Origin of the sequence: Bacteroides sp. RTP31139st1_H2_RTP31139_211217 (assembly GCF_040227615.1) — a bacterium.
Lineage (GTDB): Bacteria > Bacteroidota > Bacteroidia > Bacteroidales > Bacteroidaceae > Bacteroides > Bacteroides uniformis.
The window spans coordinates 1-47,583 of the sequence record NZ_JBCNZM010000022.1; the positions used below are offsets into that span (position 1 = coordinate 1).

The 47,583-nt window shown below is 47.7% G+C and carries 25 protein-coding genes and 1 tRNA gene; 8 read left to right on the top strand and 18 right to left on the bottom strand.

Annotation, left to right across the window (positions count from 1 at the left end):
- The 7 genes from ABUA47_RS05540 to ABUA47_RS05570 form a co-directional block, all read right to left on the bottom strand.
- The coding region (locus tag ABUA47_RS05540) for a serine hydrolase (RefSeq protein WP_349831453.1) at positions 1-902 on the bottom strand (902 nt) is incomplete at its 3' end.
- A 96-nt stretch (positions 903-998) separates the two neighbouring features.
- A complete protein-coding gene (locus tag ABUA47_RS05545; protein WP_035447720.1) occupies positions 999-3,461 on the bottom strand; it encodes a glycosyl hydrolase family 95 catalytic domain-containing protein in 2,463 nt (820 codons plus the stop codon).
- 174 nt (positions 3,462-3,635) lie between these two features.
- Complete coding sequence (locus ABUA47_RS05550; protein WP_035447719.1) at positions 3,636-5,849, bottom strand: glycoside hydrolase family 3 C-terminal domain-containing protein; 2,214 nt, start codon at positions 5,847-5,849, stop codon at positions 3,636-3,638.
- 47 nt (positions 5,850-5,896) lie between these two features.
- Positions 5,897-8,479, bottom strand: coding sequence for a glycoside hydrolase family 2 TIM barrel-domain containing protein (locus tag ABUA47_RS05555; RefSeq protein ID WP_035447718.1), 2,583 nt, complete (start codon positions 8,477-8,479; stop codon positions 5,897-5,899).
- Positions 8,480-8,620: 141 nt separating this feature from the next.
- Positions 8,621-11,503 (bottom strand): TIM-barrel domain-containing protein, encoded by a 2,883-nt coding sequence (locus ABUA47_RS05560; RefSeq protein WP_035447717.1) that lies wholly within the window; start codon positions 11,501-11,503, stop codon positions 8,621-8,623.
- Positions 11,504-11,641: 138 nt separating this feature from the next.
- On the bottom strand, positions 11,642-15,721 hold the full coding sequence (locus ABUA47_RS05565) for a hybrid sensor histidine kinase/response regulator transcription factor (RefSeq protein ID WP_172679949.1): 4,080 nt from the start codon (positions 15,719-15,721) through the stop codon (positions 11,642-11,644).
- Positions 15,722-15,940: 219 nt separating this feature from the next.
- Complete coding sequence (locus ABUA47_RS05570; RefSeq protein ID WP_005833637.1) at positions 15,941-17,722, bottom strand: cellulase family glycosylhydrolase; 1,782 nt, start codon at positions 17,720-17,722, stop codon at positions 15,941-15,943.
- A gap of 252 nt (positions 17,723-17,974) precedes the next feature.
- On the opposite strand from ABUA47_RS05570, the gene ABUA47_RS05575 reads away from it, so the two are divergent.
- The gene (locus ABUA47_RS05575) at positions 17,975-19,543 is read left to right on the top strand and encodes a glycoside hydrolase family 43 protein (RefSeq protein ID WP_035447716.1); all 1,569 of its coding nucleotides are present in this window, start codon (positions 17,975-17,977) and stop codon (positions 19,541-19,543) included.
- Positions 19,544-19,937: 394 nt separating this feature from the next.
- Here ABUA47_RS05575 and ABUA47_RS05580 read toward each other — a convergent pair whose 3' ends face one another.
- The 4 genes from ABUA47_RS05580 to ABUA47_RS05595 are packed head-to-tail and all read right to left on the bottom strand — an operon-like array spanning position 19,938 to position 29,467.
- Entirely contained in the window at positions 19,938-22,559 is a 2,622-nt protein-coding gene (locus ABUA47_RS05580) for a hypothetical protein (RefSeq protein WP_035447715.1), read from the bottom strand.
- A gap of 8 nt (positions 22,560-22,567) precedes the next feature.
- A complete protein-coding gene (locus ABUA47_RS05585; protein WP_005824411.1) occupies positions 22,568-24,538 on the bottom strand; it encodes a hypothetical protein in 1,971 nt (656 codons plus the stop codon).
- 41 nt (positions 24,539-24,579) lie between these two features.
- Positions 24,580-26,259: a RagB/SusD family nutrient uptake outer membrane protein gene (locus ABUA47_RS05590; RefSeq protein ID WP_005833645.1), complete on the bottom strand. Its 1,680-nt coding sequence runs from the start codon at positions 26,257-26,259 to the stop codon at positions 24,580-24,582.
- Positions 26,260-26,272: 13 nt separating this feature from the next.
- On the bottom strand, positions 26,273-29,467 hold the full coding sequence (locus tag ABUA47_RS05595; RefSeq protein ID WP_005824407.1) for a SusC/RagA family TonB-linked outer membrane protein: 3,195 nt from the start codon (positions 29,465-29,467) through the stop codon (positions 26,273-26,275).
- 347 nt (positions 29,468-29,814) lie between these two features.
- On the opposite strand from ABUA47_RS05595, the gene ABUA47_RS05600 reads away from it, so the two are divergent.
- Positions 29,815-30,774 carry a FimB/Mfa2 family fimbrial subunit gene (locus ABUA47_RS05600; RefSeq protein WP_005833650.1) on the top strand — a complete coding sequence of 320 codons (960 nt, stop codon included), beginning with the start codon at positions 29,815-29,817 and terminating at the stop codon, positions 30,772-30,774.
- Between the two features lie 10 nt (positions 30,775-30,784).
- On the opposite strand, the gene ABUA47_RS05605 is transcribed toward ABUA47_RS05600, so the two are convergent.
- The 3 genes from ABUA47_RS05605 to ABUA47_RS05615 all read right to left on the bottom strand — a co-directional run bounded on the left by ABUA47_RS05605 (position 30,785) and on the right by ABUA47_RS05615 (position 33,370).
- The gene (locus ABUA47_RS05605) at positions 30,785-32,173 is read right to left on the bottom strand and encodes a PAS domain-containing protein (protein ID WP_035447713.1); all 1,389 of its coding nucleotides are present in this window, start codon (positions 32,171-32,173) and stop codon (positions 30,785-30,787) included.
- Between the two features lie 229 nt (positions 32,174-32,402).
- Entirely contained in the window at positions 32,403-33,212 is an 810-nt protein-coding gene (locus tag ABUA47_RS05610; RefSeq protein ID WP_034525383.1) for a Fic family protein, read from the bottom strand.
- Positions 33,213-33,286: 74 nt separating this feature from the next.
- Positions 33,287-33,370 (bottom strand) — tRNA-Leu (locus tag ABUA47_RS05615).
- Between the two features lie 157 nt (positions 33,371-33,527).
- Here ABUA47_RS05615 and ABUA47_RS05620 point away from each other — a divergent pair.
- On the top strand, positions 33,528-34,613 hold the full coding sequence (locus ABUA47_RS05620) for a mannose-1-phosphate guanylyltransferase (protein ID WP_005824399.1): 1,086 nt from the start codon (positions 33,528-33,530) through the stop codon (positions 34,611-34,613).
- 100 nt (positions 34,614-34,713) lie between these two features.
- On the opposite strand, the gene ABUA47_RS05625 is transcribed toward ABUA47_RS05620, so the two are convergent.
- The 3 genes from ABUA47_RS05625 to ABUA47_RS05635 form a co-directional block, all read right to left on the bottom strand.
- Positions 34,714-35,106 carry an HIT family protein gene (locus tag ABUA47_RS05625; RefSeq protein ID WP_005824396.1) on the bottom strand — a complete coding sequence of 131 codons (393 nt, stop codon included), beginning with the start codon at positions 35,104-35,106 and terminating at the stop codon, positions 34,714-34,716.
- 49 nt (positions 35,107-35,155) lie between these two features.
- The gene (greA, locus tag ABUA47_RS05630; protein WP_005824394.1) at positions 35,156-35,620 is read right to left on the bottom strand and encodes a transcription elongation factor GreA; all 465 of its coding nucleotides are present in this window, start codon (positions 35,618-35,620) and stop codon (positions 35,156-35,158) included.
- 190 nt (positions 35,621-35,810) lie between these two features.
- Positions 35,811-36,962 carry a thioredoxin-like domain-containing protein gene (locus ABUA47_RS05635; protein WP_005824390.1) on the bottom strand — a complete coding sequence of 384 codons (1,152 nt, stop codon included), beginning with the start codon at positions 36,960-36,962 and terminating at the stop codon, positions 35,811-35,813.
- A gap of 207 nt (positions 36,963-37,169) precedes the next feature.
- On the opposite strand from ABUA47_RS05635, the gene pnp reads away from it, so the two are divergent.
- The 5 genes from pnp to ABUA47_RS05660 all read left to right on the top strand — a co-directional run bounded on the left by pnp (position 37,170) and on the right by ABUA47_RS05660 (position 46,218).
- A complete protein-coding gene (pnp, locus tag ABUA47_RS05640) occupies positions 37,170-39,314 on the top strand; it encodes a polyribonucleotide nucleotidyltransferase (protein ID WP_005824386.1) in 2,145 nt (714 codons plus the stop codon).
- Between the two features lie 172 nt (positions 39,315-39,486).
- Positions 39,487-40,059, top strand: a complete 573-nt coding sequence (locus tag ABUA47_RS05645) for an RNA polymerase sigma-70 factor (protein WP_005833682.1) — start codon at positions 39,487-39,489, stop codon at positions 40,057-40,059.
- Positions 40,060-40,155: 96 nt separating this feature from the next.
- On the top strand, positions 40,156-41,091 hold the full coding sequence (locus tag ABUA47_RS05650; protein ID WP_008661980.1) for a FecR family protein: 936 nt from the start codon (positions 40,156-40,158) through the stop codon (positions 41,089-41,091).
- Positions 41,092-41,256: 165 nt separating this feature from the next.
- Complete coding sequence (locus ABUA47_RS05655; protein WP_035447711.1) at positions 41,257-44,604, top strand: SusC/RagA family TonB-linked outer membrane protein; 3,348 nt, start codon at positions 41,257-41,259, stop codon at positions 44,602-44,604.
- 12 nt (positions 44,605-44,616) lie between these two features.
- Positions 44,617-46,218: a SusD/RagB family nutrient-binding outer membrane lipoprotein gene (locus ABUA47_RS05660; RefSeq protein ID WP_009037366.1), complete on the top strand. Its 1,602-nt coding sequence runs from the start codon at positions 44,617-44,619 to the stop codon at positions 46,216-46,218.
- Here the strand turns inward: ABUA47_RS05660 and ABUA47_RS05665 are convergent.
- The coding region (locus ABUA47_RS05665; protein WP_349831455.1) for a sodium-translocating pyrophosphatase at positions 46,215-47,583 on the bottom strand (1,369 nt) is incomplete at its 5' end. The two genes, ABUA47_RS05660 and ABUA47_RS05665, sit on opposite strands and share 4 nt — an antisense overlap.

Genomic DNA, 47,583 nt, shown 5'->3' on the forward strand with positions numbered 1-47,583 from the left:
ACCATATCCTTATCCGGAACAATCAGAATGTATTGTCCCAAAGCCCCGTCAGCACGTACAGCACCCGGATATTCGCAAAGCCACATCTGATAGCCATAATCTCCTATCTGTCTGGTCATCATCTGCTCCACCCAGGAAGCCGGAAGCAACTGCTTGCCTTCCCAAACACCCCGGTTCAGCAGCAACAATCCGAATTTTGCCAACGACTCGCTCTGGATATGCAGTCCCCAGCCACCGGTATTGATGCCTTCGGGGCTTATCTCCCACGCAACGTCCGTGATATGCATCGGGATGAAAAGCTTCTGCTTCAGATAATCCAGCAAGGTCATGCCCGTCACCTTCTGCACAATGGCAGAAAGCATATAGGTACTAATCGAATCATATTCAAACTTCTTGCCCGGAGTTTTCACCGGTTTGGCAAGGAAGGTACGTATCCAGTCGGAAGTGAGGTTGCGCATATTCCAGTCGGGAGTGATACCCGACGTCATGGTAAGCAGGTCACGGACAGTCATGTCTGCCAGATTAGCGGAAACCGAATCCGGAAGAAGTTCCGGGAAGAAAGCGGCGACGCGGTCTGTCAAACGCAAGCGGTTGTCTGCAATGGCAAGTCCTACGGCAGCCCCGACAAAGGTTTTGGAGCAGGAATACATGGTATGGCGATATTCCGGCGCGAACGGAGCCGGATAGATTTCTCCGATGACCTTGCCGTGACGCAGCACCACCACGCTGTGGATATCTGTTTTCGGCAATGCCATCAGTGAATCAAACAAGGCAGTGACAGCCTTGGAAGGGACTCCTTCTGCCTCGGGTGTGGAACGTGGCAACTCATTGATTTGTGCATGAGCTGCCAACGCTCCCAGCAAGCCGAGAAACAAGAAGAAAAAACGTACTCTATTTTTCATAATTATCTAAGATATTTGTTCTACATGCGCTGCAAATGTACAGCATTCGGGCGCGAAAGACAAATAACTTGATAATTTTGTCGGAAGGGAACGTTCTTATAAGAAATGTATGGTCGCCGCCTCTCCCTTGTTCAAGTCCAACGAGAATGCCGGTTTCTTGTAAGTATGCGTATGTCCTCCTACCTTCACCTCGGCACGGACAGTACTTGCGGGCATCTTTACTGTAAATTTCCCCGGAACAAGAGCGGTAACAACAGCCCTCGTTGCCCGTCCATCCTTCCAATCCAGGTCTATGGAAGCACCGCCACGTACGCGCATTCCACGGAAGTTGCCGGCAGTCCAGCTATCCGGCAGGGCAGGAAGCAGATGGATAAAGCCTTCATGACTTTGCAACAGCATTTCGCCAACTCCCGCCGCGCCACCATAGTTGCCATCAATCTGAAAAGGCGGATGCGAACAGAACAAGTTGGGGAAAGTGCCGCTACCATGACCTCCCGTCGCAGCATCGACAGCAGGATGCAGCAAACTCTTGAAGAGTTTCCAAGCACGGTTTCCGTCACCCAAACGAGCCCAGAAGTTTATCTTCCAAGCACGGCTCCAACCAGTACCCTCATCTCCACGACGGTTCAAGGTCATCCGGCAGGCTTCGGCAAGCTCGGGGGTGGACTCCGGCGAAATCAGGTTTCCCGGATGCAGGCCGTAGAGATGGGAAACGTGGCGGTGGTGCACATCCACTTCCTTATAATCTTCCAGCCATTCCTGCAAGTATCCTTCCTTACTGATTTGCATGGGTGGGAATCTCTTCAGGTCCACCTCAAGCTTCGCCACATAATCCGCATCACAATCCAGCAGGCGAGCGGCGGCGATGACATTAGTATAAAGCTCAGTGAGCAGTTGCACATCCATAGTGGGACCCATACAAATGCTGACGGGAGTCACGCTGTCACCCGGCACATAGAAACTGTTTTCCGGAGAAGAAGTGGGGGCAGTTACCAGCCAGCCATGCGAAGGCTCCTGCACGGTGGTGGAACTAAAGAACCGGGCGGCACCTTTCAAGACTGGATAGATACGGCGCAGATAATCCTTGTCCTGCGTATACAGATAGTGTTCCCACAAATGGGCACACAACCAAGCGCCACCGGTATTGGTAGCTCCCCAGGAGGGGTGTTCGCCGGGAGCGGTATAATTCCATACGTTGGTCATCATGTGGAGCACCCAGCCATCTGCCTCATCGCCATAGAAGGTACGCGCACTTGCCTCTCCCGAAGGGATAAGGCGCTCCATCAGCGTCGTCAGCGGCTGATAGAGTTCGGAGAGGCCGGCTTGCTCCAAGGGCCAGTGGTTCATCTGGATATTGATGTTCGTATGATAGTCCCCGTTCCAGGGAGTCGATACTCCATTTGCCCAGAGTCCTTGCAGATTGGGCGGCAAGCTGCCGGGACGGGTACTGCTGATGAGCAGATAGCGTCCGTAGTTATAGTACAGAGCAGCCAATGCCGGCGACTCCTGCTGTGTGAAGCGGAGGATGCGCTCGTTCGTCGGGAGCGTATCATCCGGCGTGGCAGGAAGCGTCAAGGAAACACGGTCGTAGAGGAAACGGTGGGCAGTGACATGGCTGGAGAATGAAGAATGGAGAATGGAACATGGAGAATTAGCGGGGGCGGTGAAAGGACGGAGCAAGCTGTCGCAGACTTCCGCATAGCGTTCGCCCGGGAAGTCGGTACCGGCAGCGGCATAGGAGGTAGCGGCAGAAAGTATCAGCCAGGCTTCCTGCCCGTTCTTCAAGCGGATACCGTTTTCCGGGCTGACAGACGATTCACCACCGTTCTGCACGAGTTGCATGGCCACACGGTATTTCATACCGTCCAAACCGGGCTTACCGCTTTCCAACATGCCGTCCATCAAAAGGGTGTTCCCTTGGACAGTCACCGAGCTATGTTCCGCACGGCTCAAACGGGCAGAGAAATTCAGAGCTCCTTCACGTCCGGCAACCAGATGAATCAGCATGACATCACGGTCACGGGAAACAAAATACTCACGGCGATAATCGACATCTTCCAGCCTGAAAGCCGTATATGCCACCGCATCGCGCAAGTTGAGCCAACGGCGATAGTTGTTTAATGGAGAGTTGAGAATGGATAATGAAGAATTGTAGGTAAAATCTATATCCAAATCGCCCAATACCTGATAGGTTCCATATCTCCCGTCAGTCTCCTGCTTCTTCGGAACAAAACTGCTGTACATCAGCTCCTGTGCCTCTCGGTTCTTTCCCTCAAACAACAGTTGCCGGATGGCAGGCAGACTCTTCGAAGCATCCGGATTGCTATAATCCGCCTCCATTCCGCTCCATAATGATATTTCATTCAGCACAATGTGCTCACGGAGAATGCCTCCGTCGGGCATCATGCCCAAGCGTCCGTTGCCCAAAGGAAGAGTCTCCTCCCAGATAGCGGCAGGTGACGTATAATACAACTGATGATTACAACTGTCGGCAGGCGCATCGGCTGCACGAAGCAGCAACGAGGCTGCAAGCAGAAATAGAGTGGCAAGTGTCTTCATATTGTTTTTTGATTCTGATTTCAGGCTGCAAACTTACTGCATACACTTTGCAGCATTGCTGCATACCTTTTGCAGTGACGCTGCAAAGCAATTGCAGTAGCGCTGCAAAAGGTATGCAGTACCACTGCAAAACAGTTGTACTGATTTTGCAGTGGTTACGCACTGATTATAAGATTATTGCATTTCGAACGAAACTACACCACGGACGTCGGCAGACGAAGCGCAAACGTATGCCTTGAACTTACCCGGTTCGTACTTCCAAGCTGCGGAAGCCTCATCGTAGAACTTCAAATCATCCGGAGTAAGGGTGAAAGTCACGCTCTTCTCCTCGCCCGGCGCCAAACCGACTTTTGCAAAATGTTTCAGTTCCTTTACAGGACGAAGCACACTGCATTTATCATCGCCTACATAAAGCTGTACAATCTCTTTTCCGGCAATGCTACCCGTATTCTTCACGGCAACTGTCACCGTCAGCGTACCGTCGGCAGCCATGGCCTTGGCAGAAGCCACCGGTTTGCCATATGTAAAGGTAGTATAGCTCAAGCCATGACCGAAGGGGAAGAGTGCCGGAACCTTCTTGGTGTCGTGCCAACGATAGCCCACCAGAATATCTTCCTTATACTCCTGCTTAATGCTGTCGCCCGGATAACTGAGTTCATCAAAAGCATGTGCACCGCAATCCGTCAACTTGGCAGGGAAAGAAAAGGGCAACTTTCCGCTTGGATTCACCGCACCACTCAGGATGTCAGCCAGAGACTTGCCACCCATGGAGCCTAAATACCAGCCTTGCACAATGGCAGGAACCCGGGATACCCACGGCATTTCCACCGCATTACCACTGAGAAGCACCAGAACCAGGTTCTTGTTTACCCCCAGCAAAGCTTCAATCAGTTCATCCTGCCCGAAAGGCAAGCCGTATTCCAGACGGTCGCCGCCTTCACAATCCTGGAAGTGGTTCTTGTTCAATCCGCCTACCAGTACCACCAAGTCTGCCTTTTTCGCCATTTCCACGGCTTCTGCACGGAGTGAGTCTACCACATTCTGCGGAATTTCATCTGCACGGCCGTACATCGGACGACCGGCGGCATAGCCTTTCGCATAGGCTACCTTATCACCATAAACGGCACGCAAGCCATCCAGCGGAGATACCATATCCTTCACTTTCAGTTCGGAAGAGCCTCCTCCCTGATTCAGCAAGCGTACGGCATTATCGCCCACCACCAGGATATTCTGATACTTGGCTGCATCAATCGGCAGCAACGGGGCACCTTTCTTTATCACCGGAGCATTCTTCAACAGCACAATGCCCTCATTGCCTATCTCGCGGGCAGCGGCATAATGCTCTTCCGTAGCTACCGAACCATAGGGTTTCTGACGGTTCATCGCCGTACGGAATATCAAGCGAAGAATGCGGGAAGCCTTGTCATCTATTGTAGACATCGGCACTTTGCCATCTTTCAACATCTGGAGGTAAGGGTTGGCAAGGTAATAATCGTTATAGGTAAATACACTCTCGGACGTCAGACCGTTGGTGTAAGAACCCATTTCAATATCCAGACCGTTGACGGCAGCTTCATAGGTGTCGTGGGCACCGCCCCAGTCGGTAATGACACAGCCGTCGAACTTCCAGTCATCTTTCAGAATCTTGTTCAGTGTGAAATCGTTATGGCAGGCGTGCTGGCCGCGAATCTTATTGTAAGCGCCCATAATGCTCCAGGCACCTCCTTCTTCTACCGCAGCCTTGAATGCAGGCAGATAGATTTCATGCAAAGCACGGTCGCTAAGATTCACATCAATATGTCCGCGCCACAGTTCCTGGTTGTTCAGCGCATAGTGCTTGACACAAGCTGCCACTCCGTTCTTCTGCAACTCCTGGATGTAAGGTACGCACATCACACTGGCCAGATAAGGGTCCTCGCCCATATATTCAAAATTACGCCCGTTCATCGGAGTGCGGTAGATGTTGACGCCGGGGCCCAGCAACACATCCTTTTCACGATAGCGCGCTTCCTCACCGATGGCCTTGCCATACTTGGCAGACATGTCCGGATTCCAGGTAGCGGCCAGACAAGTCAAGGCCGGGAAAGCGGTAATGCTGTCATTGGTCCAGTTGGCATATCCCCAGTCATTCCAGTTGATTTCGGCACGGACACCGTGAGGGCCGTCGCTCATCCAAAGCTCGGGAATGCCGAGCCGCGGAACACCCGCACTGCTGAATTTACTCTGCGCATGGCAAAGGGCTACCTTCTCTTCCAGCGTCATCCGGCTGAGGGCATCCTTTACACGTGCTTCAATAGGTTGCGCATCGTCCATATAGACCGGTGTCTGTGCAGACACGGTACTGATGGAGCATGCAAGAAATAAGGTTGCTAAAAATTTATTCTTCATGTCTTAATTGGTTAATATGCTAATGTGCCAATTAGCACATCAAATTATCATTTAACTTTAATCGCCGTCGTCGCCTTCTCCAGTCCATCAGCCGTAGCCGTCACCTTGACACCACCCGGTTCACCGTTGTTCTGCAGTACCACCAGGCACTTTCCGTAGAAAGTCTTGCGGTGGTTGTCCTTGAACTTCTCCATAGAGATGGGGCTTCCGTTATCCACTCCAGCAATGAAGCCGGCACCTTCTACGGCAAAGGTCACATCGTTTTCGGCATTCGGACACAAATTTCCATCTTTGTCCAGAATCTCAACCGTAATGAAACTCAAGTCTTTGCCATCTGCCTGAATGGTACTGCGGTCGGGGCTGAGACGAATCTGCGCAGGTTCGCCCGCTGTCCGGATTTCCTGCTCGGCCACAGTCTTTCCTTCCTTGCGGGAAACAGCCTTTACCGTACCCGGCTCATACTTCACGCGCCACATGACGTGGAAATCGTCTTTTCCCTTGCTGCGCACACCCTGCGACTTTCCATTCACGAAAAGCTCCACTTCGTCGGCATTGTTATAATATGCCCACAAATCGATGTCTTGTCCCTCCGTCCAATTCCAATGCGGGAAAAGATGCAACACCGCCTTATCCGGACGCCACTCGGACTGATACATGTAGTAGACATCCTTCGGGAAGCCGGCCAAGTCGATAATGCCAAAGTAAGAGCTGCGTGCCGGCCAACCGTAAGGAGTAGGCTCACCGATATAATCGAAGCCCGTCCAGACGTATTGTCCACTGATAAAGTCGTTGTTCTTCACATGACGCATAGTACCTTCGTGACGGTTGCCCCAAGGAACATGACAGTTGTCGTAGGAGGAGCAAGAGAACGAGGCATCATAGAAAGGCTTGTCCCAACGTTCGGGCCAGATGAACATCGAATCACTCGGCATCCGGTAGTAACCGCGTGTCATCAGGCCGGAAACACTTTCCGTTACGATGAACGGCTTACCGGGGAAGTTCACGGGAACACCTGCAAACCAGTCGTCATGGTAATTGAAGCCGATAATATCAAGCGCACCGGAACGGAACAAATGATTGTTCGGATTCGGCTCGTTGCAGCCTGCCGTCACGGGGCGCGTGGCATCGAGCTTTCTCACCATGTCCGCCAGTTTCTTTGTCAGCAGTGAGTTGACGGACATTTCTCCGTCCTTTGCCAGCATATCCGCACTATGGCCGAAGTTCAAGACCAGGTTGGCCTCTGCCAGACTCAAGGTGTCGGCTTTGGCATCCGTCCACTGCTCCAGCACTTCGTTGCCGATGCTCCACATGAAGATGGAAGGATGATTGCGGTCACGCACGATAAGGTCAGTCAAATCGCGTTCATGCCATTCGTTGAAATAGCGTGAATAGTCGTGGCGGGTCTTTTTCTTGCGCCACATGTCGAAAGTCTCGTCCATCACGATGAAGCCCATACGGTCGCAAAGGTCGAGCAGCTCCGGTGCAGGAGGGTTATGGGAACAACGGATTCCGTTGCAACCCATTTCTTTCAGAATCTCCAACTGGCGCTCGATGGCGCGCGTATTCACCGCAGCTCCCAGGCAACCCAGGTCATGATGCATGCAGACACCGTTTATCTTCACTTGTTCACCATTCAGGATAAATCCTTTTTGTGCATCGAAGCGGAAAGTACGGATGCCGGTAGGAGTATAATAACGGTCGAGTACCTCGCCGGTCTCTTTATTCTTGAGGATGCTTTCTACCTTATACATATAAGGTGCATCAATACTCCAGAGATTAGGATTCTTCAATTCTATTTCCTGCTCCATTTCTGCCGGAGCGACAGGCATCAGCTGAGCTTCCGACACAGCCTCACCCACCACATGACCGTCGGCATCCACTAACCGGGATTGCAGGACGACATCAATCAGAGGAATAATTTCCGAATCGAACACAACATATGTACCGTCGGCCTGCTGCACGGAATCTTCCGTCTGCATCTCTACATCGTACTGTAAACTGGTACGTATCTTCAACCGGGCACTGTTCTTCGACACTTCTTCTGCCGTCACGTAGGTACCCCACTGTGCCACATGCACCGGATTCAGTTTCGTCAACCACACATTACGGTAGATACCGCAACCGGAATACCAACGTGAATTGGGTTGTTCGGCATTGTCCACTCTTACAGCAATCACATTCTTCTCCCCCCATTTGATATAAGGAGTCAAATCATAACTAAACGAGATGTATCCATAGGGGCGTGTTCCCAGTTCATGCCCATTAATATAAACGGTGGAGTTCATATAGACACCATCGAAATCTATGCGATAGCGCTTGCCCTCATCGACCTTATCGGCAATAAAAGTCTTACGATACCAACCTATACCACCAGGCAGAGCACCTCCCCCTGTTCCTGACGGATTGTCCCGACTGAACTCTCCTTCAACAGCCCAATCGTGGGGCAAGTTCAGTTTCCGCCAGTCTGCGTCATTATAATCCAGACGGGCTGCCGCCGTATCATCTCCCAAGCGAAAGGCCCAGTCGGCCGTAAAATCCAAGCTACGGTCATCGCCAGCTACCTCTTTAGGAGCATTGCAACCGGCCAATAGGGACAGCCCGATGGCCAAAGACAATATGATTTTATTCATGGTAATAAATATCTAAAAGATTATCGAGTGCCTACTCCTCTCTCACAGCTATTCAGAAGTGGGGAAGTGCCCGGCACCGAGGAACGACGAGATCGGTACCGGGAAGACTTCTCTCCCTGGCACCGTCGTCTATCATTCTGATTATAATTTTACGGTTTGTGCTTTTCCGTCATACTTCACCGTTGTGCCTTTCGCCTTCAAATCGAACGGTTGCGGCTGGTCTTTGCTTACCTTCACCACATTGAAAGTACGTTCCTTCAGCATACCGGGGAAGTCACCCGTACGGTCGCCGATAACCAGTGTACCCTCAGCATCGTTATAGGCAAACGGTATAGTGGCATATTGTCCCTTCTCGTAGTTATAGTTCACACCTTCATCCTCATAGAGCGTAAACGCGCCGTCCTTACCCGTATAAACATAGAGAGTGATTTCCGAAGCCGGTTTTTCATCACTGTATTGCATATCCGGACCATAAGGTACAATGGCACCTTCGCAAACGTAGAGCGGGATACGTTCATAAGGAGCATCCACTGTCAGCTTCTGGCCACCGTCCACATACTTGCCGGAGTAGAAGTCATACCAACCGCAGCTTGCCGGGAAATAAACCTCGCGGTTGCGTGCACCGTATTCGTAAACCGGAGCCACCATCAGGGCAGAACCGAACATGAACTGGTCACCTATATTGTTGACGTTTGCATCAGCTGTGAAGTCCATTACGAGCGGACGCATGATGGTATAATCATTGAAATAAGTCATACCTGCCAAAGAATAGATATACGGCATCATGTTGTAACGCAGCTTCGTATAATAAACGATGGAGTTGTAGCACGGATGTCCTGCCGGAGCGATATTCCAAACCTCACGGTACGGATACTGGCCGTGTGCACGGAACAACGGGCAGAAAGCGCCGAACTGATACCAACGGGTATTCAACTCTCTCCATTCCTTGTAATCAGCATTTTCACGTCCAGTCTTGTTGAATTCCATCTGACCAGCCACATAACGGTTCTCTACACAGAATCCGCCGATGTCCATGGTCCAATAAGGGATACCGCTGACAGCAAAGTTCAAGCCGGCAGAGATTTGCGCTTTCATATCTTCCCAACGGGTAGCGATGTCACCACTCCAGGTGGCAGTAGAATAGCGTTGCAACCCTGCAAAGCCGGAACGTGTCAACAAGAAGACGCGCTTGTCCGGTTCCACGCCGCGCTGTCCGTCATAGATAGCTTCTGCATTCATCAGTGCGTATGCATTGAAGAACTTGGCAGAGGGGCCGAGTGCTGTCGGACCGCAAAGGTCCTTGCGGTATTGCAAATCCGTACAGTCGCGTATGTTCGGTTCGCTGGCATCCATCCACCAAGCGTCAACACCCAGAGGATAGTAGTGGTCTTGCATCTGCTTCCAGAAGAGCTTGCGTGCATCGGCATCGTATGCGTCATAGAAAGAGCCCAGATAGCCAGGACCGACCCAGTCTTTGATGCTGTCTTTGATAGCCTGCTGATACATCCAACCTTTTTCGTCAAATTCCTTGAAGTGTTCGGTCGTAGCATAGAACTTGGGCCATACGGAAATCATCAGACGTCCGTTCATGGCGTGGATGGAGTCGACCATTCCTTTCGGGTCGGGGAAACGTTCGGGATCGAACTCATGGCTTCCCCAGGAATCCTGCTTCCAGTGCAGCCAGTCGATTACGATATTGTCGATAGGAATCTGACGTTCGCGGAATTCCTTCAGCGTGGAGAGAACCTCCTCACGCGTATTGTACTTCTCACGGCTCTGCCAGTAACCCATCGCCCATTTCGGCATAATCTGGGATTTACCTGTCAATGTACGGTAGCCGCTAATCACATCGTCCATATCATCACCATAAACGAAATAGTAGTCTATTTCATTCTGCATTTCACCCCACCAGGAGAGTTTGTTCTGTTCTTCATCAGCCACCGGACTCAATACTCGCAGACCGCAGTAAGAAACACCGGCATCAGGCTTCCACTCTATCTTCAACGGAACGCGCTTGCCCGCTTCCAGATTGACAGCAAACTTATAAGTGTTAGGATTCCAAGCCGTACGCCAACGTTCGGGAACCACCAACTCATTATCAATATATACTTTCATGTAGCCTGCATAGTAAAGGATGAAGCGGAACAAGCCGCTTTCTGCCGGTTCTATTTCTCCCTCATAAACTACGTCGGACCCTCCGAACGGGAACTCCGCAGGCAAATTAATCACCTTACTCAAATGTGCGGCACGGTCCAGATGTTCAAAATAAAGAGAATCCTCACGACGTACAAGGGTTTCCACGTCTTTCTTGCCCGGAATATATGTACCGGTCAAAGCACCTTCCTTGCCCTCTTTATCATAAAGTTTGAAGACATCACCCAGCTGTGAGTAATCGCGCGGGTCACCGAAACGGCAGAGCGAATAGCTGTCCCAAAGCACACCGTAGTTCTTATTAGACACGATAAAGGGTACAGACACCTTTGTATTGTACTGGAACAGTTCCTCATTCTTACCTTTATAGTTGAACTCATCCGCCTGGTGCTGGCCCAAGCCATAGAAAGCCTCATCATTGCCTGCCGACTGGAATACTTGACGTACTGTATATCCTTTCGTACCTTCCACTTCCACCGGAGTAAAGGTCCGCCCGTCAGAGTCTTCAGCCAGAATCTGCTTGCCGTCGGCATCCGTGAAGCGTACCTCACCCGTTGTCTTGGACACAATGGCACATAATTCCGATGTCTTGACAGTCACTTCATCGCCCTGCTCTTCGACCTTAAAGTCGGTCTTATTCTGTTGAGGGATCACAATGAGACTCTGCTCCTTTGAAAATTCCTTCTCAGGAGTAGCCGATACATGAATGAGCTTCTCACCCATTACTTCCAATCTTACTTTACGCACATCCGTCGGTTGCTGCTGCTTGACTTCCACAACAACACCATTCTCGGTCTTTTGGAATCCGCCTCCGGAACATGCGGCGAGCATCCATCCGGCAAGCAAATAAACTGAAGTGTTTTTCAATTTCATATTACTGTTTTTAAAGTGAATTTTCTCCGATGTAAAAATAGAAAGTTTCCTTCAAAAACGGGTCTCCCCGATGTTGAAACAAAAGGGCGCTTTTGATTACCCTAAAAGACAATATGTTTCCGTAAGGGGTATCTTTTGTTATCTACCCTCTCTTTCCTGATAAACAGAGGGCAAAACACCGAATTCATCCTTGAAATATTTGCTGAAATACTTGGGGTTGTTAAAGCCCAACTGATACGCTATCTCCGATACATTTTGCTGACTCTCGCGCAGCATCTGCGCCGCTCTTTTCAGACGGATGACACGGATAAATTCAATAGGTGTCTTACCGGTTATCTGCAAGAGTTTCTTGTAAAGATGTACCCGGCTCATACCCAACCCCCGACTCAACTCTTCTACGGACAAGTCACACCGACCGATGTTCGCCTCCACATATTTGATGGCATTTTCCACCAGCTTTTCATCCAACGAAGTAATGGCTATTTCACTTGGTTCGGGGTCAATGAGCGACTTTGCCTTGCGCTTCTTGCTCAGGTCAATCAACTTGCGCATACGCAGAATAAGGATTTCCACATTGAAAGGTTTCGTCACATAATCATCCGCACCGATGGTCAACCCCTCCACTTTATCTTCCACAGCCTGCCGTGCAGTGAGTAATATCATCGGAATGTCACTCGTGCGTTTATCGGTCTTCACCCAGCGGCACAATTCATTCCCATCCATCTCGGGCATCATTACGTCGCTGACAATAATATCCGGCATCAGTTCCGATATTTTCTGCCAAGCTTCCCGACCATTGGAAGCTGACTGTATACGGAAATACAAGCTCAGACTATCTTTCATGAAGGCAACCAAATCTTCATTATCATCCACAATCAGGGCCAACGGCTTTTCTTTTTCATCTTCATTATCCTCCATATCGTCCAGCAAATCAACCGAAAGCGCTTCCTCTTCCATACCCGGCAAAAGTTCCTCATGCTCTTCCACCTCTTCTGTAAGCGGTGCAGGCTTGGGAGGACTTACACGTACATGTTTAACCGGGAGCTCAACCAGAAACACACTACCGGAACCCACATTGTCGACAACGCGCACCGTACCCTCATGCAGCGTCACAAAGTCGCGTACCAGGCTCAAGCCAATACCGCTACCCGTTGACTGGTGCTCCGGTTCTTCCTGCTCCACCTGATAGAAACGTTCAAAAATCCGCTCCTTGTCTTCATCCCTGATACCGACACCGGTATCCGATACCTTTATCAGCAATCTTCCGGACATCTCTTTCGACATTTCCAATGCCACATCCACACGTCCCCCGTCCGGAGTAAATTTGAAAGCATTGGACAGAAGATTCATCACAACTTTACCAATTTTATCCTCGTCGAATGACATATTCAGCGATTCCATGGCCGAAAAGAATGTCAGATGCACATGTTTCTTTTCAGAAAGCATCAGGAAAGAAGCACAGATGCTACGCACATACGCCACAATATCCCCCTCGGACAAAGTGAGATGCAATCCTGCCATCTCATTCTTACGGAAATCGAGCAACTGGTTGACCAGATTCAACAAACGCTGCGCATTGCGGTACATCAGTTGTAGCTTGCCATGCAGTTTTTCGTCCGTAATCTCCTTCATCATACTTTCCATCGGCGATATAATCAGCGTAAGCGGCGTACGCAACTCATGGCTGACATTCGTAAAAAAGCGGAATTTCATCTGGCTCAACTCCTCCCTCTTCTTCGCATCTTCCTCTATCTGGCGGATTCTGAACTTATTACGTTCCCTCCGTTGTACGGCATAAAGTGAAAAGGAAACAACTCCTACTATCAGAAGAGCATAAACGATATATGCCCACGGAGTCATCCAGAAAGGCGGAAGAATGACAATCTTGAGCGAAGCCTCTTCAGTACCCGCATATCCGTCACTGTTTGTAGCCTTCACTTTTAAAATGTAAGTCCCCGGAGCCAGATTGGTATAGGTAACGCGATGCATATCGGACATACTCGTCAGCCAGTTCTCATTAAACCCTTCCAATTTATAGAAATACTGTGTCTTTTCGGGCAGCACGAAATTGTCCGACGCGAACAGCACCGTGAACACATTCTGCTTATAAGCCAAGACAACTTCTTCTGTTTCATTCAAAGCTTCCTTCAAGATGACACGTCCTGCATACTCCTTGCCCACCTTCACGTCTTCATTGAACAACTGGAAACCGGTAAACATAACCTTGGGCAACGTACGGTTATACTTTATGTTGCCCGGCTGGAAGCGATTCAGCCCATACAGTCCTCCCACTACAATCTCGCCCGTATGCAGTCGTTTGAGGGAACGCTGGTTGAAGTCACAACTCTGCAACCCGTCCTTGTCATTATAGGTATAGCAACGGAACACGGGCTGCTCCGTCTTGCTGTCAACGGACAACACCACGTTTATCAGTTCTCCTCCGGTGCTGATCCATATACTTTTGTTTTCATCTTCCGTAATACCTAATATCAATAGTTTGGAGAAACCGGGTTTGATAGGCACTTCGTACAATTCATCCCGTTTGCTGTCATATACATTCAAGCCTTCACGCGTGGCTATCCATAACAAACCGCGACTATCTTCGTAAACTTGATTGATATTTTGGTTGGAAAGTCTGGTCTTACCCGATTTTGTACCTGCAAAATTTGTAATCTCGCCGGTCCTCAGGTCCATGAAAGCCATCCCTGCCGAAGTACCGATAATCAGATTATTGTCACAGCTGATGCAGAGGGATGAGATATAGTCCGACACAAGGTTTGAATTACCTGTAGAATAGGTGGTAAATATCCCCGTCTGAGGATTCAGGCATTGCAATCCTCCCCCCAACGTACCGATCCAGATATTTTTGTCCGCATCTTCTGCCAATGCCCATACATTGTCATAGACCAGCGAGTTACTGTCTCCCTTACGGGACCGGTAATGGATAAAGCGGTTTCCATCATAGCAATTCAGTCCGCCCCAGAAAGTACCAGCCCACACTCTGCCGCTACTGTCCCGAAGAAGGCAGACTATGACATCACTCGAGATAGAGCGGGGATCTGCCGTATGCGAAAAAAACATACGTTCATCCGTCACGCTATTCCAGCGAATCAACCCGCGGTCGTTGGTCCCCACCCATACGATATCACCGCCTCCGTCCTCCACACAATTGATGTCGCCTACATCGGCAATGCCGAATTTGAAGACACTTTCATTATAGAAAGAGACGCCCTTCTTGTAGGTTCCCACCCACATCGTACCGGCCTCATCTTCATAAAGAGCCGTTATTGTATTGTTGGACAGAGTACGCCCGTTATTAGGATCGTTCGCCAGACGGATTTTCCGTCCCGCCGGTTCTATCAATTCAACGCCATCCTGATCCCTGCCTACCCATATACATCCGTATTTATCCTGTGCCACTGCACGTACGGTATTGTAGGTGTCCGTTCGGGGAGAACGCTGTTCCCAAACCTTCCGAGAAAGGCTATAAATCCACATCCCCTCCACACTGAATATCCACGCCCGCCCACTATGGTCGACAAACAAATCAAAGGTAGCATTCTTTACTTCCCTGCAATCTTCGGCAATGTCCGGATTGGTCCACTTGATATTTTGCTTTTCCTCATCTATACAAACCAAGATACCGTTACTCAAAACCAACAGGATTCCTTCGCCGCATTCTTTCATGTCGGACACTTCGGCTTTCGCAAGCAGTTCATCCGCCTCCTTTACTGCCACGGCATTTTTCTGTCCTTCTCTATAGCTGTAAACACCTTTACCATTAATATAGATCCAGAAAGTCTTTTCCTTATCAATATAGATAAGCGAAGGATTTCCGGTCAGACCGACGTTCCACATCCAAGCTTCCACATTACGGTCAAAAACATCGGAAGCCGAGTTGTAAATGGCATACCCACTTCCCGTACGTATCCACAAATTACCGGACGCATCTTCTTGTATATCCTCGACATAACTATCGGGAAGAGATTTCTCGTCATCTTTCTGGCTGCGATAAATCTTTATATTGTAACCATCATAGCGGTTCAGCCCCGAAGCTGTACCAAACCACATGAATCCGTTTGAATCTTTATAAATAGCATTAACCTGATTATTGGAAAGTCCGTCTTTCACTTCCAAATGTTTAAACATGTAGTCATGTGAAGCAGCAGAGAAACATACCATCCAAACCCACAAGAGCAGTAGTTGCAGTCTTTTCATACTATCAGAGCTAAGGGAAGTTATTTTTGTTGCAAATGAAGTGAAAAACGAACAGAAAAGCAAGGAAAGACAAGGATTTTTAAAGAAGGAGAAGCATATCCCTCGCGGACATACTTCTCCGTAACCAATCAAAAAAACTATATCAACAATCCTTGTAACCTATAAAACCTATTTGTATGATACTTTTAAAAACTGTCTTTTATTCTATCCACCACTCAATCAATAAGGGTATTGACCGGCTGCGGCTCCCTTCATGATGCCCTCAATGGCATAAGCCTCCTTCGCCGTACCCGTACCACGGTTCATGTCACCGCCGGTTTCCCAATAAAAGGGGACACAACCGTGGTTTTTCGCCTCTCGGGTGACTACCTCATTCCAATAGGAGCGGCTCTTGTTATGCATCTCCTGGTCAATATCAGGATAGGCAAGTTCAGAAGTCCCCTCTATCTTGTCTTCTTTTGCCCGCTTCATGGCACTATACTCGCCTACAATCACAGGAATTCCCTTATCTGCATAGGCCGTTTTCATCTTCTGGAATTGCTGCTTCACATAATCTTCTTCGTAACCGGTGGCATTATGAATGGAACCGGATACATGATTATCCTTACCCCAATAAAGGAATACATTGCTCCAGGTTTCGTCATGGTTCATCATGGTGAACTGATAGGGATCATAGAAGTGAACTTCCACCATCAGACGGTCGGGTACCTCATCCTTGGGCATCGTGTAGTCATTCACCGTCTTGTCAATATTGGTATAAGGACCTTGCACAATCAGACAACGGCTCGCATTATTTCCTCCGGTGGCACGCACGGCATCAATGAAGGTCTGTTCGTATTTCAAGATGACATCTATGGCCGATGTGCCAACGTTCCCCTGGTCTTGCTGTCCGGGTTCGTTACATCCGGCAAAGAGCAGGTGTTCGTCATAAGCATTCAGTTTATTGGCAATCTGTGTCCAGATAGCTTTCTGCTTGGCATCTACTTCGCTGCTGTAACCATGGGTGATACTCTCTTCAAGCCAACCGCCATCCCAATGGATATTGACAATGGCATACATATCATTGGCTACACAGTAGCCCACCACTTCGCTCACCCGGTCGAGCCATGCAGCATCTATCTCATAGGTCGATGGATTCACAATGTAGTAATCCCACGCGCAAGGGATGCGCACCGCATTAAATCCCAATGCCTTCAGCCCTTTGATATATGCCTCACTCACTTTAGGATTTCCCCATAACGTTTCGCTCGCTATCTTGTTCTTGTTATCACAAGCTTCCAGCGTGTTGCCGATATTGATACCTGCATACATCTTGGCGGCAAGTGTCCTGGCATCGCTTTCCATATTGCCGGTTTCGCCCGCACCCTGCTTTACGGCCACAGTCTCCGTCAGGCTACCCAAAGTAAAAGAGATATGGCCTTCGCGCGCTCCCAAAGGATTGGGAGAGACGGTAAACTTGAAAATCTTGTCTTCCATGGCACGGGTATTGACCGCCTTTATCCAAGAAACATCGGAAACGGCTTGTACGTCACCATTGGTTTCCACCACCACAGAAACATCTCCTCCCGCAGCTGGCAGGTCGAAAGAGGTAGAGTTGGATATGATTAATCCGTCCGCAGCCGTTTGTTTCACTGTGAAGCTCCCTACTTCGCTGCCTCCGGCTTTCACCGTTACCTTGGCTTCACGGTCACTCGTGTCCGTATTGGCTTCTGCCATAACGGTATACTTCAAAATACTACTCGAAGCAGAACTTTCGGCAGTAACCTTACACCACTCCGGTGCACTGCTGGTAACTTCCAATGCAACGTTCGACTTGATGTTCAGCGTACTTGTTCCTCCGGTCTTGGAGAAAGTCATTCCATCCGTCAGAATGTTCGCGGGAATCGTTATTTCTGGAGTCACAGTATCATCATTGCCGGAACATGCGGCAACGAAAGAAGAGAAAAGCAGTGCCGACAGCACCAGGCAAATTTGGAATTTTTCAATGATATTCTTCATCATGTCTTTACGTATTAAAAATAATGGTTAAATCAGTGAGAGCAAAAGTAGCGGAAAAGGCGGAAAACACACCGATGCCATGTTATCTGCAACGGTATCATTTGTTTCCGAATAGGGCTCAAAAGTTATCATTGAATGACATCAGACACATCCGGCTTGCTTGAACCGAAAGAATACTTTATTTTTGTGTATAAACACTTCCTTCAACTACCCTGATTCATATATCTGATAAACTATTTAAAATACAATGCATTTATGAGAAAGATGATGTTACTTTTAGGACTGGCGCTCAGCCTGTCCTGCTTTTCACAAAACCGGCAAGGTTATCAAAATCCCGTTATTCCCGGTTTCCATCCCGACCCGAGTATCTGCCGCGCAGGAGATGACTTTTATCTGGTCAACAGTAGTTTCCAATATTTCCCGGGCGTACCGTTGTTCCACAGCAAAGACCTCATCAACTGGGAACAAATCGGACACTGCCTGACGCGCCCCTCACAACTGCCGCTTCACGACGCCGGCCCATGGGGAGGAATCTATGCACCTACCATCCGCTACAACAGCGGTACATTCTACATGATTACCACCAACGTGTCCGACAAAGGCAACTTCCTTGTACACACTACCGACCCGCGTGGCGAATGGTCAGAACCCGTATGGCTCAAGCAAGGCGGTATAGACCCGTCCCTCTATTTTGAAGACGACAAGTGTTACCTTGTCAGCAATCCGGGCGTAGGTATCTATCTGTGCGAAATCAACCCCAAAACCGGCGAACAACTCAACGAGTCCAAACGCATCTGGAACGGCACGGGCGGACGGCACCCTGAAGGGCCGCATATTTACAAGAAAGACGGCTGGTATTATCTGCTGATTTCCGAAGGCGGCACGGAATACGGCCACAAAGTGACAATAGCCCGTAGCCGCGATATAGACGGCCCGTACGAAGAGAATCCCGCCAATCCCATCCTGACCCACATCAACAAGAATGCACAAAACAGCCCGATACAAGGAACCGGCCATGCCGACCTGATACAAGCCCCTGACGGTTCGTGGTGGATGGTGTGTCTCGCTTTCCGTCCGCAAAGCGGCAACCATCACCTGCTGGGACGCGAAACGTTCCTTGCTCCCGTGCGCTGGGACAAGAATGCCTGGCCGGTAGTAAACGGAGATGGCACAATAGCCCTGCAAATGGATGTGCCAACCCTACCGCAATATCCTCTTGCCCCCAAGCCTGCACGCACCGATTTCAAAAACGGCAAATTAGGTCCCGAATGGGTTCATATCAGAAACTATCATCCGGAAAACTATACCTTTGCTTCCGGTAACCTCCGTCTGAAAGCAACCCCCGTAAACCTGAACAACGGGAAAGGCAGTCCTACTTTTGCCGGCCGCCGGCAAGAACATATCGACTTCACAGCCACCACTTCCATGCAACTGAAAAAAGCCGCCAGTGGCGACGAAGCCGGCCTGACGGTCTACATGTTCGAATCATCCCATTACGATTTATTAGTCAAGCAATTGGCAGACGGGAAACAAGCTGTAGTATTGCGCTACCAATTGAATGAATTGACCCATACGGAAAAGGAAGTTATTCTGCCCCAGGGGAAAGTACAACTCCGTGTAAAAGGCAGCAACGAAATCTATTCGTTCGAGTATGCCACAAACGGAAAGGACTTCAAAGAACTGGGCCGAATGAATACGCGCTATATCAGTACAGAAACTGCCGGTGGCTTTACGGGAATCATGCTGGGATTGTATGCCGTCTCCGGTTCTCAAACCTCAAAAGCATATGCAGACTTTGAATACTTTGATTACGAAGGAAAATAGCAGCCAATCTTAGAGAAAGCCCCTGCTTTTCTCCGCTTCCGCCCTTTTGTCTGTCCGGTTCAGTACAAAGATTCATGAACGGCCCACTTAGGTGAACAAGTTTGTTCACCTAAGTGGGCTGATTTGTTCACTACTATGAACAAGGCGGACCACTTTAGTGGAGATACCATAAAATCACTATGTTTATCGCAATAAGTACCCATCCCGTCCGAACAAAGTACAAGGCAAAGAGCTATCAAAGCGCCGCCTTACGGACCACCTCCTTTATTTTATTCTCTCTATGGTTCTTCAATCTATATCAGAACGATGCACACCGGTGAGGGCAAAACAAAAAATCCGGGATGGCCTGCATCCCGGATTTCCTATCTAACCAGTATATTTCCGTCTATCCCTCTTACCATTCAGGAACAGAGAAAAGAGTGTGGAACGTGAACTTCACTTCCATAGAACTGCTGAAACCAAGTTCCTTGATAACATCACCATCAGGAGTACCGAAAGCGCACCCTTTATCCTTTGTTGTCCCATAGCAATTCCAAAGTTCCAGACGATACTTCGGGGATTCATTGGCATCGAGCACTTTGGATGCATCAAATGTCACTTCCTTGCCATCCAGATAGAGGTTGTCAAGTGTGGCATGTAAACCGGGGAAATACTTGTAAATGTCAGCCACTTCAACGAAGGTCATGATGGAACCTGCCGCATAGTCGGCAGATTCGTACTTAATGTCGAACTGAGAAGCCACAAGGCTGTACTGGAAGTTCTCGTATTTCACCTCGAACGTAGCTCCTGCGTTATATCCCCATGCACTTCCCCAATCCGGATTGACAGTAACCAGATTGGGCGTATAAATACCTGCACCGGTACCGTCGGTAATGACGGTGCAGACAATCTCAAGCTTCTCCTTGAAATGGATGGCAGGCTCGGTACCTTGATTTTCTACATTGCTGAACGGACTGAGAGGAACAGCATTGCCTACAGAACCCGCCCCATAAGCATTGAACAACTGAACACGGTACTTGCCGTTTCCTTCAATGTCGCCATAATAGAAGCGGTTGGCATCAAACCGGATGGAAGTACCGTCCAGCTTGATGTCGTCAATGCGTACAAACGAATTGGGATAGCGCTTCGCCATACCGGCAAAGTCAAGCGTAAACACCATAGCATCGGTACAAGTTCCCTCGAAAACAAACGTGTGCTGTCCAGCCAAGTCTTCGGGTGAAATGGCTACAAGCAGTGCATCCCAACTTCCTGCCCATGATGAATCGGCGATATTGAGCAATACAGGAACCTGCGCATCGGCATCGGCCTTGGCCTGGCTGTAATAGTTCAACGAATAGCCATAGTCGCCATCGGGCAGGGCAATCTGCAAGCCGTCGGCAGTCAACGACAGAATGTTCAGCTTACCACTCTTCGTGCCAATCCAAGTATTGGCACAAAGCACATCTATGTCGATGTCAATCACTTTATTCGCCTCGTCAATCGTAAACTTACCGGTTTCATCGGTCACGGTACCGTCTTCGGCAATACGATGAATATTCACCGTACCGTCCTCCTTGAGCTCCATATAACCATAGTCCTTTCCGTAAGTATAACCTATCCAGCCATTATCCGTACCCATCTCCCAATGAATCTGCTGTTCAATGTTGGGTTGTCCGTTGGAAACTGTGCTCCAGTTGTCCGTAACACCCCACTGCGTGAAAGGTCCTTCAAACACGTGCTGCTTACCGTCCTGGCCATTGTCAAGATACCACTTCTGATAGAGCAGAGCCTTGTTGAACGGTACGTTCTTGGCTGTGGAAACAGCGCGTACAGCCATACCTTGATAAACTGCGGCAGTGATACGGTGATTGACAGAAGCTGCAAACTGGTAACCTACCGCAAATTCTGTATTGGAAGAGTTGACAGTACCGGTGAGGTAATATCCTTCAGTACCCAGCGCCGTCACATCGTTTGCCACACGCGTACCGGCTGCAGGCAGGAAGATGGAATTACCATTAGGACCGGTGAACTTGAAACCTGTCACTCCATTCTGCTCAGTCCACTCTTTCTGGCACAACGTGAAGAGTTCCTCGAAATCATCGGCAGTAGGCAGTGTGGCACGCCCTTGAAATGCACGGAAAGCCAAGTCGGAAGCCGTTTTATAAGTATCGGCCGAAGCATAGTCGGCAGGGTCGATGCTATTGTTGCATCCGGTCAGGTCACCGAATCCGAAAAGGCCACCCAGTCCAGTCTCGCTCTTGGCACCCACATTGAAGCGAGCCCACTTCACGGAGAGTCCCAGGTCGACAAGGTCATTGTCGAGATCGAAGTCATAGGCAGGAGTAGTGAAGCTCTTCACCTCACCATACACAATGCCGCTACCCAGATTGAGGTAAGCCGCATAATAGTATTGCGTTTCGGGCACCAACCCTTCATGGACGAATGAATAGCTGTCCTTAAGTTCCTCACTCTTCACTATAAGGCCTGCACGAACCGCTTCTACATCGGATGAAGTAGAGATAACAACACCACAAGTAGCATCGGCCGTAGCATCGGTCAATGTCCCACCCAATACAGCCGAGGCGAAGTCGACAGATGCGGCATCGGCAGTAGCCACCTTGGCATCGGTGGTGAGCAAGCTTTTCACCTCACCTTTGTAATACACCTTACCCTGCAAGCATACATAAGCCTGATAATAGAGCGTAGAGTTATTGTTCAACCCGTTCAACTGAGCACTGAAGGCGCTACCGTCATAAGCAGCCTGCACGTCCTCGGGCAGGTTGTCTTGCGCAAAACCATAGAAGAAGCCGGTCTTATAGCTTCCGGCATCCATGCCATCCAACCCGGAGAGCGTGGCATGGAGTGTAGCGGTAGTGGCGGTCACATCGGACGACCCCGTCACCACCGACGATTCGTTCAGAATCGGGGTGGTGTGGATAGTATAGTCGTCATCTTCATTGCACGAAGCCAGCGAAAGGCCCAGTGCAAGTGAAAGTATTCCTAAATATATCTTTGTCTTCATATATACTAAATTCATTTAAGTGGTTATTCAATGGTCATCGAAATTATCTCAACCTTCACATCCGGCTGTCCGTCTTCGGTGGCAGCCACAGTAGCAAGTCCCTTATTCTGGATACCGATACAGATACAACTGCTTCCTTCGTAAGTCACAGTAGCACCGGTGGTATTGGTCACGGACACAGTCTGTACAGCTCCTTCGGCAGTATCAAAGGCCACGGCATGAGCCAAGTTGTAGCAGTCATCTTCCCAAGCATTTCCGATGTTATTGTCCATAATCACGGTCTTAGGAGTCGCGCCCTCGTTCCAAGTGATTCCACTCAGCACTTTGTACTGTATCTTCAGCGTCTGGTTCTTTTTCAACTTCACCTTCGTGATGTCGATCGGCCATCCCGCGTCACCACCGCCCCAAGGATTGTAGAACTGCAAGCGCAAACGATCGGGATTTCCGTCACCGAAAAGAATTTGTACCTTGCTGTTGTCTACCTTGATTTCAGTAGGCCCGGTAGGTCCGGTAGCGATAGGTTTGTAGTTGAGGTTGGCACAAAGATAAGAATCCACGGCTCCCTTGTCATTGGTCGTTGCAGGCACACCCATCTGGAAAGAGCTGGTGACATCGCAAGCCATTACGGTAAACTCGCTTCCCTTCACTTCCACCGTGCGCTTATCACCGGTAGCGGTGAGGACGGTTATCTCAACCGGATTGCCGTCGGCATCCATAAATTTCAATTTGCCGTCTTCAATGGCAAGCTTACCGGCATTGGTACCGTCATCCCATTTGTAGCCATCGGCCGTGCTGCTCAATACCAGCTCATAGTCGGCAATGGAAGCATCGGCCACAGGTGCCCATGAAGAACCGTACTGTCCCTTCACTACGCTTTCCCAAGCAGCAGAACCACCATTCCACCATGTCCAGTCATAAGGTTCTTCATCATTGATGAGGAAGCGTGCCTCATTGCCCACATAGGTGACACCGTTGATTTCAGTAGTGAACAGTTTGGTTGCCAAATCTTCAATGGCAGGCTGTTGTACTTCGGCAGGCTGAAGCAAACCCGGATCTTCAGTCGGTATGATACTGGGGTCATTATAAGCCTCTTCGGAAATGAAGTTCCACACCAGCCACCACGGACCTTCGCTATTGGTACGCATCGTAGCTACCTGCAGCAGATAAGGAGTACATTCTATAATCTTGATGTCGTTGGTATAGTTGGAACAGACATCATCAAAACCCTCGTTATGCAATGAATAGGTACCGCCATAGAAAGATATGACAGGGCGTTTCGGGTCAGACACATTCAAGTTGAAAGTTCCGGTGGCATCCGTCGTGCCCGAAGCAGCCACCCGATGAAGTTCCACCGTACAGCCTTTCACAGCATCCAGGCCGAAAGTGATGTACGACTGGAAATAGGGGTCGTCTGCCGGAATGAGCCACGATTGGATACCCGGATCCCAGTTGGGAGCCCAATTGGCGCTACCAATCATAAGGTCGGTAATATTGCTTCCATCATTTTTCACATCAGTGTGGCTCATGTACATCACCGGTCCCGAACAACGGCCAATACCAAAGTTCTTGTCAATGGGAACCCACTTACGGCTCTTGCCCACTCCACCTGCAAGGTTAGCCCAGATAGGGTCTTCGAGCATGGCAAAGTTATTGGTCTCTACCTTGAAGGTATATGGTTCGCCATATACCGGACCTGCCGGTGTGGAAGCGCCGAAAGTCACGCTATATTCTCCGGCAAAAGGAAGTGCCAAGTCAAGAGTGGTCTTTTGAGAAGGACCGCTTGGAGTGACCCACAAGGGAGTGGCTCCCTTGATGAGCGAAGTCAGATGAATCGTATTAGGATCATTGGCATCAGGGGTCACCGTATAGGCGATACCTTCCACCAAATCATCGGAAACATAGGTTTTTGCCCCCATCTCGTACTCTTCGGGCGAGCAAGCGGAAAATATCAAAGCCGCTCCTGCCAATATGGAAAAGAATGATTTAAGTCTCATATCTTATTGTTTTTATTTTTTATTTACTCTATTAATGGTACTCACCATCCGGGATTCTGCACAAGTACACTCTGTGAAAGGTTAATTTGATTATAAGGAATCTGGCTCAAGCCTTTGGTGGCTTTCACACGGTCGACCCGTATGGTTATTGCATCATCAGCGCCTCCACTCTTCACCTTGACACCATTCAAGGCGAGCTTCTCGGCTGCCACGTCTATACCTTGACGCAGGAGATCCCAATAATTAATGCTTTCAAAAGCAAATTCAAGACGACGTTCTTCCATAATAGCTTGTTGAGACACACTCTTAGCTTGATAGTTGGCCGATACTGTTCCGTTGTCATCAACCTGATAAGCACGCTTACGCACTTGGTCGAAATAAGTTTGCGCATTGGGGCTACCCAGTTCTGCGGCCATCAACAATACGTCGGCATAACGGATAATAACGTAGTCTTGGCGGTTCTGTGTCTGGAAGTCACCGCTACCATCCTGCTTACCGGCATGGCTTCCATCGGCATAGCAAAGGGGAGCATACTTCTTCACAGCATAGCCGGTATATTCACGCCAGTCATTAAAACTGGTGGTAAAGTCGGCCGAACCGGTGATTCCTTCCCCTACCAAATCAATGATAGAAGCCGAACGGCGGAGGTCACCAGTGGGAAACGCTTCCACAAAATCAGGATTTACCGTCAATGCGCCCCATCCCTTGCAATAGGGAGCAGCATTAAGCTGGCGCATACCCAACATCACCTGCCAACGGTTGGAGTCATTATTCCCGTTATAATCCTGAGTAGCGGTAAATTTCAACGCAAGAATGGTTTCCTTGTTTCCATCACCGGCATATGTACCCTTCAAAGTTTCATAGTCTCCTTTTTCGGCCACTTTTGCAGAAGAAGCCGGCCATAAATTCTTGAATTGCGGTACCAAACCATATTCTCCTGAAGCGATTACGTCTTCTACAGCAGCCAAAGCTTCGGCACGAGTCACCTCTACAGGTTCTTCACCGTAATATCCGGTATAGAAAAGATAGGCACGTGCCAGCAAAGCCTCGGCGGCATATTTTGTAATATGTCCGTCGTTCTTGGTATAGTCGGCCTTGGGATAAGCGTCACCGGGAATATTCTCGATAGCATATTTTAAGTCAGTAAATATGGCACTGAACACCTCTTTGGCAGGTGAAGGAGCGCGATTTTCGTTTACCGGTTCCAGAAAGAGTGGGATATTCCCCCATAAACGAACCATATCCAGATAAAGCAATGCACGCAACGTACGACATTCGCCCATATAGATACCACGTTTGCTATCCGATTCATTCCATACAATCTGCTCTTCATGAGCTATCAGCTCGTTGCAACGATAGACGCCCGCATAATAATTTTTCCAGTCACCTTCGTATAGGTTGAGGTCAGCCGGCGATTGGGAGATGTCAAAACGGTCAATGGCCTGATAGCCACGTCCATCGGCATTTCCGGTAGCGCCAAAACACTCGGCACTCATCACCTCGGAAGCCATATAAAACCCTACCATCATGGCTGATGAAGTCTGGCGCCAACCATCATAACAACCTATCAGAGCACGATAAGCATCTTTTTCAGTCTTATAGAATGTACCGGTTGAAGATTCAGTCTTCGACGTAACATCGAGAAAACTGTCGGTACACGAAGCCAGTCCCAAACTCAGGAGCAGGACACTTGCCATAAATATATTTTTGTTTTTCTTCATATCAGTCTATATTTTAAAATTTCAAGTTAACACCAAACAATACGGTACGGGGACGGGGGTAATAACCTAAATCAACGCCCGATACCCAACCTTGTCCGTTATCTCCTTCGGGACCATAACCTATTTCCGGATCCATGCCGTCATATTTGGTAAATGTGAACGCATTCTGTACCTGAGCATAGATACGGCACTGGCTGATGACCTTACATCTCAGTAGCTTGGCAAAGTCGTAGCCCAAAGTAATGTTACTGATTCGCAGGTAATCACCATCCTGCACATAGAGGTCTGAGAACTGCCAGTTGAGATTCTGGTCTGTGACACGAGGTATGCGATTGCTGGTTCCCTCTCCTGTCCAACGTCCTAAAATTGCAGTAGTATAATTGGCTTGCTTGGAGGTATGGTTACGATAGCTCTGGACAATCTGCTGTCCGAAAGCACCGTTGGCCACTACAGAGAAATCAAGTCCTTTCCAGTTGAAACCGAGATTGAAGCCCATAGTGAAATCAGGAATACCGTTACCAAGATCGGTCTTGTCAAGCTCGTTCACCCGTCCGTCATGGTTGATGTCCACAAACTTCACGTCACCTGGTTGTACGTCAGCTTGCAGCACACCGTTACCAGCCTTAATCCAATCCTCTATTTCTTGATTGTTTTGGAATATGCCTGCTGTCTTGAAACCATAGAAATAACCGATAGGCTTACCATTCTCGGCACGATAGAATTCAGGAGTATTGTCATACAACTGGTTGGTAGAGCCATGAATGATACCATCGTCGTTAGGAATCTCTCCGACCTTATTCTTATTGTAGGCACCGTTGATACCGATATTGTAACTAAAGTCTTTGCCTATTTGGTCATTCCAAGTAAGATTGAGTTCCACACCGGTGTTTTTCACTCCACCGCCATTAATATAAGGAGCACCTGCTCCGGCAGTAGCAAGAATAGGAGCCACCACGAGCCAGTCTTTAGTATCTTTAATGTAGAAATCGAAATTAACACCCAGGCGACTGTTGAGGAATCGGGCATCAAGACCGATATTGGTCTGCTGTGAAGTCTCCCACTTGATGTCAGCATTAGCCAGACGACTAGGGTAAGCTCCCCAGTTGGTTCCGAGCTGTGCCGCAGCATCCGAGTCGCCGTAACCGCTGCCGAAAAGATAGTGTGTATTGGTACTCTTGATAGGAGCCAGATATTGGAATGCGTCAATGTTGGCATTACCCACTTGTCCCCAGCTGGCACGTATTTTCAGGAAGTCGAGCCAGTTTTGCGTACTTTCCATGAATTTTTCGTTAGTAATGGTCCATCCTGCCGATACCGAAGGGAAGTAACCAAAACGGTTGCCTTTGGCAAAGTTGCTCGAACCGTCTGCACGCAAAGTAGCATTGACCATATAAGTTTCTTTCCAGTTCCAACCCAATCGGCCGAAATAGGACACCTTGCGGCTCTCGGTATGCGGATTGCCACTGGCACCCAAGCCGTTGGTCGAATCGGAGGCCGTTCCGTTGCCCACAAAAGCATGCTCCCAATCATCAAAACCTTCTTTCAACATACCATTTTTAGCTTCGATATAAGTGCCCTCGTAACGATAGGCTTCCATACCCAGCAAGGCGTTGAACGAATGTTCTCCCATAGTCCAGTCATAAGAAGCCGTATTGGTCCATGTCATACCCAAAGAGTGATTGGCATTTTGAGATACGGTAGTACGTTCTTCATTATATATATATTGGCTGAACTTGTAGAGAGGCTTGAAACTACGGTATTCGCTGGAACCATAAACCACACCGAATACAGACTTTATCTTCAAATTCTTGACAGGCTGCAATTCAGCATAAACATTACCGGAAAAAGTAGCCGTTTTGTTCTCATTGTTGCTGTCGGTCATCATTAAACCATAAGGGTTTCCATCACCTTTATTCCAGTCACTGGTACTGGTGTCATTGTAAGGCGAATCATAAAGATTATTATCGCTATAGACAGGAGCGATAGGCGATGTTCCGAATGCACCGCGTAAGGTATTATTATATTGGTTGCCTACACTGATACCGTTATTCATCTTATATACAAAACTCACCTGCTCGCCCACTTTCAAAATATCCTTGAAAAGTTTGTGCTCGCTGTTCACACGGAAATTGTAACGCGAATAGTTAGACACATCCGAACCGCCGACAATACCTTCCTGACTCATATATCCTAACGAAAGGGCATAAGTGGAAGTTGCGCTTCCACCAGTGACACCCAGCGTATAGCTCTCCGTTGTGGCATTATCTTTGAACATAGTATCTACCCAATCCGTATCATACACATTGCCATTGGCATCGTAAATAGACTGGTATTGGCTCCAATCGTAAGCCGAAAGTCCGCTATTCAAAGCCTGCTCATCCATAATGGCCATATACTCTTTTGCATTCAGCATATTAGCCTTACGAGCTACATTCTGTATTCCATAATAAGCATCGAAACTAATCTGCGCTTTACCTTCGCGCCCTTGCTTGGTAGTAATAAGCACTACACCATTAGCACCGGCCGAACCGTAGATAGCCGCACTAGCCGCATCTTTCAGTACATCTATACTTTCAATATCGGCAGGATTCAAAGTAGAAATATCACCACCCACACCATCAATCAGATAAAGAGGAGCACTATTTCCCACGGTACCAAGACCACGGATACTCACTTTCATGTCAGCACCCGGTTGACCGGAAGTCGAAGCAATACTTACACCCGGTGTCTGTCCCTGCATAGCCTGCAAGGGATTGGTTGTATTCATCTTGGCTATTTCGTCACCCTTCACCTGAACAGTGGCACCCGTCACCAATTTCTTCTTCTGGACACCATAGCCCACTACAACCACTTCATCCAACATTTCCGTGTCCTCCTTCAGCACCACATTGATGACGGAAGAAGTACCTACCTTGATTTCCTGTGATTGATAACCGATGTAAGAAAACACCAGTGTCTGCCCTTGTTGGGCACTTACTGAATACCGGCCATCAATGTCGGTAATTCCACCCGTAGCGGTTTCTCTCACCTGCACGCTGACACCTATCAACGGCTCACTATCCGTAGCCGATGTCACAACACCCGAAATGGTCTTGTTTTGAGAAGGATTAGCCTGCAGGCTACTGATTGCAGGTACAAGAAACAAAAGTACCAATGCAACACGGCATAAACGCAGATTTATGCACTTTTCCAAGAATGTTTTTCTCATTGTACATTATTTAATGGTTAATATCAAAGATTCATTGTGTTCTTCAATTAATACCAAAGAACTCGGATGCAAATGTATGGAGGAACAAGAAAAGAATGTCGAGAAATTGTTACGAAGAGTATATGATTTCGTTAATCAAGGCTTCTAAAATGTTACTAAAAAAGGTATAATTTGTTTTCCGTCCCTTCTCTAAGCCTTTTGAAGAGGGGCTATTCTTCCCATTCCCCTCAATACCGGAATTGGTTTCACCTCACTTTTCCATCCCCAATATACTTTCTCCGGAGTACAAAGAACCATTTCTTTCTAAAAACGTTCTCAAGGAAGAACAACCTAAAGCTTAACAGATAATGAAAAAATTAGTAGTATTTGCAGTACTTGCCGCAATCGTGGCAAGCTGCGCCGATGACAATCCGCCCCAGATAGAAAAAAGCAGTGAGTTGGTATCACCACGACTTTTGATGGACGTGTCCACAGAAAGCGGACAAAGCCCGCTGACCGGCATACTGACCATCATGCCCTGCAAGGCGGGCACCTCTATTTATTATGGAAACTACATAAACCGGAAGCTGACACCTTTTTACGGTTACTACCAAGTTAAAGACGGAGCTTTCTATAACGATGGCGTCAATCGAGAGTTATCCTTACCCGCAGGTCTCTATAACATGATTTATTGGGGAACCCCTAAATACGAGGAGCCGATTTATGCACATCCTCTCATGAGGGACCCGGTCTACATCTTAGGCGAAGACATGTCCCGGCAACACTTCTCCCTATTCAAAATGGAAGCGGACACAACCTATTATCCGGTATTCGACCTGGTACACGCCGTCCAGCCTGCCAACATTGGAAGTGAGGACCTGAAAGCATCCCTCAAACGGGTAGTGACCGGACTGAAAGTAATCATCAAGGACAAGAACAACGGCATCCTCAGTTCGAGCATCGACAGCATGGTGGTGCGCATCACCAATATTGCTGGAGAACTGAATTTCTACACCGCCGCTCCTCAAGGAAGCCCACGCACAGTAGCCTTCCCTCTGGTCCGTTCCGTCGACGGTACACAAATGAGCAACGCCACCGTCATGCTCTTCCCTTCTTTCGGGAAACCGGAATTCCAGATGAGCATCATACTGAAAAATGGAAACGTGAAAAGTTTCAAGCAAACATTGAACGGACCTTTGGAAGCAAACTCCAAACTGACCCTGACCCTCACTCTGGGAGACATCTTTTCCGAAGAATCATCCGGAGAATTCACCCTTGACAACTGGAACGAGGAAAGCCAGACAATCGATGTCCCTTCATTGGATTGAGCTTGCAGCATCAAGGAAAGATAGAACGGTGCGCGTCCATCTTATAAAAAGGCAACGTGAACCAGAAAGTGGAGCCCTTGCCCAACTGTGACTCCACCCCTATCTCTCCTTTCAGTTCCTTCACAATGTTTTGCGAAATGGCCAGTCCCAGTCCGGTACCTTGCTTAAAGGAATCCAGCTTCACAAAGCGGTTAAAAATCCCCTGCGCATTCTCAGATGATATCCCCGTCCCGGTATCGGTGACATAAAAACGGATATAGCTATTTTCGGGCATTCCGTAACCAATGGTAATGCTACCGGCAGCAGTAAACTTCAGCGCATTACTGATGAAGTTATTGAATACCTGAGTAATTCTGCGCTGATCGGTATACAGCAGCAAACCGGGCAATGGCGTAACCGTGACCAGACGCACGTCTTTATTGGTCAGCCTGATACTTGTAGCCTGCTCTATCTCGGACACCATTTTATTGATATCCACGTTAGCATAGACATACTCCAATGTACCGGCTTCTATCTTCGACAAATCCAGAATGTCATTGATGAGCTGCAACAGCAGTTCATTATTCCGCTCTATAATATCGAGATACTCCACCCGTTCTTCCTCAGACACTTCCGTGGCCAAAATACTCGAAAAACCAACTATTGCATTGAGCGGAGTACGTATCTCATGACTCATATTGGCTAGGAAAGCCGATTTTATCCGGTTGGACTCCTCAGCCTCCTCTTTGGCCAGACGTAGCTTGCGCTCCATGATTTTCAAATCAGTAATGTCCCAAGCAGTATAAACAATCCACTTGCGACCATCAGAAAGCTTTATAAAATTATTGTTCTGGAAGGTAAACCGCTCCTCGTTCTTCTTGGTAAAAAAACGTCGTATACCTTCTTGTGGAATCCCCGTCTTGACCAACTCTTCATCCTCCTTCCTAATTAAAGCCGCAGCCTCTGGCATTGTTTCAAAATCCGTCTTGCCTATAGCCTCTCTGGCCGAACATTCAAAGAGTTCCTCTGCCTTTTTATTCCAAAAAGTATAGCGCATCCCATCATTCACATCCTTCACTTTTGCCGCAATGGGAAGATTATCAAGAATGCCTTCCAACAGTTGCAGATACCTCTCCCGGTCCCTTTCCCTCAATTTCTTCATCTGCCTCTGCATGAAGAAAAAGAAGAGGCACAGCACCAATGTACCTAAAAGAATGGAAATATAGACCATCTCTCTTTGAACAAACCCGTCGGGAATATCAAGCCTTTCCTGCAAGGTGAAAGCAGTATCGAAAAGTTCGGGGCTTTCAGCCATTTTGTCAGCCAATGCCGGATGAACAAAGATTATACAAAAAGAGAAGAATATCGTCAGTAACCGAATACTTCCGAGAGGTAAAAAAAGAGGAACATGTTTTGTCATAATTGGCAAACATTTAATAATTAAATAGTTAGATAAGATTCCAGCTACTGCAAATTTAGAAAAAAATAAATGCGAAAACAGTATCTACGAAATAAATTTGCATTTTACACCCATTATTTTGTATTTAATGCCGAGAAGAGAATATTTTGAGAATAACCCAATACAAAAGGATGATACAGCACAATCAGCTAATGCCTATATGAGCTTATCAGGAAGGAATCGTCGCTTTTCAAAACATGAGATTAAAACCTTTTTTACGTCCAGTATTGTATTTCTCAATCTCTGACGCAAATGATTTTTTCAGCTGCGCTGCCATAAAGTCCAAGAAAGGCTGACTGTTCTCATCTTCTTGCGACTGCCGCAAAGAAAGAATATAATCGCCCCTATCTTCTTTAAAGATTTTCGTCGGAAAAAGATGATGGCAGAACTGGATATAGTTCATCAACAAACGAGCCGTTCTCCCATTGCCATCTACCCACGGATGAACGGTTACCAAATTGAGATGAGCATTGAAACTCAATTCATATCGTTCCCGAAATGTTTCCATATTCTTTTGCTTTTCTCTCAATATAGAACAAAGTTCTTCTACTTTAGCGGGAACTTTAGGATAGCTCATATAAGAACACCCGCCCACCCCAGCAGTAACGCCGCACAAACGAAATTCACCTTTAGAAGAATCAAAAGAACCGCCCATTACATTATATACACTCCCAGTAGTACGCATTAGAGCAGCATTCAATTTTTGTAAGAAAACAGGCGTAATTTCCGCATTTTGTGCACTTTCTTCTTTGGCGAGTTCGTATGCCTTCTTCAAATCCTCATTCATCAGATGATAGACCAACGGCTTTCCTTTGGCTGTTACCCCCTCATCAAAAAGCAACTGGGTATCCAATTCGGTAAGTGTAGAGCCCTCAATAGCAGTAGAATGGGTAATAAGCGAATAGAGGTAGTACTTTTCATAGTCTACCGACTGACTGATACCAAGCCTCACAAATTCTTGATTCAGTACTTCTATCTCTTGCCAGATATCTGTTCCCATGAGCAAAGGGCATAAAGATAAGTATAAAAAGAAAGCGGGAAAAGCATTAAAACTTTCCCCGCTTCTTTATTTCGTACCCAGACCCGGGGTCGAACCGGGATGGAAGTGAATCCACTGGTGTTTGAGACCAGCGCGTCTACCGATTCCGCCATCTGGGCATGTTTGACTTCTCAAATGCGGTGCAAAGATACAGCTTTTTTCTAAACCTGCAATACTTTTCCTAAAAAAAGGCGAAAAAAACGATAAAACCTGCTTGAATCATTCCTTGTTTGTAAAATATGCAGTACATTAGCAGAAACTTTTAAAATCAATAGCATGGTAACCAATAAGGATAATTTCTGTGTAATCATGGGCGGAGGAATCGGTAGCCGTTTCTGGCCATTCAGCCGCAAGACACTTCCAAAACAGTTTCTGGATTTCTTCGGTACGGGACGTTCCTTGCTGCAGCAAACCTTCGACCGCTTCAAGCAGGTAATCCCCATGGAAAATATACTTATCGTAACAAATGACTTGTATGCCGACCTTGTAAAAGAACAGCTTCCCGAACTTAAACCCGAACAGATTCTACTGGAGCCGACACGCAGGAATACAGCCCCCTGCATTGCGTGGGCTTCCTATCATATCCGCGCCTTGAATCCGAACGCCAATATAGTGGTAGCTCCTTCGGACCACTTAATCCTGAAGGAAGGCGAATTTCTGGCAGCTATCGAAAAAGGGCTGGACTTCGTTTCCCAATCGGACAATCTGCTGACACTCGGCATCAAGCCCAACCGTCCGGAAACCGGATATGGCTATATACAAATAGCCGAAGCCGCCGGTGATAATTTCTACAAGGTAAAAACCTTCACTGAAAAGCCCGAACTGGAACTGGCAAAAGTATTCGTGGAAAGTGGAGAATTCTATTGGAACTCTGGTCTGTTCATGTGGAACGTAAATACCATCATCAAGGCAAACGAAGCCCTGCTGCCCGAGCTGACTTCCAAACTGGCCCCCGGCAAAGATGTGTATGGAACAGTCCAAGAGAAACAATTCATTGATGAGAACTTCCCTGCTTGCCCCAATGTCTCCATAGACTTCGGCATCATGGAAAAGGCAGACAATGTATATGTGTCATTAGGCGATTTCGGCTGGTCTGATTTAGGAACCTGGGGGTCTTTGTATGATTTGTCTCCCAAAGATGAAGCAGGCAATGTAGCCTTAAAATGTAAATCCCTCATTTATAATAGCAAAGACAATATCGTGGTGCTGCCCGACAACAAACTTGCAGTTATCGACGGTTTGGAAGGTTATCTCATAGCCGAGTCGGACAATGTATTACTGATTTGCAAGAAAGATGAAGAACATACCATCCGCAAATATGTGAATGATGCCCAGATAAAACTGGGAGAGGAATACATTTAAATTAAAAATTAAAGGATAGGTGCCGAAGGCAAAAAAATAGCGGGAGCTGGATGAAGTCCAACTCCCGCTTCCGTTTATTTAGGGGAGGAAAATAAACCGATTAAAGCACTGCACGGATAGCTTCTGCCACAGCCTTGAATTCTTCGTCCGTCAGTTTCAGTTTGGGATTGGAGAAAAGCATATCTTTTTCGTTCTGCATAGGAATCAAATGTATGTGCGCATGAGGCACTTCCAGCCCCAATACCGCTTCTCCTACCTTTCTACACGGAAAGGCCTTGCCGATGGCAAGCGCCACTCTCTTGGCGAAAACATGCATCGCCGCCAAATCCTCATCGTTCAAATCGAAGATATAATCCACTTCCTGCTTGGGAATGACCAATGTATGACCTTTTACCAACGGATTGATGTCAAGGAACGCAAAGAATCTGTCATCCTCCGCCACCTTGTAGCAAGGTATTTCACCTGCGATAATTCTACTGAATATTGTTGCCATAGCTATAAATTATAAAATAAGGCAAGCCCGTATGCGGACCTGCCTTCCTTTAAAAGGATATGTTCACTACTTCCAGGTTAATCATGCCCTGCGGAACTTTAATTTCTGCGATGTCACCTACTTTCTTGCCAAGCAGACCTTGTGCAATCGGAGTATTGACGGAAATCTTTCCTTCCTTCAGATTGGCTTCACTTTCGGAAACGATGGTATAAACCATCTTCATGCCATTCTTCACGTTCTTAAGCTCTACCTTATTGAGAATCTGTACAGAATCGGTTTTCAACTTCGACTCATCAATAATCTTAGCGTCGGCAATGGTCAGCTTCAAGTTGTTAATTTTCATCTCAAGCATACCTTGAGCTTCCTTGGCAGCGTCATACTCTGCATTTTCCGACAAATCACCTTTGTCACGCGCTTCGGCAATGGCAGCCGATATTTTGGGACGTTCCACCGTCTCCAGGTGTTTCAATTCGGCCATCAATTTCTTGTAGCCGTCTTCTGACATATAAGCCATACTTTTTCCTCCTTAAATGTTATGTTAGTTTTTAATGGTACTATAAACAAAAAAGAATTCCAACATGGTCAGCATGCTGGAACCCTCTTTCCGATTTTCCTTTGCAAAGATAGCCTTTTATACAATGCGTGTCAAGCATAAAAGGCTGCTTTGTAACATATTTAAACGAAAACTTCTTATTTATAACATGTTACAGCAATGCTTTCACTGCCGCCTCCAGGTCTTTAATGCTCTCTCCACGGGCACTCAACTCATTGTTCTTGTTGACCAGGAACACAGAAGGCACATTCTTCACATTATAAGAAGCCGCTATAGACGAATAAATTCCATTGCCGTCGCGCACACAAATCCAAGGTAGATTGTCGGCAGTTGTTTTCCAATAGTGCTCGTCTGCATCCAGAGAAACCTGATAGATTTCCAATCCCTGGGCGGCATACTTGTCGTACAAGTCGCGCAACATATAATTATGTGTAGCAGAAACGGCACTCTGATAAACAGTGAAGTCCACAATAACAGCCTTGCCCTTCAGTTCGCTCAACTTACGTGTATTGCCCTTCATGTCACGCAGGTTAATGTCGATGATGCCGGTTTCGGAAATTGCCTCTTCGGGGATTTCCACCACCTTCTGCTGCGGAGTACGGGTATTCTTCATTCCCTTTATCACAATATTGTAGAGGTTCTTGGAGCGGTCGGCATCCGGATAATAATTGTTCAGGCTGGTTGCCACGGCTGCAAAACACTTAATGTCTTCCTTATTGTTCAGAGGGTCGAAAATCAAATAATTATTCAACTTCTGGAACAAGGCGAAATAGGCAGCAGCCGTATTGGGAGCGGCAAAAATATAGCTGATTTTCACTTCATCCTTATAGTTCTTCAATAAAGAGGCAAGACTGTCCTCAAAAACATCGGCACCTATCTTATGTGCCTGCACCGACTGCAGCAATGCATTCACATTATCCTGAAGCTTCATCTGCTTCAGCGTCAAGTCCTTTATCTTCGAGCTATTCGGAGAACCTTCCACTGTATAGGCAGTGGCGAAATCGGTATAAGGTGCCTTTACCAAAACCGTTTCCGTCGAATCTACCGAGAAATTAATAACCTTGTCGTCTACCCGCAGACGGTAAAATTCCGGAGACACCGGACGTACCTGCTTGAAGTGGAAAGAGCCATCCCCTTCCAGTTTTACAGAATCCAAAGGAACAATACCTTCCAATGCCGAGGCTTCCAAATAAAGCATCTTGCCGTCGGCACCAGACACTTCACCCTCTACTTTGAATTTCGGTTCGGAATTACATGCACCCAATGCTATTGCAGCAAGTGCCATAAAAAAGATTTTCTTCATATCGTATCTTCAGTTTTGTTTTGCAAACGTGCCTGCAAATATACTTCTTTTCAAGTTCAGTCAAAGCATTTTCCCTCGTTCTTCCATATAGAAAACTGCAAAAAACAACTAAATACAAACTTTTTATCTCATTCCCACCATTTTACATGAATAAATTATGTATCTTTGCACGAATTTTGAAAGAAAATTAGATATAAAACATTTTTTATGATTAACCCAATTGTTAAGACGATCGAGCTTCCTGATGGCAGAACCATCACGCTCGAAACGGGAAAGCTGGCAAAACAGGCAGACGGTTCTGTAATGCTTCGTATGGGCAACACCATGCTTTTAGCTACTGTTTGTGCCGCCAAGGACGCAGTTCCCGGAACAGATTTCATGCCATTACAGGTAGAGTACAAAGAAAAATTCTCCGCATTCGGACGTTTCCCCGGCGGTTTCACAAAGCGCGAAGGACGCGCTTCTGACTACGAAATCCTCACTTGCCGCCTCGTTGACCGTGCTCTCCGCCCCTTATTCCCTGATAATTTCCATGCAGAGGTATACGTAAACATCATTCTTTTCTCAGCAGACGGCGTAGATATGCCCGACGCTCTGGCCGGACTCGCAGCTTCTGCCGCACTTGCAGTTTCAGATATCCCCTTCAACGGACCTATTTCCGAAGTACGCGTAGCACGCATCAACGGACAATTCGTCATCAACCCTACCTTCGAACAACTAGAACAAGCCGATATGGACTTGATGGTGGGCGCCACTTACGAAAACATCATGATGGTGGAAGGCGAAATGGACGAGGTTTCCGAGCAGGACTTGCTGGAAGCGATGAAGGCCGCACACGAAGCCATTAAGATTCAGTGCAAGGCACAGATGGAACTGGCAGAAGAAGTAGGCTCTACCGTGAAACGCGAATATTGCCACGAAGTGAACGACGAAGAACTCCGTAAGGCCGTTCACGACGCTTGCTACGACAAGGCTTATGCCATTGCCGCTTCCGGAAACAAGAACAAGCACGAACGCATGGATGCTTTCGATGCCATCCGCGAAGAATTCAAGGCACAGTTCTCCGAAGAAGAACTGGAAGAAAAGGCAGCCCTCATCGACCGTTACTATCACGATGTGGAAAAAGAGGCGATGCGCCGTTCCATTCTGGACGAAGGCAAGCGCCTTGACGGACGTAAGACGACCGAAATCCGTCCTATCTGGTGTGAGACCAGCTACCTGCCCGGCCCTCACGGTTCCGCTATCTTTACACGTGGCGAAACACAGTCTTTGTCTACTGTGACTTTAGGCACCAAGTTGGACGAGAAGATTATCGACGACGTATTGGAACACGGAAAAGAACGTTTCCTTCTGCACTACAACTTCCCTCCGTTCTCTACGGGCGAAGCCAAGGCACAGCGCGGTGTAGGCCGTCGTGAAATCGGCCACGGCCATCTGGCATGGCGTGCATTGAAGGGTCAGATTCCTGCAAACTATCCGTATGTAGTACGCGTGGTATCTGATATCCTCGAATCAAACGGTTCTTCTTCCATGGCTACCGTATGTGCCGGAACTCTGGCATTGATGGATGCAGGTGTGAAAATCAAGAAACCGGTATCAGGTATCGCCATGGGATTGATTAAGAATGCAGGCGAAGACAAATATGCCGTATTGTCCGATATCCTCGGTGATGAGGACCACTTGGGCGACATGGACTTCAAGGTGACCGGAACAAAAGACGGTATCACCGCCACTCAGATGGACATCAAAGTGGACGGTCTGTCATACGAAATCCTCGAAAAGGCATTGCTGCAGGCTAAAGAAGGCCGCGAATATATCTTGGGCAAAATCACCGAGTGCATTGCCGAGCCTCGCGAAGACCTGAAACCTCACGCTCCGCGTATCGAGACAATGACCATTCCCAAGGAATTCATCGGTGCTGTCATCGGCCCTGGTGGAAAGATTATCCAAGGTATGCAGGAAGAAACCGGTGCTACCATTACTATTGAAGAAGTGGACAACATCGGTAGAATCGAAATCGCCGGTACCAACAAGAAGAGCATCGATGATGCTATGCGTATCATCAAAGGGATTGTAGCTGTCCCCGAAGTAGGCGAAGTCTACAAAGGCAAGGTACGCTCCATTATGCCTTACGGTGCATTCGTTGAATTCCTGCCGGGTAAGGACGGCTTGCTCCATATCTCCGAAATCGACTGGAAACGTCTGGAAACAGTAGAAGAAGCCGGTATCAAGGAAGGTGATGAAATTGACGTAAAACTTCTCGACATCGACCCGAAGACCGGAAAATTTAAGCTGTCACGCAAAGTATTGCTTCCGAGACCGGAAAGACAAGAAAGACCGGAAAAGAAATAAGAAATCTCTTATTCTTTAAGTATATAAAGCCTGGTGGAACCCCATCAGGCTTTCTTTTTGTCAATACTGCCAGAAATGGCTCTGAAAAAACAAGGCATAATGCTTGCATATTCCAAAAAGATTATGTTTTTTTGCTATGTAAAGCCTTATATTCCATAAAGAACCTCAATTAATGTCCGGTTTAAGGAGCCTACATACTATGAATCTTTTCTCACGCTTTTTCCAGGAAAACCAAGAAAAGTTTCTGGCTTTTGCTTATTCTTATCTCAGGGATAAAGCAGAAGCGGAAGACGTTGTGATGGAATCCATGATTGCCTTATGGGAAAACCGAGACCGCTGGGAAGAAAACAGTAACCTGCATGCCCTGCTGCTGACTATCATAAAGAACAAAGCCCTGCACGTACTCGAGCACAAGCAGGTGCGTCTGCGAGCGGAAGAAACCATCAGCAGCCACAACCTGCGCGAACTGGACTTACGCATCTCCACCTTGAAAGCCTGCGAACCGGACCAGATATTCAACACGGAAATACAGCATATCGTAAATAAGACCTTACAGGAAATGCCCGAGCAAAGCCGGAAGATATTCATGTTGAGCCGATACCAGAACCTGGCAAACAAGCAGATTGCCGATAGTCTGGACATATCACTTAAAACCGTAGAGGCACACATCACCAAAGTGCTGCGGATTCTCCGGCTGAGACTGAAAGATTATCTTGTTACCATACTCATAATATTAATATCCTAAAAAATGCTTCTACGGAATAGGGTTACCGCCCACTTTCCGGTTATATATACAAAAGGTAAAAAGAGCACGTTTTAGAAAAGAAATAAATTATTGACAATGAACCAAGAGCTATTATATAAATATTTCAAAGGTATTACTTCCGTTGAAGAAGAAAAGATGATACTCGACTGGATAGACGCCTCGGATGAAAACCGGGACATCTTCCTGAAAGAGCGCATGATATACGACATTTCCTTGTTCTCGGACAAGCAGGGAAACAATGAAAAGAAAACGGTGCGCATCATGCCGATGCTCCGCTGGGCGGCCCGTATAGCCGCCGTCACCATTGTCGCCATTGCCGGTTATTTCATCACCTCCGACTTTTTATATAACAAGGAGGTGCAGTTGCAAACAGTCACTGTGCCTGCCGGACAACGGGCCCAAATTACCCTCGCCGATGGAACACGCGTATGGCTGAACTCCAAGTCCACCATGAAATATGCCGCCAACTTCGGACGCAACGAACGAAATGTGGAATTGGACGGAGAGGCCTACTTTGAAGTAGCCAAAAACAAGAATATCCCATTCTATGTACATACAGAAACGAACAAGGTAAAAGTTGTAGGAACGAGTTTCAACGTCTGTGCCTACAGTGGGAGCCATGAGTTCGGAACCACATTGGTGGAAGGTATCGTCGATATCTATCCGGCCAACAGCAGCCAGATAATCACCAGGTTGCAGAAAGACGAGGTATTTCTCAATGAAAACGGAAAATGTAGAAAGGCCGTCCTTCCTTCCTATGAATATCTACGCTGGAAAGAGGGACTATACTGTTTTGACGACGCTCCATTCAGCGGTATCCTCGGTAGACTGGAGAAATACTATAATGTAAAGATAACCGTTGCCAGTCCTCAACTGCTGAACTACGGCAGCTTTACCGGCAAGTTCAGAGAGCAGGACGGCATCGAACATATACTGCGGACCATCTCGAAAGACCATCCTTTCAAGTTCCGCATCAACGAAGAAAAGGATTCAATTGTTATATATGAGTAAGAAAAAAAGATCGGAAAGTACCCCCATACTTTCCGATCCGAAACAGTCAAAAATCGACCTTAATCAATTTATTAACTTAACACAGTGACAAAGATATGAGAAAAATTTTGTTGATGAGGCTTTTTTATCTAAAAAAATTAGATTTTAAGCAATTATTGCAAACCTATGAAAATCACATTATTCCTTCTCCTGCTTGTTATATTTCAGGTGTACAGCGGGAACTGCTACTCTCAGAATGCCAGGGTCAGCATTCAAAATGCCCGGCTGAGAGTAGGGCAAGTTCTCGAGCAAATTGAATCGCAAACAGAATACTTATTTGTATATAACAAACAGAACGTCGATGTACGCCGTACCGTCGACATCAATGCAAGCAACCAAACTGTTTCCGAAGTACTTGACCAAATGTTCAAAGGGACAGACATCAAGTATGTGATGGAAGGCAAAAACATCGTTTTAACCAAAAACAGCAGGAGTGCTGAGGATAAGACAGACACTCTGCAGGAAATGGCTACTGTAAGAGGAAAGGTGACGGACTCCAAAGGCGAACCGATTATCGGTGCCAACATTCTTGAAAAAGGGACCGCCAATGGTGTTATCACCAATACCGAAGGAGAATTTAGTATGAATATCCCTCCTTATGCCACTATTGTCGTATCCTACATCAGTTATGAACCGCAAACCATTGCCCTGAACGGTAGAAATAATCTCCACATCCGGATGGAAGAAAAGAGCCTCGCCCTGGAGCAAGTAGTGGTAACCGCCATGGGTATCCAGAAGAAAATGTCCTCATTGACCTATTCTACCCAACAAATAAGCAGCAGTGAGCTGACCCGTGCCAAAGAGCCGAACATGATTAATACACTGGCAGGAAAGACGGCCGGAGTACAAATCAATAAAACCGCCAATTTAGGAGGTTCTGCCAAAGTCGTCATTCGCGGTGCACGCTCTGCATTTGCCAGCGGCAACAACCAGCCCTTGTACGTAATTGACGGTGTTCCTATGCTGAACAGCTCAACAGAATCCACCTCCACCGTAATCGGCGGTAACTACGATGGATTGAACCGTGATGCCGGTGACGGGATTTCCAACCTGAATCCGGACGACATAGAAAGCATCAACATCCTGAAAGGTTCTTCTGCCGCCGCGCTTTATGGTTCGCAGGCAGCTAATGGCGTCATTCTGATCACCACTAAAAAGGGAAAGGCCGGACTGCAGCGCGTTACATTCTCCTCCAACCTGACCGTAAGTCACGCCATCAGTACCCCCGAATTCCAAAATACATACGGCCGGAACGAAGATGGCGGTACGGCAAGCTGGGGTACAAAAGGCAATGTAACGGACTATGACAACATAGGCGAATTCTTCAGCAATGGCATCACCACTTTCAATTCGCTGGCCATCACTACCGGAAATGAAAAGGTACAAACTTATTTCTCATACGCCAACACCACGGCTAAAGGAATTGTGGACAATAACAAACTACAGAAGAATAACCTGAACCTACACGAAACGGCCAGCCTCTTCAACAACAAGCTGAAACTGGACGGCATTGCAACACTAATGACCCAAACCGTCAAGAACTCCCCTGCTACCGGCGGCTATTATCTGAATCCGCTGGTCAGCTTGTACAGTTTCCCACGTGGCGTAGACATGAGCACTTACAGAGAAAACTTTGAAACGTGGAATGCCGACCGCAATATGATGACACAAAACTGGATTGAAAAGAATGGAGATGGTACCGTCAGTGAATGGGGACAGAATCCCTACTGGCTGAAAAACCGCGTGCTCAGTGGCTACAAGCGTTATCGCGCTGTGGCATCGGCCAGAGCCAATCTGCACATTACGGACTACTTCAACCTGCAGGTACGGGGTAATGTGGATTATATCAGTGATAAATTCGACAATAAGATGTATGCCACTACAGCTCCCAACATCGCCGGCAAATACGAGGACAAGGAAAACGGACGTTACATCTGGTCGGACAGCCAGGAAATCCAAGTCTACGGTGACGCAATGGTCTTGTTCAACAAGGAATTTGATGACTTTTCCCTCAATACGGCACTGGGAGCCAGCATCAACATGAGTAAAGTCAATTCACTGACAATAGACTCAAGGCTTGCTTCCCTCTACAAACCGAATGTATTTACCGTCCCCAATGTAGTGATGGACTCCAAAGCAGCCGTAAATCAGAGCATCGACAGCAAACGCACGCTCCAATCAGTATTTGCCACCATGCAGTGGGGCTGGAAAGGACTACTATACTTGGACATTACCGCACGTAACGACTGGTCATCCACATTAGCCCACACAGACAGCAAGAATACCGGATTCTTCTATCCCTCCATAGGAGCTACCTGGATTCTTAACAAAACCTGCTCCCTGCCCAAATGGATAAGTTTTGCAAAAGTGCGCGCTTCATGGGCGGAAGTCGGTAATGACCTCCCGATAGGAATCACCAATCCGGTAGACATCATCATGGTAGGCGGCAGTATCAATGTAAATACCGTAGAACAGCGCGGTGACCTAAAACCGGAAATCAGCAGCTCCATCGAATTCGGTACAGAATGGCGCTTCTTCCATCACCGCTTCGGGATAGACTTCACTTGGTATCAGACCAATACCAAGAACCAGTTGTTGAGAATGGACAATCCTACGGGCTCCACCTATAAATACCGGTATGTCAATGCCGGAAAAATACGTAACCAGGGTTTTGAGCTGACGGTAGACGCCACTCCGCTACTATACAGAAACTTTTCGTGGAAGAGTCTCATCAACATGTCCGCCAACAAGAACAAAGTAGTGACCCTGCATCCTGACTATCCGGAATTTTCCTACTACGAAGAAGGTTTCAACGCAGGCTATCAGATGCGTGTCAAAGAAGGAGGCAGCCTGGGGGATATTTATGGAAATGCTTTCCGCCGTAACGAGGATGGCAGCATCATGGTTGATGAAACCAGCAAAAGGCCTTTGGGAAATACCGGAAACAAGGATTTGCTTGGGAATGCCAATCCTGACTTCACGATGGGATGGAGCAACACACTTACCTACAAGGACCTGGAGCTCTATTTCCTGATAGATTTCCGCTTTGGCGGCGAAGTCATGTCACTGACACAGTCTGAGTTGGATGCCAACGGCGTGACCAAAGTCACCGAAGATGCCCGCGCCCGAGGATATGTAGAATACCAGGGACAGAAGTTCAACGACCCGAGAGCATTCTACAGCGCAGTAGGCGGCAGAAATGCCATCTCCGAATATTATATGTACGACGCAACCTGCATCAGACTCCGTGAAGTATCACTGAGCTATTCTTTCCCGAAAACGATACTGGAAAACAGTAGATTCATAAAGGGAATCGACGTATCATTGGCAGCGCGCAACTTGTGTTTCTTAAAGAAGGAAGCACCGTTCGACCCCGATGCAGTAATGTCCGTAGGCAACAACAATCAAGGAGTAGACGTGTTTGGCATGCCTACTACCCGGAATATCGGCTTTAACCTAAGATTAACCTTTTAAAATGAATACCTTATGAAAAACAAGTGCATCATATTCCTTTTCTGCCATAGCATATTGCTGCTTGCAGCTTGCACCGGCGGTTTTGAGAACGACAACGAAATCAAGGGAGGTTTCTCGGACGACAAAAAGGAAATAGATTTCCAGAACCTGACTGCTCCATTCGAACCCATACAGTCGGGTATCTACTTCAATATAGGTTCTGTTGGCTTAAATTGGGTATGGCAGATGACACAATCCCTGAACCATGACATGTTCTCCGGCTACTTCATGGACCCTATTCCTAAATTCATGAAATCCAACGCCTGCTACAACCTGAACTCAGGCTGGACCAATGCCGCATGGCAATGTACTTACGGATATGTCTACACGGAGGTGCAGAAGGCAGAAAAGAACTTTTATGGCAATGACAACTTGAAAGGCTACCTCGGCATTACCGAAATTTTGAAAGTGGAACTGATGCACCGCATTGCCGATACATACGGTCCGCTGGTCTACCATCAACTGGGTGAGACACCCCGGGTTTACGGACTGCAAGAAGCCTATACACGCTTCTTTGCAGACCTGGACGAAGGGCAGCAATTGATAAGGGAATACCTGGACGAGGGCGGTGACAACAACAAATTCAAAGAGTATGATATGCTGACCAACGGCAAGACCTTGAAGGAGTGGTTAAAGTTTGCCAACTCACTACGTTTGCGCCTTGCCATGCGCATCTCCAATGTGGATGCAACACTTGCCAAAGACCAAGCAACCAAAGCACTGAATGACAATCAAGGTGTACTGGAAGGTGCAAGGGAAACCATCGCTGTAATGGGCAAGAACTATATCAATCCTTTGTGTGCCGTTGCCGGTTGGGGTGAAGTCTACATGAATGCCTCGATGGAATCCATTATCAACGGTTATGAGGACCCGCGTGGCAAGAAATGGTATAACACCGCCCTTCTCGAAGGTTATCAAAAACAGTTGTTAGGCATTCCCATCGGGTTACCCATGAAAGACGGTGACGCCAACATTTACAGTTTTTGCTCTTCCCTCAACACAAGTACCATCGGCGAAAAGACCGGAGCCGTATTGATGAGTGCGGCAGAAGTCTGGCTGCTCAGGGCCGAAGCAGCCCTCCGTGGCTATACCAAAGAGAATCCCCGCACATGCTATGAATACGGGGTAAGTACTTCATTTACACAGTGGGACTGTGCCGGTGCCTCCGAATATCTGGAAAGCGACAAAACCCCTGCCGATTATAAAGATGTAGTCTCAGGCGGCAAGGTAGGCAAGGACATGAAAGCCTTGATTACCATATCCCCCAAATGGGAAGAAGATGCAGACATAGAGACGAAACTCGAAAAGATTATTACCCAGAAGTGGCTGGCATGCTGGCCCGAAAGTTATGAGGCATGGGCTGAGCAACGCCGTACCGGATACCCCAAACTTTTCAAGGTCCAAAACAACACCGGAAAAGTGATTGATACGGATATCATGATCCGCCGCCTTCCGTTCTCAACGGACGCCGCCACTGCCGACCCGGCACAATACGCCACCCTCACGGAAAAACTGGGTGGCGCAGATAACGGCGCCACCCGCCTTTGGTGGGATACGGGGAAAAACTCTTTCTAGAACAGACTCCACGCAACCGTAAGCCCTGCCATCACAATGGCTACCATGCTCATCAGCTTGATTAGGATATTCAAGCTCGGACCGGATGTGTCCTTGAACGGGTCTCCTACGGTGTCACCCACGACTGTAGCCTTGTGGACTTCACTGCCTTTGCCGCCAAAGTTGCCTTCTTCCACATACTTTTTGGCATTATCCCATGCACCACCGGCATTTGCCATGAAGATGGCAAGCACGAAACCACTGCTCAATCCGCCAATCAGCAGGCCGAGCACACCGGGAACACCGAAAATAAGTCCCGTCGCAATCGGAGCAATGATAGCTATCAGTGACGGAATCACCATCTCGCGTTGCGCCCCTTTCGTCGAGATTGCCACACAACGCTCATAATCAGGCTCCGTTTCTCCCGTAAGGATTCCCTTGATTTCGCGGAACTGGCGGCGCACTTCGTCTACCATATGGGCCGCTGCACGCCCTACCGCATTCATCGTCAATCCACAGAAAAGAAATGCCATCATCGAGCCCAGAAACATACCGGAAAGAACTTTCGGATTCATCAGCGTCACATCGTAGTGATGCATAAAGTCGAAGAAAGTGGCATCTTGAAGAGCCACGGCATCGCCATGAGGAAGCGACAGTTCGGTAGTCCCGAGGCGGGTCAGCCCGATACGGATTTCCTCGACATAAGAGGCCAGCAAAGCCAATCCCGTCAAAGCGGCGGAACCGATGGCAAAGCCTTTGCCCGTAGCGGCTGTAGTATTGCCCAAGGAGTCAAGCGCATCGGTACGCTTACGCACCTCTTCACCCAGACCGGACATTTCCGCATTGCCACCCGCGTTGTCAGCTATCGGTCCGTAAGCATCTGTAGCAAGCGTGATGCCCAATGTAGAAAGCATACCTACTGCGGCAATGCCAATACCATAGAGCCCCAGACCCACATTAGAGAAGTCGAAGCCCGAAGCAAAGAGATAAGAAGCAATGATACCTATCACCACGGCAATCACCGGAATAGCCGTAGAAAGCATTCCCAAGCCTATACCGGAAATTATGACTGTCGCCGGACCGGTCTTTCCGCTTTCACTCAGCTTTTGGGTAGGACGGTAGGATTGGGAAGTATAGTACTCCGTAGACCGCCCGATGATGATACCTACTATCAAACCCACTATCACGGAGCAGGAAATCCACAGCCAGTTGTCCAACTTCAGCAACCACAGGATAAAGAAAGTGGCGACAACTATCAAAATAGAGCTGAGATTAGTACCGAAAGCCAGTGAGTTCAGCAAGTCCTTCATCTTCGCATTCTCTTTGGTACGCACGGAGAAGATACCGATAATGGAAAGCAATATTCCGACGGCTGCAATCAGCATC

Excerpts from the sequence above, each read along its gene's own strand:
- ABUA47_RS05545 (WP_035447720.1), bottom strand. The coding sequence starts at position 3,461 with ATGAAGACACTTGCCACTCTATTTCTGCTTGCAGCCTCGTTGCTGCTT.
- ABUA47_RS05550 (WP_035447719.1), bottom strand. The coding sequence starts at position 5,849 with ATGAAGAATAAATTTTTAGCAACCTTATTTCTTGCATGCTCCATCAGT.
- ABUA47_RS05555 (WP_035447718.1), bottom strand. The coding sequence starts at position 8,479 with ATGAATAAAATCATATTGTCTTTGGCCATCGGGCTGTCCCTATTGGCC.
- ABUA47_RS05560 (WP_035447717.1), bottom strand. The coding sequence starts at position 11,503 with ATGAAATTGAAAAACACTTCAGTTTATTTGCTTGCCGGATGGATGCTC.
- ABUA47_RS05565 (WP_172679949.1), bottom strand. The coding sequence starts at position 15,721 with ATGAAAAGACTGCAACTACTGCTCTTGTGGGTTTGGATGGTATGTTTC.
- ABUA47_RS05570 (WP_005833637.1), bottom strand. The coding sequence starts at position 17,722 with ATGATGAAGAATATCATTGAAAAATTCCAAATTTGCCTGGTGCTGTCG.
- ABUA47_RS05575 (WP_035447716.1), top strand. The coding sequence starts at position 17,975 with ATGAGAAAGATGATGTTACTTTTAGGACTGGCGCTCAGCCTGTCCTGC.
- ABUA47_RS05580 (WP_035447715.1), bottom strand. The coding sequence starts at position 22,559 with ATGAATTTAGTATATATGAAGACAAAGATATATTTAGGAATACTTTCA.
- ABUA47_RS05585 (WP_005824411.1), bottom strand. The coding sequence starts at position 24,538 with ATGAGACTTAAATCATTCTTTTCCATATTGGCAGGAGCGGCTTTGATA.
- ABUA47_RS05590 (WP_005833645.1), bottom strand. The coding sequence starts at position 26,259 with ATGAAGAAAAACAAAAATATATTTATGGCAAGTGTCCTGCTCCTGAGT.
- ABUA47_RS05595 (WP_005824407.1), bottom strand. The coding sequence starts at position 29,467 with ATGAGAAAAACATTCTTGGAAAAGTGCATAAATCTGCGTTTATGCCGT.
- ABUA47_RS05600 (WP_005833650.1), top strand. The coding sequence starts at position 29,815 with ATGAAAAAATTAGTAGTATTTGCAGTACTTGCCGCAATCGTGGCAAGC.
- ABUA47_RS05605 (WP_035447713.1), bottom strand. The coding sequence starts at position 32,173 with ATGACAAAACATGTTCCTCTTTTTTTACCTCTCGGAAGTATTCGGTTA.
- ABUA47_RS05610 (WP_034525383.1), bottom strand. The coding sequence starts at position 33,212 with ATGGGAACAGATATCTGGCAAGAGATAGAAGTACTGAATCAAGAATTT.
- ABUA47_RS05620 (WP_005824399.1), top strand. The coding sequence starts at position 33,528 with ATGGTAACCAATAAGGATAATTTCTGTGTAATCATGGGCGGAGGAATC.
- ABUA47_RS05625 (WP_005824396.1), bottom strand. The coding sequence starts at position 35,106 with ATGGCAACAATATTCAGTAGAATTATCGCAGGTGAAATACCTTGCTAC.
- greA (WP_005824394.1), bottom strand. The coding sequence starts at position 35,620 with ATGGCTTATATGTCAGAAGACGGCTACAAGAAATTGATGGCCGAATTG.
- ABUA47_RS05635 (WP_005824390.1), bottom strand. The coding sequence starts at position 36,962 with ATGAAGAAAATCTTTTTTATGGCACTTGCTGCAATAGCATTGGGTGCA.
- pnp (WP_005824386.1), top strand. The coding sequence starts at position 37,170 with ATGATTAACCCAATTGTTAAGACGATCGAGCTTCCTGATGGCAGAACC.
- ABUA47_RS05645 (WP_005833682.1), top strand. The coding sequence starts at position 39,487 with ATGTCCGGTTTAAGGAGCCTACATACTATGAATCTTTTCTCACGCTTT.
- ABUA47_RS05650 (WP_008661980.1), top strand. The coding sequence starts at position 40,156 with ATGAACCAAGAGCTATTATATAAATATTTCAAAGGTATTACTTCCGTT.
- ABUA47_RS05655 (WP_035447711.1), top strand. The coding sequence starts at position 41,257 with ATGAAAATCACATTATTCCTTCTCCTGCTTGTTATATTTCAGGTGTAC.
- ABUA47_RS05660 (WP_009037366.1), top strand. The coding sequence starts at position 44,617 with ATGAAAAACAAGTGCATCATATTCCTTTTCTGCCATAGCATATTGCTG.